This window comes from Metabacillus sp. GQ13 (assembly GCF_059758525.1).
On the sequence record NZ_JCAXET010000002.1, the window covers coordinates 173,015 to 230,685 of the forward strand.

The window sequence follows — 57,671 nt, forward strand, 5'->3', positions numbered from 1 at the left end:
AAACAACAATCTTTGCGAAAACAGCCAATAAATAACAGCTAAAGTAAAGTTCATTCAGTGGGGGCGTCGTCCCGACTGAATGAATCCTTGAAAAAATTACAGAATATCGGTATATTTTTGCAGTTAAATCCAATTATTAGGGGTTTTACTGTCAGTTCATATGGGAGAAAACAAATTGGGTTTTGGTTTACTAACATCCATCTCAATATAAGTGAAATGAAAATCCTAAACTTTCAAGAAAAGGGGAATGGACAATGGGAAATACAACTGAAAAAATCGCAACTGAAACTCCATTGGTAATGGCGGAGAAGGCATGTCAAGCTTTGATGCAAACCTTTCGTGCAGAGGAACTGCCACCAGTAAATGATTTCCATTACCATCAAGGAGTATTTCTATATGGAATGTATAGAGTCTACCAAGCAACAGGCAAAAAAGAATATTTTGAGTATATTAAAGCCTATTTCGATCATTTAATTGATGAGTATGGAAATGTGCGCTTTGCGAGGGATGAGCTTGACTCAACAATGGCAGGAATACTGTTGTTCCCATTATACGAAGAAACAAAAGATCCACGATATATGATTGCGGCTAAGCGGTTAAGAAGTGCTTTAGATACGCTTAACAGAACATCAGAAAATGGTTTCTGGCATAAAGAAAAATACCCAAATCAGATGTGGTTAGATGGTCTCTTTATGGGCGGACCGTTCATGCTTCTTTATAGCCAGCATTTCCATGAAGAAGAATTAATTCAAACAGTACTTTTGCAAGAAAAGCTAATGAGAAAACATATGATGGACGAGAAAACGGGTCTGCTTTACCATGCATGGGATGAGAAGCAGGTTCAACCATGGGCGAATCCTGAAACAGGCTGTTCACCAGAATTTTGGGGACGTTCTGTCGGCTGGTACGGCACAGCGTTGGTTGACTTATTAGAGATTTTAGGGGATAGAAAGCGAGGACAAGAGGATTTAATTAAATCGCTTCAAAGCTTTATTCCAGCAATTGTTAACTTCCAAAATGAGAAAACGGGATTATGGTATCAGATTGTGGATAAAGGGGATCTCGAAGACAATTGGTTAGAATCTTCTTGCTCTGCATTGTTCCTCTATTTCATTTCGAAAGGAATTCAACATGGCTATGTAGATGATTCCTATCGTTCAGTGGTAGATAAGGCATACAAAGGATTGTTAGAACACATGGTGGAAGAAAAGGAATCAACACTTACTTTAGGTGGAATTTGTATTGGAACTTCGGCTGGAGTTTATGATTACTATGTGGACCGCCCTACTTCTGAAAATGATTTACATGGAATGGGTGCATTTATTTTAGGGAGCATGGCATATTACGACCTTATTAAGGAATAACAAACAGGTTAACCTTTAACAATCAAGATTCCTAACTAATATAGAGACATGACCTTTTCTTATGCAGTCATTTTTGACATCAGGAAAGGTTTTTGTTTTTTTTTTTTTTTGAAATTAGGATTGTGAATATAAGAAACTTCACAATAAAGGAGATCATGTTGAAGTGAGGTGGTGGTATAAAATTCAACAAGATATCAGAAGATATTGAAAGTTAAATACATTTGGAATTTTAATTGGAATTTTGTTTACCGCTTACATAATATCGGTTATTGTTTAAGTAGGAAAGTTAATCTTCTATTTTGTTTCAGGTTAAAGAACAACCTTCCAGCTGCCTCGTCTTATGTTTTTCGGCCGATAGGCGGGCGCCTTACGCTTTTCTTATATAGGAGAACATAAAAGATGGTTATGAAAATAAAGAACTTTATTCGAAAGTATTTTTTGTACTCTATTAAATCAACAATTAACACGCTCTATTTACCTATCATTATTATTTTTATATCCGTTTCAGGGTGGGTGTCTTCTATGCTTGCAACCGCACAAATTGAAGAAAATGCATATAAAAATGTAAATGATACGATTTTCCAATCAATAAATTACTTAGACTATATGCTTTCAGATGTTTTTCAGCAACTAGTTTCTGTATCTAATGACCCAAGGATTATAAACTTAATTGGAACCGAAGAGTCAGAAATTAAACCAGAGTATTACGTGGAGATTGATAAGAGTTTGCAGCTTGTTTATTCCCGATATAATGTCATACTTGAATCCGTCCTGATTGATCTTAATCAAGGAGAATTTTTGCTTTATCATAGTGATTATGCTTCTATCCCTTCGATACCATATGAGCATTATTTTAACCAATATAAGGGAAACAAAGAGGGGTTTTATTGGAGAAATATACACCAAGATCAAATTTTTAATACAAATGACCAAGTTATGTCAGTGTTTAGATTAATAGAGACTACAGATAAAGGGATCGTACTATTTAATCTACGAGATGATTTTTTTGAACAAGTGTTAAACAAATCATTAATAGGGGAAAATGGTTATCTGACTCTTATCAGCCCGAACGGAAAATATGAATCCAAAGACGTTAAAAAGGAATATAGACTAGATAATGAAACGCTTTATTCCCTACAGAATATTAAAAAAGAGAGTGGACAATTCTCTTATGAAAGCGCGGCTGGAGAAGATATGATCGTGATTTATGATACTATCCAGGCGAATAACTGGAAACTGGCCGCAGTAGTCCCTGAAAACGAAATTTTAAACAAAGTAAATTATATAAAACACTCCACCGTTTTTTTCATTTTAATGATGATTGTTAGTGCAGTATTTCTAACCTACTTCGTTGGAAAGTATATTTCAAAACCTTTTAAAAAAATGGCTGAACATATGCGTACAATTAATAATAAAAGTCTGGATTTTTATGATGAAACATCTGGTCCAGAAGAAATGAAAATTCTTCATACTGGCTTTAAAGAGTTGCTTTTCCGAATTCAAACATTGATGGACCAGATCCGATTAGAACAAGAAGAGAAACGGCAATTAGAATTTGCAATTATGCATGCACAAATAAATCCTCATTTTCTTTATAATACGCTTTATTCAATAAAAGGGTTATGTGATATGGGACTTAATAAGGACGCAAGTCAAATGATAAGTGCTCTCTCAAGCTTTTTTCGTATCGGGATTAGTAAGGGGAAAGAAATAATTTCAATTAAGGAAGAGATAGAACATATTGAACATTATTTATTCATTCAGGAAATGCGTTATGGGGACGACTTCTCTTACGAAGTGAATGTTGACCAAGAAATTTTGTCCTATAATATTATTAAACTTTCATTACAGCCGCTTATTGAAAACGCCATTTACCATGGGGTAAAGCAGAAAAGAGGGCAAGGAAAGATTACAATACGAGGTTATCAGACGGAGGAAACAATTCACTTAGGGATTATCGATAACGGGAATGGAATCGAAAAAGAAAAATTAGTAGAAATTTTAAGAGAAATGAAAGCTTCCTTTCAAGATGAAAAGAACTTTATTGGGATTGGCTTAAAAAGTGTAAATGAGCGAATAAAGATTCACTTTGGAAAAGAATATGGTTTAACGATATCAAGTGAACCTGGTCATGGCACAGAGGTGAGCATTATTATTCCCAAAACAAAAGGGGAGATCAGTGAGAATGTATAAATTGATTGTTGTTGAAGATGATCGTATTATTCGTCGAGGTATTTGTCAGTCAACCCAATGGGACGAGCATGGTTTTATCGTTGCTGGGGAAGCAGGAGATGGTGAGGTGGCACTCGGTTTCATTGAAAAGGAGCAACCGCATGTCGTTATCTCTGATATTAATATGCCATTTATGGATGGCTTAGAAATGGGGAAAAGGATAAAGGAAATTAGTCCGAAAACGAGAATTATTTTTCTTACAGGATTTGAAGAATTCAAATATGCTCAACAAGCTGTAAAACTCAAAGCATTTGATTATTTATTAAAGCCAGTGGACTCGGAGCAACTGCTTAACAAAGCAAAAGAAGCAGCAGCAGATTGGGAACAGGAAACAAAAAAGGAAATGAGAATCATAGAATCCTTGCCTTATCTTCAGCAAAAATTCTTTCAAGAGCTGATGAAGGAAGGAGATCAGCGGATGGATGTGGAGAAGGAGCTAGTTAAGCTAGGGGTAGAGTTAGAGGGACCAGACTTTGCTGCTGTCCTTGTTCATTTTCCTCTCGGTCTAAATGATGAATGTAAAGGTAAGATGACAGAGATTAGTTCTTCCCTTTTTTTACGGGGAAACTATAGTGTAATGACTATCGATTCTAATGAAAGTGCAATCCTGTTATCTCTAAAAGGTGAATGTGATAGAAGGAAAGCGCAGCTAGCTCAAGAATTATTTGATTCCTTTAACGACCTAGAACAGTCTGTTACAATCACGCTTGGTAGAACGTATCCAAATTTATTTGAACTTGGAAAATCATTGCTTGAGTCCCGATTAGCGATGGAATTGAGACATATTATGGGAACAGGGAGGGTATTTTCCTTTGAAGATACAGTATCTAATAACGAAGAAACAGAAGATCGCTTTAAAGAGCTAGAGTCAGAATTAGAAAGTCAAATTAAGTTAGGAATACCTGCAAAGGTGAGTGAAACTCTTAATCAATTAAATATAGCGATTATTGAGAAGAAGTCAGTGCCATTGACTGATTTAAAAATCTTCGCACTTAAGTTTAGTACGATGCTTTTTTTCGAAGTTGAAAAGTGGAAAAAAGAGGAGATAAAAAGTTTTCATTCATCGGATGTTTATAAAGATATCATGAAAATGGAAACCCTTTCAGAGATGATAGGGATTCTAAACCAACTCATTCTACAATGGTGTGATGAAATGTATAAAAAAGAAGATAGAAATCATTTCAGCCATGTTGATTCAGCGATTAAGTATATCAAAGATCATTTCCATGATAGCACCTTAACACTCAAAAAGGTTGCTGAGTTTATCCATGTTAGTACTCCGTATTTAAGCAATCTATTTAAACTTGAAAAAGGATTTAATTTTGGAGATTACTTGTTTGAGATAAGGATGAAAAGAGCAATGGAAGAATTGCGTGAAGCTGATATTAAAACGTATGAAGTATGTGAAAAAGTTGGCTATAACAATCCTCAATATTTTAGTATTTGTTTTAAAAAATTTACTGGCTATACCCCTGCCGAATATAAAAAGCAATTTAGATAAGGACAAACTTGAGAACAAATTTAAAATGAACATCAGCTAGGATATTAATAGCTATTGGTGTATTACTAACCAGTAAATTAATTCGACTGATGTTTTTTATTAGGGAAATTTATTTTTGTTGCCGAAGACCACTAAATAGCAATATTTAAAATTTAACCTAAAAAACTCTCCCCCTTAGCCATTAAAAAGGGTTTCACTTTTCATTATTATTTAATAATGTACAAAATCTATAGATAATAGTTTAAGATGTTTGCTAAATGAAATTGTAATCCCTTCATGAATTTATATACAACATATAAATTCCTATATCGTACTGTTCATTTCTAAAAGAAACCACGAGTCTATCATCAAGAAAAATGCTTTTCTGAAACTGAAGACATATAAAAGCATAAACAATTATCATAAAAATTTCGAATTTAAAATGTAAGCGGTTTTCTTTAAAGTGAAGTGAATTGATGTACGGAAGAGATGATGTTATTTATTTTAGATGTTTTACACGTCAGTGCGAAGATTTTTTAGAAAATAGTAAGCAGAGAGGAATAGGTGTGTTTACGCAAAAAGCAATTAGTGCAATTTAGGGGGAGGGTAGGGGTTCGAATTCCTCTTGGGTCATCGAAGTGAGAAGCTTCAATTCCTTGGATGTAACAAAGGGACGGGAACTCCTGATACACAAAGACATTATATAACCCTTGGTGATTTGTTTCTAAATTTTGGCCATGAAGAGGTTGAAGAATATACAAGGAAGCTTGATTTAGAAAAAGCGATGTTATCGGTTGACTATTCTTTGAATCAAACCAGCTTTAAAAGAGAAATATTCTCCAGTAATCCAGATCAAGTAACAGTGATTCGTGTTACATCAAGTAAAAAAGGATTTATTTCATTTACTGCTAGACTTTCAAGAGAACAGAATCGATATATTGAGAGTTTATCTTCAAAAAGAAATAATAGTCTAGTCATGAAAGGGAATTGTGGTGGGGGTGGATCTGATTTTTCTGTTGTGTTATCTGCCTTTGCAGAGGGAGGAACGGTGGATACTATTGGAGAGCACCTAATTGTATGCGAGGCTGATACAGTCTTATTATTTTTATTTTAGCAGCTGAATCGACCTTTCGTCATGCTGATCCAGAAGGAGAATGCTTTAAAAAGATTGATCAAGCAACGATTAAATCTTATGAACAATTGAAGGAACGCCATATAGAGGATTATTCGGCCTATTATAAACGAATGGAAATTTGTTTGAATGATGAATTAAATCGAGAATTACACCAATTGGCAATAGATGAAAGGCTCAACCGGGTCAAAAATGGGTTAGAAGATCATAAGCTGATAGAGTTATATTTTCAGTTTGGTCGTTAATTACTTATTTCCAGTTGTAGGACTGGTACACTCCCGGCAAACTTACAGGGAATTTGGAACGACCAAATGAGGCCACCTTGGGATAGTAAATATACGACTAATATTAATGTGCAAATGAACTATTGGCCTGCTGAGGTTTGTAATCTATCAGAATGTCATGAACCATTATTTGATTTAATCGAACGAATGCGTGCAAATGGCAGACATACAGCAAAGGTCATGTATGGATGCAGAGGCTTTGTAGCACATCATAATACCGATATTTGGGGGGATACGGCTCCACAGGATATTCACCCTCCATCAACCTACTGGCAAACGGGTGCGGCATGGCTTTGCCTTCATATATGGGAACATTATCAATTTACATTTGACAAAGATTTTCTTGATAAAAATTATGAGACCATGAAAGAGTCAGCAGAATTCTTTTTAGACTTTTTAGTAGAAACGGAAGATGGATATCTGGTTACAACAAGTCCATCTGTTTCACCAGAAAACACCTATATTCTTCCTAATGGTCAAAAAGGGACATTGTGTATTGGACCATCAATGGACAGCCAGATCCTGAACGAACTATTTCTTGCATGCATTGAGGCAAGTGAAATCCTAGGGAAGGACGTACTTTTTAGAGAACAATTGGCTGAGGTTTTAAAGCGTTTACCAGAAACGAAAATAGGTAAATATGGGCAAATCCAAGAATGGATGGAGGATTATGAGGAGGCAGAACCAGGGCACCGGCATATTTCGCATTTATTTGCTCTTCATCCAGGGAAGCAAATTACAGTTACAGAAACCCCGGAGCTTGCTAAGGCAGCCAGAACAACTTTAGAAAGAAGGCTTGCAAATGGAGGGGGGCATACAGGAGGGAGTCGTGCCTGGATTATCAATATGTGGGCAAGGCTTTGGGACGGGGAACTTGCTTATTCAAATATTGTAGAAATGCTTAAGCATTCGACCCTTCCGAACCTATTAGATAACCATCCACCTTTTCAAATCGACGGGAATTTTGGTGGTACTGCTGGAATTGCTGAAATGCTCTTACAAAGCCATACTGGATCACTACAGTTTCTACCTGCAATTCCTGAAAAGTGGAATAAAGGGTTTGTTAAGGGTATTAAGGCACGAGGTGGATTTGAAGTTGATTTATATTGGGAGAATGGCACAATAAAAACGGCGGTAGTTTACTCTTTATGTGGAAATGAATGCAAAATCAAAATAGACTGTATCGGACCTTATCAGTTAACTGATAAAAATAATGAAAAAGTAAATGAGTTATATCAAGCTGATGAAATGATTTGTTTTTCTACGAAAAGAGATGGTGTTTATACTCTTCGTATAAAAGACTAGGTTTTTGATAGATTTCCTTCGCTGTAAAACGCAAGTGCATATTAATTAAACCAAATATAGATACATCTAAATTTTTAAAAGCAAAATCTATACTTTATAGGTTAATTGAATAATGATTAAATGGTTGTAAATGCTTACAATTATCGTGTGAAATTGTTGTATTTCCTACCTATAATGAAAAGATGATGCTAAATATCTTTTTTAGAGAGAAGTGCCACGTAAATACGGTAATAATTGGTGAGTAAAGAAGGCTGAGATTGAGATAGCTGCCTTCCTCTTTTTAATCTTTTTATGAACCTTTGATCAATATATTAAAAATTTCGGGAAATGAAAATACAGAAATATTTTAAATGGAAATGGGGATCAGGAAAAGAAAAGAAAGGTTACTAGATACTAGGATATTTCATTAGCTTTCTAGCGTCAGCCAGAATCCCTTTAAAATTTAGAAGTGGAAATAAAGAACTGACTAGATTATTTTTCCATTATAATAGCTTTTAATTAAAAACCAATTATAATGAAGATGGAGGGTGTGCAGTTTTAATCGGTATCATTAATCCTATCATGACAATATTGATAGTTACAGGATTAATTCGCCTATATTTTCTACTTGTTTTTATACCTGGTTTGGTCCATTTAATAACTACCAGCAAAACGGCTTTAATTAGGATGAGTTGTGCGTTAGTCGTATTTCGTAGAGTGGAAGATAGGCAACAAGCGACTCGGAATATAACAAGTGGCTATAATCTGGTTTTGAAATGCTACTCCTAAAATGAAAGCGTTATATTTTTGTGGAGTTATTACATTATTGTCATATGCCTTTTATGATTGGAGGAAACATTCGGTGGCATATAAAGTATTCTTAGTAGATGATGATCGATATGTTCGCAAAGGATTAATTAATCTCATAGATTGGGAAGGCAGTGGCTTTGAAGTTTGTGCAGAAGCAGATAATGGAGAAGATGCTTTAGAATATATCCAGAAGTATAATCCAGATTTAGTTATTACTGATATAAAGATGCCAGTGTTAGACGGCCTTGAATTGATAAAACATATTGTAGAATCTAAAAAGTCAGCCCCTAACTTTATTATCATTACTGGATATAGTGATTTTAAATATGCTCAAAGAGCTGTAAAGTATAATGTGCATGATTTCATATTGAAACCAGTAGATAAAGATGAGATTGAAGTTACACTAAAAAAGGTGGCTGAGAAGCATTCGAAAAAGTTACAGTTAGATAGAAATAGAGAGAATATTCTTGTTGCTAATGCTTTCAATGATTTAATAAGTGGAGAGCTTGAAGAAAAATATCGCCATGACTGTATGAACAAGTTGAATATCAACCAAACAACAGGAATGGCATACATCATAATTGAGATAAATAATATTTCTATAAATACAACCAAAACACGTGAGATAATAAGTAGTACAATTCATAGTGAAGATATGAATTCTACTGCTTTGTTTCGTGAGCATGGCAATAATCGAATCGGAATATTAGTCAAAAGTGAGGAAATTCAACAATCAAATGGGGATATCTTTCATTTTTTGGATAAATTGAAGTCTCAGTTAACGCATAGTTTGAAAACTGATGTTTCAATTTATGTCGGAAGGATAGTAAATGATGCAAATGATATAAAAGAAACTTATGAAACTGCAATAAAGAATTTACAATTTAAATATTTGGAAAATTCAGATGAACTTATTGTTTATGGGAAAACAAAAAAGACCTCAGTTAATTACATTGAGCTTGATCAAGTTCTATATCAAACGTTGATGGAGCAAATAGAAGAAAATCAAATCTCTAAGATTAAATACACAACAGATAGTATGTTCGAGCAGTTTCAGGAAAAAGCATTCGCAAAAGATGCGGTAAGGACGTCTATTAATCGGGTTGTTCATGAGGTTGTCAAAACGATTCAGGCTATGGATGGGGATGAAAAAAATGTAACCTCACTTCAAAAAATGTTAAATTGGGATAACCAACCTCGTACTTTGCAGGTGATCAAGGAAATATTCTTGGACTTTATATTAGAAGCAGCCACACTTTTAAATAAAATGTATAAAGAATATGGAACAGTAAACATACGTAGAATTAAAAAATATGTTGATAATCACTACAGAGATGATCTTACTTTGAAGAGTATAGCCAATAAATTTTTTATGAATCCAGTCTACATGGGGCAGTTGTTTAAAAAAACATATGGTATGTATTATAAAGATTACCTTCTACAAGTCCGCATACGTGAAGCGAAGAAATACCTAAGGCAGACCGATATGAAAATTTATCAGGTAGCTAAAAATGTTGGTTTTGCTAATTCAGATTATTTTGTCACTCAATTTGAAAAAACCACTGGTATGACACCAACTCAATATCGAAAAAAGTTATAGGGGAAAATGTATGAGATGGAGACAAAATGAGGATATCCAAATTTAATAATACGAGTTTAAGAAACAAACTGTTAATCATTTATATTTGTTCGGTGTTTATTCCGATCACATTAACCCATATCGTGTTTTATCATGTTACGACCAACAATGTTAGAACACAGAAAATGAATGACATATCCCTATCAGTGAAACAAATATCAAATAATTTCCAAACAGCTATCGATGATGCTGTAGGAATTTCGTCTATGCTATACACGGACTATGAGTTGTACAACCTCCTAGAAACCAAGTATGACTCATCTATAGATTTTATTCATGCCTATTATGATTATTATGGAGATATTAGTAAAGAAGTGTCACTATATCCATCTGTTCATTCGATTAAATTATATACAGATAATGATACAGCTATTTATGCAGGTGGTATCAATAAAATTGACAAAAATGTTAAAGATTCTGAGTGGTATAAGGATTCAGAATTAATTAGAAGATCCTATCCAGTTTTGACTCGTAGAATTGGGGATTCAGGAAATTATGATACATTTAGTTTAATAAGAGAAATGGATTATTTTTTAACTAAGAATTCCACACAGAAAATACTAGAAATAAACCTGGAATTAGGATTAATGTATAGTATTTTTCACGACGTTACTTTTCCAGGGGATATTTATTTATTGAATGAGGAGGGTACGGTTGAATATACCACAAATCCAAAGATAAACTGGTCAGAGCGGAAATATCCATACAGTTCGATCGAATTGCCTAAAGATACAATTGTATTTAAGGAATCATATAATCTTCCCTATTTAAATAATTGGAAGGTTGTAGGTGTTACTCAAGAACGTGTATTACTTGAAGATATTAAAGGATCTCGAAATTTTATCATTTATTTAGCACTAATTAATTTAATTTTCCCATCACTTTTAATAATTTATATTACAAGCTCCCTTCATTTACGAATTTTACGAATATTAAGGCATATGAGGAAAGTGGAAGATCAAAACTTTGATCTAATAGAGGGTGTTAACTACCAGGACGAGATAGGCGAACTTACTTATGCATTTAACAGAATGGCATCTAAAATAAAGAGACTTATAAATGAAGTATATGTGGCAGATATCCAAAAAAAGGACTTGGAATTACAACGAAAACAGGCACAGTTAAGTGCGTTACAAAGTCAAATTAATCCACATTTCTTGTTTAATGTCTTAGAAACGATTCGTATGAGAAGCATTCTAAAAAAAGAAAATGAAACAGCCAAAATCATCGAAAATATAGCGAAAATGCTTAGAAAATCATTTATTTGGGGAAAAGATTGGGTTACTGTAGAAGAAGAAATCTATTTAATTCAATGTTTTTTAGAAATTCAACATTACCGATTTGATGATAAAATGCAGTATCAAATAGATGTAGATCCAGATGCCTCAAAATGTCTGATACCAAATATGTCACTAATTCCGTTTGTTGAAAATGCTAGTATCCATGGCATTGAACCAATAAAGGGAAAAGGAATGATAAACATATCAATCAAGCGTAATGGTGATACATTACTATGTGAGATAAATGATAATGGCCAGGGGATGGATGAAAGTGTATATGAACGGGTAATGCGATCATTAGAAGAAGTTGAAAATATTGGTGAACATGTGGGAATGAAAAATGTGTACTATCGGTTAAAGCTACATTATTCTGATCAATTTGAATTTCAAGTATTAAGCACAAAGGGAGTAGGAACAACACTAAAAATTATTTTACCATTTATAGAATGCAAAAATTAGTTTAATGTCTTTAACTATGAACCAATGTATGTCGATCCTCTATCGATATGCATTGGTTTTGTTTATTTTTGGGGTACTAAAGTTTACAAAGTAAAAACTATACTTTGTTAGGTTACTTAAAATTAGCATGTAAGGTACAATGAAAGTGCTTTCAACATTGGATTAAAGCCGTTTCTAAATTTTAAGGGGGAGTCAATTTGTTGAAAAGAAAGTCTAAATTTTTGTTTATTGGTTTAATGTTCATGTTGCTTTTTGCTACAGCTTGTTCGAACAAAGAAAAAGTTGGACAAGAAAACGGAGAAGAAGTTTTTACTTACACATTCTTTAATGCATCTTCAACAGGTAAGGATGTTAATACCAGTGAAACAAAGATCGGAAAAATGTTCGAAGAAGAGACAGGGGTTAACTTCGACATTGAACATATTGTAGGCGATAGTAATCAAAAGATAGGTACAATGATCGCTAGTGGTGAATATCCAGAGTTACTGAATGCTCAAAATGCAACAAATGATGTTATTGATGCAGGTGGATTTGTACCGCTTAATGATCTTATTGAGGAACATGCACCAAACCTTAGAAAATTGTATGACCCAATTTGGGAAAAAATGAAAAAAGAGGATGGGAATATATATATTCTTCCATCAGGCGTGTCGAATGGATATATAAAGCCGCCAAATATTGGACAAAGTGCATTTTTTATTAAACGCGAAGCATTAAAAGAGCAAGGTTATCCACATCCTAAAACAATAGATGAATTTTTTGAAATTGTTGAAAAATATTCAAAAGCTCACCCGGAAACAAATGGGGCAGATACCATTCCGTATACATTACTACAATATGATTGGCATGTTGGACAGTTGTTTGATCCTCCAGCCTTCTTATCAGGTGAACAAGAAGGAATCATTGTTGATGATGAAACACTTGAAGTTTCTGTTTATCATAATAAAGATATGACCAAGAGATGGTTGGAAGTATTAAATGGAATAAATGATAAAGGACTATTTGATCGAGAATCTTTTACACAAAACTATGATGAATATTTAGCAAAAATCTCATCAGGACGTGTTGTTGGTTGGTTTGGTCCACGTTGGGAATCAGGTACAGCTTTAGATACACTTGAGCAAGATGATGATCCTTATAATGATTATATGGGATTCCCTATCGTATTTGAGGAAGGAATCAAAGATCAATACTTGAATCCAGTATCCTTTGTAACATCTCCTGGGACGGGGCTAACGACAGGTACTTCTGAAGAAGATCAAATTAGAATTATTAAATTTTTAGATCACATGGCTAAAATTGATTCTCAAAAATTAATTACGTGGGGTATAGAAGGCGAAACGTATGAAGTAAATGAGGATGGTCGTTATATTCGAACACAGGAACAAATTGATTTAGTTAATAAAGAAGAGTTTCGAGATGAATTTGGATTGTCAGCACTAGGATGGTACTGGCCAATCATGGGTGGTACATTTGATGACGGTAATTCTGTCGATCCAGCTGTTCAACCTGAAGTTGCCCAGCTTGCTTATGATGAAGTGGACAAAGAGTTCCTAGATGCATATGAAATTGAAACATTTACTGATATATTCACTGAACCAGAACCAGCACCATGGTTTCCATTTTGGGATGCAACGATAGAGACCGGTTCTGAAGCACAGCTGTATGACCAGCAGTCCCGAGATTTAATTAAACGTTCATACCCTGATATCATACTTGCAGATCCAGCTGATTTTGATGCAGAGTGGAGCAAATTTAAACAAGAATTCGAAAAGCTTCCTTATGAAGCTTATGAAAATGTCATTGAGGAATCTGTTAAAAAAGAAGCCGAACTTATGAAGTAAGTAAAAAATAAACCTTAATTAGAAGGCTGAATTATCTTTTAGAGGGTTCAGCCTTCTTCCATTTTTAGTGTTCATTTATTGAATAGAATAGGAGGTAATAAAATGCAAGCTCAAACAAGAGTTACATCTCCAAATGTTCAACTAAATCAGGAAAAGGGAATGAAAGCATTCCTTAAAAAGTGTCGTAGTCAAAAAGCATTATTATTGATGACTGTGCCTTTTGTGATTTGGGTATTTATTTTTAAATATTTTCCTGTTTGGGGATGGACGATGGCATTTCAGGATTTTAAACCAGCTCGTTCCTTTACAGAACAAGAATGGGTAGGCTTTAAACATTTCATCTTTCTATTTACAGATGATCGTTTCTTGGGAGTTCTTATAAACACGCTTGCTCAAAGTATTATCAATTTAGTGTTAGGGTTTGTTACTTCGATTGGCTTAGCTCTCGTAATAAACGAATTAACAAATCTTAAATTTAAAAAAGTCGTTCAAACAATTAGCTATTTACCACACTTCCTTTCTTGGGTTGTGGCAGCTGCACTTGTTTCTTCTGTTTTGTCTATTGATGGCATCATTAACGAAATATTGATGGGACTTAATATTATTGATAAGGAGATTCTTTGGTTAGGAATCGGTGAGTATTTCTGGGGTATTTTAGGCGCATCAGAAGTTTGGAAAAATGTAGGCTGGAATACAATTATTTATTTAGCGGCAATATCGATGATAGACCAAGAACAATATGAAGCAGCAAAAATTGATGGTGCTTCTCGTTTACAAAGAATTAGATATGTTACGATTCCAGGAATGAAGCAAGTTATTGTGATCCTTTTAATTATGAATATAGGCTATATTATTGAGGCAGGGTTTGAACCTCAATATTTATTAGGAAATGGACAGAACGTAGAATACTCGGAAAATATTGATGTATTTGTGATCAATTATGGTATTTCGATGTTTAACTTTTCATTGGCCACAGCAGCAGGAGTGTTTAAAACGGTTATTAGCTTAATATTCTTGATGGCGGCTAATTCATTCTCAAAAAAAATGGGCCAAGGCGGCTTATACTAGGAGGGTTAGTATGAAAATAGTTAAAAGAAGAAAGAATTTCATGAGAACAAGAGAAGATGTAGTCTTTGATACATGTAACATTATTTTCATGATTTTTCTAAGTGTTATCATGCTATACCCATTTTTAAACCAAATTGCCCTTTCTTTAAACGCTGCAACGGATTCTGTAAAAGGTGGAATCTATTTATGGCCAAGAGAATTTACTTGGCGAAACTATGAGTATGTATTTAGTCAAGCGTCGGTCATTCAGGCAATTTTTGTTTCTGTTGCAAGAACAGTTATTGGTACAGGGATTGGATTATTTTGTACTGCAATGGTGGCATATGCGATTGCTCAAGAGAAATTTGTTTTTAAAAAGTCGGTAACAATCATTTTCATTATGACGATGTATTTTAGTGGTGGGTTAATTCCAACATTTCTATTAATGAGAGATTTACATTTAATCGGAACATTTTGGGTGTATATTATACCAGGATTAATTAGTGCTTTTAATCTTATTATCATGCGGTCATTTATAGAAGGCCTACCAAAAAGTCTTTTTGAACAAGCGCGAATTGATGGTGCAGGAGACTTTAGAGTTTTCTTGCAAATTGTGTTGCCTCTGTCTTTACCGGTATTAGCTACGGTAGCATTATTTGTTGCTGTAGGTCAATGGAACCAATGGTTTGACGTATTTTTGTATAACTCAAGCAATGAAAATCTAACGACATTGCAATATGAGTTAATGAAAATTCTTCAAAATACGGCAACTTCAAATGGTGATTGGAATACTGCCCAAGCAAATGGAGAACATGCTGCTAATACTGTTACGCCTAAGTCAATCCAAGCAACTATGACGATCGTTGCGAGTCTACCAATTATCTGTGTCTATCCGTTTTTACAAAAATACTTTGTTAAGGGTATGACATTAGGAGCAGTTAAATAAATTACTTATCTGGTGATTATTACTTGATATTGTAATTAGTAGAATAATAGGTTTTTTTAAATAGAAGGAGTGAGACTGATGATTACACATGAAAATCAAATTGAAGTCCCATCTTTATATAAAGTATACAAAGATCATTTTGTTGTTGGCGCAGCTGTGAATCCTTTGACTCTAAATTCTCAAAAAGAGTTGATTATTAAGCATTTTAATAGTCTTACCGCAGAAAATGAAATGAAGTTTGAAAGCTTACAACCAGAAGAGGGTATTTTTACTTTCAATGAAGCGGATCATCTACTATCGTTTGCCAACGTTTACGAAAAAAAAGTAAGGGGTCATACTCTCGTTTGGCACAATCAAACACCTGAATGGGTCTTTACGAATAAAAATGGAAGCACAGTCGATAGATACACCCTTTTAGAACGTATGAAAACACATATTTCTACGGTAATGGACAGATACAAAGGGCAAATCTATAGTTGGGACGTTGTGAATGAAGCAGTTGCTGATACTGGAGCTAGTTTGTTAAGAGATTCAAAATGGAAAGACATTGTCGGGGAAGATTTTATCGATAAAGCTTTTGAATATGCCCATTTAGCAGACCCCAGTGCAGCGTTGTTCTATAACGATTATAATGAGTCAAATCCAGAAAAGCGAGAAAAAATCTATTCAATGACGAAGGGGTTAGTTGAAAGAGGAGTGCCAATTCATGGAGTTGGTTTGCAGGCACATTGGAATTTAGTTAGTCCGACGTTGGATCATATTAGAACAGCGATAGAGAGATATGCTTCATTAGGCTTACAAATTCATATAACGGAAATGGATGTTTCTGTTTTTGGTGTTGATGATAAACGAACAGATGTAAAAGTCCCTACTGCAGAAATGATAGCTAAGCAAACCAAACGCTACAATAGCTTTTTCGAATTGTTAAGAGAGTATTCGGATGTAATTACATCGGTTACCTTCTGGGGAGCTGCAGATGATTACACTTGGCTTGATGATTTCCCTATTCGCGGAAGGAAAAATTGGCCATTTTTATTTAATCAGAATCACCAGCCTAAGCAATCTTTCTGGGATGTTGTTCATATATAGAAAAAAGGTAATACAGATTAGTATAAGGGGATGAATTATAGTGTGTGAAGAAAATAGTTCAAATGCAACTTTACCCACTCAACCAGAAGATTGTACATTTAAGTATCCAATTATTTGGACTGATATACCTGATCCAGATGTTATCAGGGTAGAAGACGTCTACTATATGTCAAGTACAACCATGTTTTATAACCCTGGGATCCCAATTATGAAATCCTATGATCTCTTACACTGGGAAATTGTAAATTATGTTTATGATTTCCTTGCTGATAATGAAGAACAAACGCTTAGTAACGGAAAAAATGAATACGGAAAGGGTTCTTGGGCTAGTAGTCTACGATACCATAATGGCATCTTTTATGTGACCTTTGGTTCCTTAGCAACAGGTAAAACATATATCTATCAAACAAATGATATCGAAAATGGTCCATGGACACATTCAATTCTAGATAACTACTATCATGATATGTCTTTATTATTCGATGATGATGGGCATGTGTACATGGTTTATGATAGTCATGATATTAAAGTGATCGAACTGACAGCAGATGCTACAGCTATTAAAGAAGGCGGACTGAATAAAGTAATTATCCCTCATGCAAGTCTAGTTGCAAGTACAAAAGAGAACCTTGGATTACCGGCGGAGGGAGCACACATCCAAAAAATAAATGGGCAATACTATGTTTTTACAATTACGTGGCCAAAGAATGGAGAACGTACTCAATTAGTACACCGAGCGGACAGGATCGATGGAGAATATGAAGGTCGTGTTGCCTTCGGTGATAGTGGAATTGCCCAAGGGGGAATAATTGATACCGTAAATGGTGACTGGTATAGCATGTTGTTTCAAGATCGTGGTGCAGTAGGGCGAATACCTTATCTTATCCCTGTTACATGGGAAAACGGCTGGCCTATATTTGGGGAAAATGGCACTGTTTCGGAAAGAATGTTCATTTCAAATAGAGCAGTCAATGCAAAAAGTTACTTGGTAGATTCTGATGAATTCGATTTTAATGTACCTTCTCCAATAGATGTAAAAGGTAGACTAGATACGAGAGATCGTAATAAGGATCTTAAATTAGTGTGGCAGTGGAATCATAATCCTGATCAACATTATTGGTCGCTTGCAGATCGTCCTGGATTTCTGCGACTTACCACAGGAAGAACAAGTAAAACGATTGAAGAAGCTAGAAATAGCCTCACCCAAAGAACATTTGGACCAGAATGCTCAGCCAGTGTAGCGCTTGAAATCAACGACATGAAAGATGGAGATATTGCCGGTTTATCAGCATTTCAGAAAGACTATGGGTTTGTTGGTATAAGAAAGTCAGGAGATACTAACTTTATTGTTATGGTAAATAATGGTTCTGGGGATTGTGAAGAAATAGAAAGCATTCCCGTCAATCAAGATAGAGTGTATTTCAAGATTTATTTAGATTATCGAAATCAAAAAGATAGAGCTTATTTTTACTATAGTCTTGATGGGGTTAAGTGGAATTCTATAGGTAACACCCTTCAACTGAAGTATAAATTAGATCATTTTGTTGGATATCGTTTTGCTCTATTTAACTATGCAACCATAACTCCTGGTGGTTTTGTAGATTTTGATTATTTTAGATTTGATGAGTAGCTTTACTTACTACTTATTATATAAAAAAGGAGATGTGTAGTATTGAAATATGTTAATCCGATTATATCTGGTTTTTATCCAGATCCAAGTATCGTGAAAGTAGGAGAAGATGATTTTTACTTAGTAACAAGCTCTTTTGAATACTTTCCTGCGATACCGATTTTTCATAGTAAGGATCTTCTTAATTGGGATCAAATAGGTAGTGTGTTAACCAGAGATAGTCAAGTTAACCTAAGAAATAGTAGAAGTTCAGGAGGTTTGTATGCACCTACCTTACGATATCATAATGATACTTTCTATATGATATCCACTGATGTATCAGGTAATGGAAATTTTTATGTTACTGCGACTGATCCAAAAGGTCCTTGGTCAGATCCAATTAAAATTCTTTATGGAAATATTGATCCTTCTTTAATGTTTGATGATGATGGAAAAGTCTACATAACTGTTCAAAATGGTGCAGGTTACGATTCTCATATTATTCAATATGAAATAGATATTCATACTGGTGAGGCTTTAACCTCTCCGGTTGTCATATCGAATGGTGATGGAGGACAATGGACTGAAGCCCCACATCTATATAAAATAAGAGGGGTCTATTATCTACTATGTGCATGCGGTGGTACAGGAGAAGATCATAGATCAATCATTTCTAAAAGTAGTCAACCTTACGGACCTTTTGAATTGTTAGACCAGCCAATCTTAACACATAATCAAATTGAGGATCACCCTATTCAAAACATAGGCCATGCCGATTTTGTCGAAGATCTTAATGGGAACTGGTGGGCTGTTTTTCTAGGAACACGACCGGTTAACCAAAAATATACAGTTTTGGGAAGAGAGACGTTTTTAGCACCTATAATTTGGACCGAAGACGGATGGCCAATGATTGATAATAATGAGGGTATTGTTGCTGGTGTTATGGAAACAACGAATCTGCCTGGAGAATCAAATATTGAGGAAAGGTTTATAGATAAAGATGATTTTGAACAGGATGAACTAGATCTGACATGGTTTCATCTTAGAGCTAAATGTGAGAAAAACTACTCCTTATCTGATCGCAAAGGTTGGTTGAGTTTGTATGGTGGACCTGACAATTTAAGTGATGAAAAAGGCTCGCCTACATTTATTTGTAAACCACAGAAACACATTAAGATGGAATATAATGCGTTGCTGGAGTTTGATCCTAAAAATGATGGTGAAGAAGCCGGCTTATCAGTTAGGTTAAACGAAAAAGCACATTATGAGATAGCTATTAAACAAATAAATGGAGAGAAAGTAGTTGTCGCATTAAAAACGATTCAAGGACATACAGAAGAAATCACACGTAGTCTCATTCATAATAAAAGACTTAAATTAAACATAAAGTCAGATAATCTAGATTATCATTTTAGATTTGCAGAAGAAGGAGAAGAATGGAAGTGTCTTGGAAAATCCCAGTTGGCTTTCTTATCTAAAGAGGAAAATGGAGGATTCGGAGGTGTGTTTACCGGGGTATGTCTTGGTCTATATGCAACTGGAAATGGAAAAGAGAGTAGTACAACTGCATTCTTTGATTATGTTCAATATAAAGGGGACAACGAAATAAATATTTTAAAAGATAGTAAACATGTAAAAAAGGAATAAATTCGCAAAAAACATTGTTTGTATAATGAATAATGTTTGGTTGGTAGAAGAAAAAAATTGAACACAGCAATACTTTATAACAGAACGTACAGAAATGTTTTGCGAGAATATGGATATTCTACTGAAGTCATTAATGAAAAAGCATAAGATAGATAGAATAAACTTTTTTCAGAACAACACTCTGATACACAAATCTATTATCAAGCTGTTTTTGTTGCAATTAAGCGATGGTGTATTATCCTTTAACGGTTATATGTTCTTCATTTAAGAATAAACAGTAAAGCCGAAATTTACTCCCCAATCGTACATAAGGCGTCTTGCCCCTGTGTACGATTTTTTTATTTATATCAATGTTTTAGCAGCACCTTTATTCTGTTTTGGTCTTTTTTCCATGTCAGCTGCTTCAAACGATTTAGGAGAACGCGTCTTTTGGAAGATATTTTGGCCGCATGACCCAGCAGCATGATGGATTAATAGATATACGGTGCGCATATAATCAAGGAAATGGGTACAGCTCAATGAAAATGTTGGTTGGAAGCCATCTTGTACACTAAGGTATATCTAACCCAGGCTGTTCCTCCCCGTGTAAAAGCAAAAACGGGTGCAGGCAAACTAGCCTAAGAATGAGAAGCTTCAATTCCTTTGTAGGTAAGGGATTGGAGCTTTTGTGATTTTACAACGATTGTGTTTACGCGATACATTGTCTTGTCATTTGTCCGGAATAAGACTAAGAAAATACAAAAACTAATCAAAAGTCAACTTTAGCAATGGATCAGTTGCTTTTATAAAAATATTAAGGATTTTTGTTAATATCACTCTGCGAAGTTAGAGTAATGAGCAATTATTATTTTGGTCAAATCGTTCGGTATTCTAGTACATTGACTACTAATTTGATTAAATTAACAGATATTTCTACAAAATTCATTGACCAATCGAAATATATTACCTATAATCAAAATAGGAAATAAACAAACAAATAGGATAATAAATGAACAATTTAAAGAAATAAATGAACAAAAAAGTGTGAATGAAAAAAGGGAAATTAAGTTTATAAAAAAAGATTAAAAACGAGAATGGAAAATTGAAAACGTTTTTATCCCTTTTTAAATTTTTTACAAGGTTGATGGATGATACTAACTTTATTCATTTGGAGGGAAAAGTAATGGGACAGAAAGTAGTAGCTTTTATCGAAAAAAATGAAGTAATAAATTATATTGATATGTTAATGGATAACCTTTCACAAATTACAGATAATACGGGCGAATTTTTATTGAATTTCGATGGTTTAGTGGTTGATGATAAGAGTTGGAATGTATGGAACTGGCCGCAAGGTGTGGGGTTATATGGAATCTTTAAATATTGGAAACTAACAAATAGCCAGAAGGCGTTAAATATTATAACTGATTGGTTTGAAGCTAGATTCGAAGAAGGTGTCCCACCTAAAAATGTAAATACAATGGCACCACTTTTAACATTAGCATTTTTATATGAAGAAACGAAGGATCAGACATTTGTACCTTACCTAGAGGATTGGGCAGAGTGGGTCATGTATGATATGCCACGCACGAAGGAAGATGGTCTACAACATATGACATACGGACCTGAAAATAAAAATCAGCTTTGGGATGACACATTGATGATGACCGTATTACCTTTGGCAAAAATAGGGAGACTTTTCAATAAACCTGAATATATCGCAGAAGCAAAAAAGCAATTTTTAATTCACATTAAATATTTAAGTGATCGAAAAACAGGATTATGGTTCCATGGTTGGACATTTGAAGAAAATCATAATTATGCAGAAGCATTATGGGGAAGAGGAAACTGCTGGATTACAATAGCTATTCCTGAAATTATTGAAATTTTAGGCTTAAAAGAAGGAGATTACTTAAGAGACTTCTTAATTGATACATTAAATAGACAGATTGAAGCGTTGACTAATTTTCAAGATGAAAGCGGTTTATGGCATACATTAATCAATGACAAAACATCTTACCTAGAAGCATCAGCAACAGCAGGTTTTGCTTATGGCATCTTAAAATCAGTTCATAAAGGTTATATTAGTCAAGAATACAAGGAAGTAGCTTACAAAGCGATTCAAGGAATTACTAAAGAAATTAACGATGATGGTGCCCTGCAAAAAGTGTCAGTAGGAACAGGTATGGGTGATAGCTTACATTTTTATAAAGAAATCAAAATTACGACAATGCCATACGGACAATCACTAGCAGTCCTTTGCTTATCTGAATTTTTACACGATTATAACTAAAATTATTCCTTTTTTAAAAAAATTTCACTAGAATAATAGAATTGGTTATTATGCTATCTGAAGTAAGCTCAGGAGGGAAATATAATGAAGAAGATCATACCTATCATACTGGTAGGCATGTTGTCTGTAATATTATTTACAGGCTACAGCAAAAATGAGAACGATTCCATAGTTTTGAGATTTGCTTATGCTAGTAATAGTCAACCAGTAAAAGATGCAATGGCTAAGTTTGGGGAAATACTATCGAAAAAAACAAATGGTGAAGTTACTGTGGAATATTTTCCAGATAGTCAATTAGGTGGAGAACGGGAGTTAATCGAATTAACGCAAACAGGTGCAGTGGATATAACAAAAGTAAGTGGGTCAGCACTAGAAAGCTTTTCAGACAAGTATTCGATTTTTGGTCTTCCTTACTTATTTGAAGATGAAACACATTTTTATAATGTTATGGACAGTGATATTGTAAAACCAATTTATAATTCAACAGAAAAATTAGGTTTTGTAGGATTAACCTACTATGATTCAGGACAAAGAAGTTTTTATATGACGGAAAAGCCTATTGAAAAACCGAGTGATTTAAAAGGTAAAAAAATTAGGGTCATGCAAAGTCAAACTGCAATAAAAATGGTTGAATTATTAGGTGGTTCAGCAACACCTATGGATAGTGGTGAAGTGTATACTTCTTTGCAACAAGGTATCCTGGATGGTGCGGAAAATAATGAGTTTGCTATAACAGAAGCTGGACATGGTGAGGTAGCAAAATATTATTCATATGATGAACACACAAGAGTTCCTGACATCATGGTTATGAATAATGAAACGTTAGAAAGCTTAACAGAAGCACAAAGACAAGCTGTATATGAGGCTGCGACAGAATCTACAGAATATGAAAAAGTAGTTTGGAAGGAAGCAGTTGATCAAGCAAAAGAAAGATCTGAAAATGAATTTGATGTCGTTTTTAATGAAGTTGATAAAAAACCATTCCAAGAAGCTGTACAGCCTCTACATGATGAGTTTGCTAATAAAGATGGTTTCAAACAATTATATGAAGATATTAGAAATATGAAAGAAAATAAATGATAGAGGTTGATATGATGAGTAATTTAAAGAAAAGTGTCGATAGAGTGATTGAATTTCTTACTTGTACTTTATTCATTATTATGGTAGCGGTTTCAAGTTGGCAAGTGTTAAGCCGCTTTATCTTAAAAAGTCCAAGTACATTTACAGAAGAGCTATTAAGATATAGTTTAATTTGGCTTGCAATGTTAGCAGCTGCTTATGTTGTCGGGAAAAATCAGCATATTGCCATTACTTTCTTAAGAGACCGAATGATTGAAAATTCTAAAATCAAGCTGGATGTTGTCATTCAATCGATTTTTGTATTATTCTCTGCGGTTATTATGGTCTATGGTGGTGCAAAGGCTGTTTTTCTAACAATGGCACAAATATCTCCAGCATTACATTTACCGATGGGTTTTGTTTATTTGGCATTACCGTTGTCTGGATTATTTATTCTTTTTTATAGCACGATCAACATACTAGAGTTATTGAACAAGAAGAAGAAAATAACTATTATTAATGCGGAAAAAAAAGCAAGTTAAATCGTTCATTAAAGCGTGATAAATAAATCAAAGCAGGTGTATCCTATGGTGTTACAGGCTAGTTTAATTTTAATTATCGTATTTGCACTACTAATGGTAATAGGAATACCTATTGCTATTAGTATAGCAACAGCATCTTTGGCAACAGTATTAATCGTTTTACCTTTTGATGTATCTGTATTCACATCAGCGCAAAAGATGGTAACAAGTTTAGATAGCTTTTCACTATTAGCCGTGCCATTTTTCATATTATCTGGAATTATTATGAACAATGGTGGAATCGCTATCAAACTCGTGAATTTAGCAAAGTTATTAGGTGGAAGAATTCCAGGTTCATTGGCCCATACGAATATTATTGGAAATATGTTTTTTGGATCTATTTCTGGTTCAGCAATTGCTGCATCAACAGCTATTGGCGGAACGTTGATTCCACTACAAGAAAAAGAGGGGTATAGTAAAACATTTTCTACAGCAGTAAATATTGCTTCTGCGCCAACAGGGATGTTAATACCGCCAAGCTCAGCATTTATTATTTTCTCATTAATAAGTGGAGGAACTTCTATTGCCGCTTTATTTATGGGAGGATATGTTGTTGGAATATTATGGGGATTAGCAGTAATGGCTGTTGCATATATTATTGCTAAAAAGGAAAAATATCCAATCACATCGATGGTTTCATTTAAAGAAGCAAAAAAAATCATAATTGAAGCTATTCCTAGTTTATTATTGATTGTCATTATCATCGGAGGAATTCTTTCTGGTGTCTTTACAGCAATCGAAGCATCGGCAGTATGTGTGGTCTATTCATTATTTTTAGCTCTTGTCTTTTATAGATCAATATCTCTTAAACAATTACCAAGTGTATTGGTTCAAGCAGTTGAAATGACCGGAGTTATTATGTTTTTAATAGCTGCTTCATCAGGTATGGCCTTTGTTATGGCATTAACGGGAATACCAGAGGCTTTAAGTAATCTTATTTTGGGCATTTCAGACAATAAATTCATTATCCTTGCATGTATTATGATTATTTTATTAATGATTGGCACATTTATGGATATCGCACCAGCAATCTTAATCTTTACACCAATCTTTTTACCGATCGCTACAAGTCTTGGAATTGATCCAGTACATTTTGGAATATTTTTCGTCTTTAATTTATGTATTGGAACAATAACACCTCCGGTTGGCACAGGGCTATTCGTAGGAGCGAGCATAGGTAAGGTGAAGATAGAAAAAGTATTAAAACCGTTAATTCCGTTCTATGTTGCGATCATTATTATTTTATTTTTAGTCACTTATATTCCCGAAATAAGCTTATTCTTACCTAATTTATTAGGCTTGTAATAGTTCCGTTCTTGTTACCCCTCGTGTTGAAATTGAGGGGTAGATTTATTTTGCACTTTCTTAATTTCACGTGATGATGGGTTTGTCAGTAGCAACAATTTTGAGTGAAACTAGTTTCTATACTAGTAAGAATAGTACAGCCATTGATGAAGCAGAAATGGTCAAATCCAACAGTTGTTCACACTGAAACAAAAAAAGCCTTATCCAGGGAGTTGTAAAACCATTAAGTGAATTAAATGATCCAACTTTTTCTCAATAAGGTATGGGAAGATGAATGCCGTTCCCCCTGATTTCACTTCTATTTAAAAAAGTATTACCCCTCATTTGCCTTGGACAAAAATGTACTATTGTCGTAAATACATGAAGATATTAATCTAGTAAGAAAGAGATTCTATCATTTTATCTTTTGATAACTTTTTGAATAATGAATACGCTATAGAAGTGAAACGATCTGTAATATGAGCAAAGTTAAAGTTCCGGATAGTAGCTTTGGTATTCATCCTTTTTGTTTAGGAATTTTGAAATGGAAGAATTCAGGGATATGATCCCAAAATCTGAAATGCTTAAAGAATGTGACTAACCTTTCTACTTGCTATACAGGGGATGACAGTTTCTTGTCTATCAATCTGTTTAAAAAATCAAATGGAACAAGGAATTTGTTCCTTCAATAAAGGGAGAGAATATAATGGAAAAGTATGTATTAGTCGGAACTGGTGGAAGAGCTGAATTTTTCTACGGAGCAATTGTTAGAGATTTTAAGGAAACTTGCAATCTTGTTGCTTTCTGTGATTTGAATCAAACTAGAATGGATTATGCTAATTGTTTACTAGAAGAAAGATACAATCATCCTAAAATTAACACATACTTATCCACTGATTTTGAGAATATGATTAAGGAAGAAAAACCGGATAAGGTAGTTGTTACTTCTGTCGACCGTACACACCATACGTACATTATTAAAGCATTGGAATTAGGCTGTGATGTTGTTACTGAAAAGCCAATGACAGTGGACGTTGAAAAATGCCAAGCTATTATTGATGCAATTAACAAAACCGGAAAAGAAGTTCGTGTTGCTTTCAACTATCGATATGCACCACATAATACTAAGATTCGGGAGCTAATTATGAATGATGTGATTGGCCAAGTAAATTCCGTTAATTTTGAGTGGGCTTTAGATACGCAACACGGTGCAGACTATTTCCGTAGATGGCACCGCGATAAGCGCAATAGTGGTGGCTTACTTGTTCACAAATCAACGCACCACTTTGACTTAGTTAACTTTTGGCTAGATACAAAGCCAGAAACGGTTTATGCATCTGGAGGACTTCGTTTCTATGGGAGAGAAAATGCAGAATCTAGAGGCGTTACCCAATTTTATCAACGTGCACATGGAAGTGAGTATGCGAAGGATGATCCATTCGCAATTGACTTGGAAGGTAATGAGCACTTAAAGGCTATGTATTTGGATGCGGAAAAAGAAGATGGTTACCAACGTGACCAAAGTGTTTTCGGAGACGGAATTAGCATCGAAGATACACTTGGTGTTATGGTAACATACAAAAACAAAGCAATCTTAAACTATTCTCTAAACGCTTATTTACCATGGGAAGGCTACATTGTTTCGATTAACGGTACAAAAGGAAGAATTGAAGTTCGGATTCGGGAGCAGTCTTACATTAATTCGGGTGGTAGCAAGGATGACGAAGGAAAAGTAAAAGAGAAATCTATCATTGTTATGCCAATGTTTGGTCAGCCTTATGAAGTTGAAGTTGTCGAAGGAAAAGGTGGACATGGTGGGGGAGATCCTATTCTTTTACGAGATATTTTCGGGACACCAGTTGAAGACGAATTCAAACGTGCAGCAACACATGTTGATGGTGCGATGTCTATTTTGACTGGAATTGCAGGAAACATCTCTCTTAATACAGGTCAAGCAGTAAAAGTAGACGAACTAATTAAGTTTTAAGATGATATAGAGAATAGGCACGGAGACAGTCACCATGGACGAATGGGATAATAAGAACGGATCAGTTCTCGAATGACACAATTAAAAAAGGGGTTGTCTTGGGGTGCGATGTTTGCAATGTCAATCATAACACTGATTCCTGTATTTGTTGTTCTCTTTTTATTCGAGAGACATGTAGTTGAGGGTTTAGTACAAGTGGATTAAAGGGTTAGTCTATTAGCTAACCGATTAGGATTTTTCAATAAATTTATGGTGATTTTCGGAAAATGTATGAGCTGAATAGGATTCATGGGAGTTGTAAATAGTGTTCAGGAATGGATCAAGATGGCCCATTCTAAAATTGGCAATGAGGGATATTGATCTCTCTATCTAATAATAGGAAATAGGGAAAAATAGTTTAGATTCATTTAAAAGTTGCCTATTTAGGTCGAATTTCTAAGGGTTACAAGAATGAAGGAATAGAGAGGTAATCATTATGAATAATGGAAAATACTTTATATTCAACAAGGAAACATGTCTGGATTATCAAGGTCCTGAATTAATAAGTGTTAATCATTTCCTAAAAGTCTTGACTAGAGATAAGAACAAAGTGTTGCAAGGAAATAGTAGCCATAGAAAAACCAAAATACTTTTCATTTTGGATGAAAAGAATCATGACAACCTAAAAGCGGAACAGTACTATATTAAGTTCTCCGACGATTTGTCTGAAATAAGAGTGATTTCTATAGATGAATTAGGAATCATCTATGGAATGCTTCATGTAAGTGAAAAGTTTCTAGGTGTAGACAAGTTTTGGTTTTGGAATGACTGTGAACCTTCGACAAAATCATTGATTAAAATTAACCCCGTCCACTATCTTTCAGATGTAGCCAAAGTTAGGTTTAGAGGTTGGTTCATCAATGATGAGGTTCTCATTTCAAATTGGAAATATAAGAATTCTAACACCATTGTATGGGAGATGGTATTTGAGGCATTATTGAGATGTCATGGGAATATGGTGATACCTGGAACGGATATTGAAAATCCCGTCTATAAAAATATTGCTAGTGAGATGGGACTATGGATTACACATCACCATGCAGAACCGCTTGGTGCTCAAATGTTTAATAGAGTTTTCCCTAATGAAAATCCTTTATATGTAGAAAACGAAGTCTTATTTAAAAAGCTATGGAACGATGCGATTATCGAACAGAAAAATGATAAGGTAATATGGAATATCGGTTTTAGAGGACAGGGCGATCGTCCATTTTGGGTAGATGATCCGACGTTTGATACGGATGAGAAAAGGGGAGCACTCATATCCAAAATTATGAGGGACCAATATGAAATGATTGCCGAATTTCAGAACGATCCTATTTGCTGTGTCAATTTATACGGTGAAATAACTGAATTGTACAAAAAGGGATTATTAGAATTGCCTGAAGGGGTAATCAAAATTTGGGCGGATAGTGGATATGGGAAAATGGTGACGCGAAGACAAGGGAGTCACAACCCTAGAATCCCTTCAATTCCTTCCAAACAAGATATAGGCCCGCATGGGATCTACTATCATGTAACATTTTATGATCTGCAAGCTTCAAATCATTTAACGATGCTTCCTAATTCAACAGCCTTCGTAAATGATGAGCTAAATCAGGCTTTTGACCATGATATGAGTGAATTCTTGATTGTAAACTGTGGAAATATTAGACCACATTTATATTTTTTAGATTTTGTTAGTCAACTATGGAATAAAGGGAAAATGAATTCTGATGAATTTTTAAATGGGTACGTTTCCAACTACTATCCTTCATATACGGGAGAAATGAGTCAGTATATGAATGCTTACTTTGATGCTATTATTCAGTATGGAAACTTTAACGATGAACGTGCGGGTGAACAATTCTATCATTTTACAATCCGATATCTTGTTAATCAATGGATCATTTCTCAAGGGAAAGAGGGTACGAAACAATTAAATTGGGCAACAGAAAAGACTGACTTAAAAGAACAATTTGACTGGTTTAAAAATAAGGTTGAAGGAAAACTATCCAACTGGGAATCATTACTGGAGAATGTTAAGGTTTTGGTAGGAGAAGCGAGTACGATCGAACAAAAAAGAATACATGATCAGTTACTCATTCAAGTGCAGATTCATAAGAATGGTTGCAAGGCTCTTTACTCCCTTACAAAAGCATTTGAAACGTATCGAACAAAGGAGTATCTAGATGCATTTCTGCTTGTTAATGAAGCTATTCAACAGATAAAGGAAACAATGGATATTATGAAAAAGCCAACCTATGATAAGTGGAATGGTTTTTATGATAACGATTGTCTAACGAATAGTTCATTAACTTTTTATACGTTAGAAACTGTAAGTAGATATATTAGAATATTTGGGGATGGACCAACATTTTATAAGTGGGAAAAAAGGTATCTAACCGATACCAGAGAAAGTTCGGTAATGCTACTGACAAATAAAACAAAACAACTGATGGATGATGAATTAGTTAATAAAATGGAAGAGAGGCATGATAATACTGAATAAAAGATTTCTTTTGGAAAACAACAAAAGGTTTTTCTCTGTTGTGACCCCTAAAAGTTAGTTATATATTAAGCTGTTAATTGGCTTGTGTGAATTCGGTATTGAACCGGACTCATGCCTGCCAATTTTTGCTTTATACGCTCCTTTCTAGACATTGACTGACGTATACCCACCTTAAAGAGAAAGTACAATATTCACGTAAACCTTAAGGCTGTTCAAAAGATTATGCAGAAATATGATTTACAATGCCAAGTGAAGATGAACGAAAAAAACATATTAGTCGTGAGAGCAATATAGTTGTGAAAAACCTCCTTCAGTGAAAGTTCACTGCAACTAAACAAAATGAAAAGTGGGTTACAGACATTACCTATTTACCGTCACGTACAACTATGATGTATCTATCAACAATCATAGATCTATATAATAACGAGCACGTATCCTATTCTATACAAGTTGTTCTTTTGTTACGGTTAACTCCTACATTATAAGTAGATATGTCATTCACCTTTCTTTCTTCAAAAGTCGATATCTAAGAATAAATACAATGATCAACATAAAAGGAATACCAAATTCGAAGAGGGGAAAAATGGAGTTTAGAACTATTTTACCTTGTTTTAAATGATCTACTATATTTTCCGTTGCAAAGATTGATGTAGAGAAAACAAGTAATCCTATCGGAAATATGAACTTATGGTGACTGGTTCCTTTAAACAAATCAGTTGAACCTATGACAGCTGCATAGGTAAATATGGCTACTTTATAAAAGTCCCCTATGATTAGGATTATCATTTCAACCCCTTGTAGTCCATTTATAAATCCACCGATATCTATCTTTTCAACTATATTCAAAAAGGGAAACACTGAATTTTCTAATCCGTGTACACCCAATACGGTAATTTCTAAAAGAATCGTAAAAGTCAATATAACACCACTTAATAGTAAACCAGCAATACCAAATTTCATTCCGCTCTTCCGATCATTTAAATATGGAAAAATAAGCGTAAAACAGATCAATTCTCCATAAGGGAAAAAGACTCGATCAGGAATGGCAGAAGTTAAGACTGGTTTCCAGCCATTTTCTAAAAAAGGTAGCAAATTTTCTACTTGAATAACATTTGAAGAAATAGTTACAATAAAGGTTATTAATAGTAAAAGAAAAAAGATTCCAAAAAAGAGCTCTGCTGTTCTTGCCAAAACTTCTATGCCTTTATACAATGCATAACATACAAGGTACATCATAATACCACTAAGAAAAGCCATTGGGGTATCAGTATAATGAAGCATGATTAGCTCACTTGCTTCACGTAAATCCCTTGATCCACCATATATAAAAAAAAGAATATAGAATATGCCAACAACAAAGCCAATATGTTTCCCTAATATTTCCTTTAGGTAACTAGTCATTAAATAGTTTGGAAATTGATGGTATAAATAATAGTACATTATCAATAAAACAATTCCGCCAACCAATCCTACCAATTCCGCTAACCAAGCATCCTGTTTTGCCTCTATTCCTGCTGGAACAATAAGAGCCGTTCCTAATTCAAATAATACTAGGATACAAAATAATTGTTGAGGACTTATTTTAGATTTCTCCACAATACCAAATCGACCTCCAATAAAAGATTAAGTAATCTTGAAAATTTAATTATTAACAAATAGTAGCAAACTATTTTATTTTTCGTATCCATTTTTTAACTATAGCTACATTTATTAACAAGAACGGGATAAAAAACTGAAAAAGAGGAAAGATTGTCTTTAGAACCATTTTCCCCTGGTTTAAATGATCAACTAAATTATCAGCTATCAGAATCGAGGTCATTATAATTAAAATACCAATTGGTATTATAAAAATACGGTGACTTTTCACATTAAATAAATCAGTTAAGCTAATTACTGCCGCATAAGAAAAAATGGTAACCTTAAAAAAAACGCCAATTATTAATACAATCATCTCGATTCCACTTAAACCTTGGATGAATTCTCCGATCTCTACTCTTTCTACTAGATCTAATAATGGAAACAGTACAATTTTTAATCTGTCAGTACCCAATGCAGTTATTTCGACGATAACAGTTAAGGTTAATATTATCCCGCTAACAATAAGGGCCATTAACCCATACTTTTTTCCATCTTTCTGATTATTCAGGTACGGAAAAATGACTGTAAAACAAATAAGCTCACCGTAAGGGAACATCACACGAGAAGGAAATGCAGTTGAAAATATCGTCTTCCATCCGTTTTCCAACACAGGAAGCAGGTTATCAATCCTGATGACATTTTTTGATATAACAGTTAGGACAAATGTAAAAAGTATCATAAATAAAATAAATCCAATATATAATTCTCCGGTTCTTGCTAATACTTCAATGCCTTTAAACAATGCATAGCATACAAGACCCATTAAAATTCCACTAATCAATAAAATGGGTGTTTCATTATATTTAAACAAGATAAGTTCAGTTACATCACGTAAATCTCTTGATGCCCCATATATAAAAAAGAGAACATATAAAAATCCAATTACAAATCCAACATGTTTTCCTAGAATCTTTTTCAAATAGCTCGTTAATACGAGGTTAGGATATTTAGAATATAAACTAAAGAGTATTAATAAAATTATAATCCCACCAGTCATTCCTAACACTTCAGCCAACCAAGCATCCTGTTCTGCTTCCACCCCTAACGGAACAATAAGGGCCGTTCCAAGCTCAAATAAGACAATTAAACTAAATAATTGAAATGAGCTTATTCTAGACTTTTCCATTTACATTTGCCCCTTATAAAACAGATTTACTTTGATTATCATCGTCAAAACCTATTCTTTATAAACAATGTGAACACACCAATTACTCATTTGGCTTAAAAGCTCTCTTTTATGAATAATGGGGCTTATCTACGTGAAGAATAATTTAAAAAACGCCCAGAGGTGTATTATGAGTTTCTTTAGGAAATCAAGAAGTGAAAAAGTAGGAGATTTGAAATACTCAAAACCTCAAACGGATGAACTATTTAACTATGAAAAGATAAAGGTAGATCTTAGTGAAAATATACGAATTATTAAAGATTCACTAGGCAATAGTGATGATATTATCACTCGAGAATTTCAAATTGGAGAAAAAGGAAAAATAAAATCAGCAATCTTCTATATAGAAGGTTTAACTGATGCAACTTCCATCCAGGATTTTATTCTCGAATCATTAATGATCCATTTAAAAAACATTCCTCTAGACCAAGAAGGGACAATAGATAAATACCCTTTCAAGACTTTGAAAGATTCAATTTTAACTGTAGGGGATTTAAAAGAGCTGTCAGATTTAGACACTTTATTCTCTTCTCTATTAGAAGGTAAAGTTGTCCTGTTGTTAAACGGTTTTACACATGGATTTGCTATTGGAATGGCAGGTGGAAAAGATCGTGGAGTGTCTGAAGCAACTAGTGAGAGTACAATACGGGGACCAAAGGAAGCATATTCAGAAAGTTTACGTACAAACACTGCATTACTTCGCCGCAAGATCAACAATAAAAACCTTTGGTTCGAGACGAGAAAGATTGGAACTATTTCAAAAACAAATGTTTGTATAGCATACATAAATGGGATTGTCAATGAGAAATTAGTTAAGGAAGTTAGAAAGAGACTTGATCGGATAGACATTGACAGTATTCTTGCTACAGGATATATAGAGGAATTAATTCAAGATGAAACCTATACACCCTTTCCAACTATCTTCAATACAGAGCGTCCTGATGTTACTGCAGCCGGTTTATTTGAAGGTCGCATCGCAATTTTTGTAGACGGGGCACCTAATACTTTGTTAGTGCCAGCACTTTTTATTCAATTTTTTCAAACACCTGAAGATTATTACCAACGCTCAGGTATTACCTCACTGCTTCGATTACTTCGCTTTCTTGGCTTTTTCATCGCATTATTCGGACCATCACTATATATTGCAATTACGACATTCCATCAGGAAATACTACCTACTCAGCTGCTTATTAGTTTGGCTGCCCAGCGTGAAGGTGTCCCATTTCCTGCTTTTATTGAGGCACTCATTATGGAGGTTACATTTGAAATATTACGAGAAGCTGGAGTACGTATGCCAAAAGCTATTGGACAAGCAGTTTCGATTGTTGGAACTCTTGTCATTGGAACTGCTGCGGTTGATGCGGGCATTGTTTCCGCTGCAATGGTTATTGTCGTGGCTATTACTGCTATATCAAGCTTTATCGTTGGCTCCTTCAATTTAGCTATTTCCGTAAGAATGTTACGTTTTTTATTTATGCCACTCGCTGCTTCTTTAGGGTTGTTTGGGATTATTGTAGGATTAATTGCCCTCAGTATTCATTTATGTAGCTTACGTTCGTTCGGTGTACCATATATGGCTCCTTTTGCACCTTTTATCTTAAAAGATCAAAAAGATGCCATACTTCGGTTTCCACATTGGGGAATGTCCTCTCGTCCTAGCTTAATTAGCCAGAAAAATGTGAGTCGAGATGACACACCTTCACCTAAACCAGATGATCAAAAGAAAAAGTAGTTTTTTAAAAAGTAGGATATGGAAGGAGAATTCTTCAAATGAAAAGAAAAATAGGTTTATTTATTATTTTCATCTTTTTCCTTACCTCATTAACAGGTTGTTGGAATCGAAGGGAATTAAATGAAATCGCTATTATGGTTGGAATGGGAGTAGATAAATCAGATAATCAATATACTGTTACAGCACAAGTGGTTAGCCCGGGTGCAGTCGCTTCCAAAGAAAGGGGGGGGAAAGGATCACCAGTTATTACATTGCATGAAAAAGGAGATACCCTTTTTAAGGCTATAAGAAAAATAACAACCATTTCTCCAAGGAAAATTTATGGAGCTCACCTTCAAATTCTTGTAATTGGTGAAGAGCAAGCTAAAGAGGGTATCGGTGAGATGCTTGATTTTTTTTTAAGAGATCATGAAATGGGGACCGATTTTTTCGTTGTGATAGCAAGAGATTCGACAGCAGAAAATATATTAAAAGTTCTAACACCATTAGAGGTTCTTCCTGCAAACAAACTATATTCGTCTCTTGAGACTTCTGCTCAAGAATGGGCACCAACAATAACAGTGACATTAGATAAACTCATTGGAGAAATCGCAAGTGATGGGATTCATCCTAAACTAACTGGAATTGTAATCGAAGGGAAAAACCATGAAGGAGAACTGAAAGAAAACGTCGAACAAATTCATCCTAATGTCGAATTACAATTTAACAATATTGCCGTTTTTAAGGAAGATAAGTTAGTTGGTTGGTTGAATGAAGATGAAAGCAAAGGACTAAATTATATCCTTGGAAATGTTCAAAGTACTCTTGGTGAACTTGCTTGTCCAGATGAAAAAGGTACAATTGGGATAGAATTAATTCGGACAAAAGCAAAACTAAAAGGAAATGTTGAGAAAGGAACCCCTAAAGGAACGGTTGAAATAAAAGCCAAAGGTAACATAGGCGATGTTGGATGCAAAAAGCTTGATATAACAAACCCAAAAACTATCGATGAGTTAGAAAAAAGATCAGAACAAGATATTACAAAGTTAATTAATATGGCCATTTCTAAAGCCCAAGATTTTGAAGTCGACATTTTTGGTTTTGGTGAAGCCATTCACCGTTCAAATCCTGAATATTGGAAAAATGAAAAGAATGATTGGGATAAAAAATTTATTTCCATGCCAGTTGATGTTAAAGTAAAGCTTGAAATTAAAGGGATGGGGACAATAGGTAATTCTCCGATGAAAAAGTAATTAGGGGGTAGAATATTACTTCTGCAAAAAAAGTATAAAAATAACATTAAACTTCAAGTGAATATATAGCAGAAATAGCTTAAAAGGTGAAAATCCCTCATTTATTTCCACTTTGTCATTTACAATTGTGAAAACTAAATCGTTTTTAACATAGAATGAAATAAAGGGTAAGTTGAATTTTAAAAACTCCTCCTTTGCTAAGTGAAAAGCTCTCTTTATATGCCTATTGTTCTTTGTTCCGTCCACTTTTACTAGCTGTACTTGTGTATTATGCAAAGGTTCTAAGTCTTAATGCTAAAATAAAGGATTTTGAAGCATAAGGATTGATTATGAAATAAGGGAAATCCAAATAATTGTTATTTCACATTCATTTTGTTTTATCCTTAGGCTCTTTTCTAAAAGTTTGTTGCTCTATAGTACTATGTAAATTCAAGCAATCTCCAGTGGGATATCAGAGTAATTTAGCGAAAAGAGCAAGAAGATATACGTACAACTTGTACATTATTACGTTGTACGGAAAACAACAATCTTTGCGAAAACAGCCTTTCCTTAAAAAGGAACGAACCTAATGATTCATTCTTAGATCAACAAGGGTTCAATAATAACGAGGAAAGTAAAACCCTTGTTTTTTTCCTTTAAATTAAGTACACTACGTTTAAATTCTATTTTTTTTCGGGGGCTAGTGGAAGCTGGCTGAGATTGCAACTATTCCGTTGCTGACCGTGATAACCTGTTGGATAATGCCAGCGTAGGGAATGTGATTAGGTAAACTATGAGCACTTTGCGCCTTGCAAAGTGCCTTTTTTGGTTTCATTTTTAAATGCTTAAATCTGCTTTATTTCACTTCAACTTACAAGAAAGATAAAAGGTATCTGCAATATGTGGATAACTACATAATGAATTTTTTGTGGGGAAAATCACATACATTCAACTAAGAAATTTTACAAAAGAGAGGATAAATCTAAATTGAGTCAAGAAATCGTCAATCGTGTTCTTCAATTTATTGAGAATGATGACCCATCTGAAGATGAATTTAACGATCATGCTTTACAATTATTCCGTTATCAATACAAACATAACATTCCATATCAAATGTACTGCCGTCAAAAAGGGAAAACACCTCGAATGGTTAAGAAATGGAAGGATATCCCTGCTGTCCCGATTAATGCATTTAAGGGACTTACCTTAAGCTGTGAAGATCCAGAAAAAGCAGAAGATGTGTTCATGACTAGTGGGACTACAAAGGGTATAAGAGGGAAGCATTATCATCCCGTACTAGAAGTTTACAACCAGTCCATGTTGAAAAATTTTAAAGCTCGCTTTATGAATGGACATGACCGAATGAAAATGGGAATTCTCTTTCCAAATGAAGAGGAAATGCCAAACTCATCTTTGTCACATTATTTAGCATTGGCTTTTCAAGAATGTGGAACAAGTGCTAGCCACTATTTTGTAAATGAGGAGGGCTTACAAATTGAGCCATTGCTGCGAGAACTTGAACAAGCTATACATTCTAATGAGCCGTTTGCCCTTCTTGGAGCATCATTTAGCTTTGTTCATTTGTTTGAAGAGCTAAAAGCGCGTGGAAGGTCATTTACCTTACCAGCAGGAAGTAGAATATTAGACACAGGTGGCTTTAAAAATAAATCGAAGGAACTAGATTTAGAAACGTTTTACTCACAATTATCAATGTTATTAGGTGTTGATACATCTCTTTGTATCAATATGTATGGCATGACAGAGCTTAGTACGCAATTTTATGATAATGGCAATACTGTTGTTCCATCAGTTAAGTCAGGTCCTCATTGGATTCGAACGAGAGTGGTCAATCCATTAACAGGAGAAGAAGTGGCTAAAGGGGAAAAAGGAGTGTTAGTTCATTGTGATATAGCAAACTTTAATTCTGTGACAACGATTTTAACAGAAGATCTCGGAATGGAAAAAGAAGAAGGTTTTCTGTTATTAGGTAGAGTTCAAGGAGCAGAAGCGAAAGGATGCTCGATTGCTGTTGATGAGTTCCTCCGTGCATCAAAGGGGTTTTCTTAATGAAGGAAATAGCTGGCTATCTTCCTTCTTTTCAAAAAGAAGAGCTTGAATATAAAACATTAACATTTGAGGGGAAATCAGAGAAGGTAGAAGTTCAAGTTCCGGTATTATCTGACAGGCAAACAGACACAGTTGTAGCAATGGTGAAAAAGGCTAGTGCCACTTTACTTAAGACACTAACCGTAACTGAAATCGTTCAAATTATAGATCGAGTTATTGAACAGCTTCTTGATCGAAGAAATCCCTACCGTCAAAAAGCGGAAAAACTATTACCAATCGTGACAGGTTATGATGAAGAACTAATAAGAATCGGACTTACCCATTACTTGAAAACATTTCGCAAGCAAAATTTGCAACGTTTTCTAGTTGAGGATTTTGGAAATCCATTGATCCTGGATGACTTTCAGCCAAGGGTTAAAAGAGGATATTCTAAAGCAGTTGGAGCTGATTTGACGGTGCAAATTTGGGCAGGAAATGTACCTGCTCTACCGCTTTGGAGCTTCATATCGAGTCTTTTAGTAAAATCGGGTACGATCGGAAAGCTACCTAGTGCTGAACCTTTATTTGCCGGCTGGTTTGCAAAAATGTTGGTAGAAGTAGAACCAAGACTTACAAATTGTTTTGCCGTTATCTGGTGGCAGGGTGGAGATGTAGAAAAGGAACGACAGCTGTTTCAACAAGCAGATATCGTTTTAGCATATGGTGGAAACAAATCACTAGAATCGATTAAAAGTCGTGTACCTATTACAACTCGCTTCCTTCCCTTTGGCCATAAAATAAGTTTCGGAATGGTTTCAAAGGTAAGTCTTGACTCACGAAAGGCATCGAAAACGGTACGTGATTCAGCATATGATGTGATTCGATATGATCAGCAAGGCTGTTATTCCCCACATATGTTTTACGTACAAAAGGGCGGGAATGTATCGCCAAGAGAGTTTGCTAGATATTTAGCCCATGAACTAGAGGGCTTTAAGAAAAGATATCCTCGTAGATCTCTCTCTATCGAAGAAGGAGCAAGTCTTGCAGAATGGAGACAAAATGAAGAGTTTAGCATGATTACAAATCTAGAAAAAGAAGTATTAGGGGGAGAAAGTGGTTCGTGGACCGTTGTTTTTGGAGGTAGTGAAGCAGAACTAACACCAAGTTGTTTAAATAGGGTGATTAAAGTCGTTGAAGTGGACGAGTTACATGATGTCATACCGATGATTGAAACCCATCGATCATATCTTCAGACAGTAGGCATTGCTGCAACTCCTTATGAGTTATTTTCCATTACTGAATTATTAGGAAGAGCAGGTGTAACACGTATAACGGGTCTCGGAAATATGACATCTCCCGAAGCAGGATGGCATCATGATGGACGCTTTAATTTACTTGATTTAGTGAACATGGTTGATCTAGAACATAGTGCAGAAGAGTATGCAGAAAGTTTGGCTTTATATGTAGATTAGGAGATGACAGCATGAGTTTTTTAGTCATTGACAACGTAACATATAGTTACGAAGGGGAAAAAACAATTATCGAAGATACGTCATGGGAGATTAAACAAGGGGAGTTTCACAGTTTATTAGGTAGAAGCGGATGCGGTAAAACAACCCTATTAAAACTAGCATCGGGACTATTACAGCCCAATCAAGGAGCGGTCTACTTAGGGAAAGAGAAAGTAGTGAAGCCATCCTCTGAGATTGGCTATGTTTTTCAGTCGCCAACTTTATTGGAATGGAAAACAGTGGTTGAAAATGTCCTCCTGCCTATCAAGCTGAAAAGAAGACCAACGACAGAAGAATGTGAACGAGCAAAAAAATTATTAAATATGATGAAGCTAGATGGTTACGATCATCACTACCCTTCAGAACTTTCTGGAGGACAGCAAAGTAGAGTAGCAATTGCACGTGCACTTATAAAAAATCCTTCCATGCTCTATTTGGACGAGCCTTTTGCAGCATTAGACGCCCTTACAAGAGAAGATCTACAGGATGACCTTTTAACCCTTTGCCAGCATCATAAGATGACCGTATTATTTATTACTCATGATATATCTGAGGCCGTTTATTTATCCGATCGCGTTGCTGTGATGAGTGCTGGGGCAATCACTTATGATTTAAAAGTGACGGGCACAAAATCACGTAGCGCAGCTGACAGATATAGTTCGGCATTTAACGAAGATTGCTTGAGGGTAAGAAATGCAATGAATGGAGGAAGAGTATGAGAAAGCATCAACTTTATTCATTTCTTCTTTTCATTGTTTTGATAGTATGTTGGGAGATAATAGCAAGCTCAATGTCAGAGCTTATTTTGCCAGCACCTTCAGTTGTTGTAGTTGTGCTATGGGAAGGAATGGTCACGGGTTATTTATTACCACATATTTACCGTACTATCTTAGAAGTCTTGTTAGGACTTTTTTTTGGAAGTCTTTTAGGATTACTAACCGGTATTCTAATGGGTGAAAATCAATTTATACGTCGCCTTCTTCTTCCCTATGTGATTGCTAGTCAAGCTGTTCCAAAGCTTGCTTTAGCACCTTTATTCATTTTATGGTTCGGGTTTGGAATGACGTCTAAAGTTGTGATTACAGCACTTATATGCTTTTTTCCCTTGTTGGAAAATACAATGACGTCGATTCAACAGACAGATTTGAATAAGAAAGAGTTATTTCGCGTGTTGAATGCTACAAAATGGCAAACATTAATCCATCTTAAACTCCCTGCGGGCTTGCCTGGCATTTTTGCTGGATTTCGAGTGGCTGTTGTCTTAGCAATTGTTGGAGCTGTTGTTGGTGAGTTTATTGGAGGCAGTGAAGGCTTAGGCGCAATGATTATCGCATCTCAAGGAATGATGGATACACCACTGATGTTTGCCATCCTTATTTTACTGACTTCCTTAGGAATGATTCTTTATGAGGTCGTTCATTTATTAGAAAAATGGCTTTTAAAGCCAATGATGAAGGAGACAAAAAGATGAAAGCAATCATGAATATCCTGGTCGTCGTTCTTTTATCCATTTTAACAGCATGTAATAATGGTTCAACTGAACCAGCACAAGAAGAACCAAAGGCAAATGAAGAGGCATTAGAAGAAATTCGTGTGGCGAGCTGGAGTCAACCAATCACAGAGCAAACTAATTTACTTGTAGAAGAAGAGAAGAAATTCTTCGAGGAACAAGGGTTAAACATGACATTTATTCCTGGTGCTGGTGGAGGAGATGCCATAAAAAACATCATTTCTGGACAAGCTGATATTGCTTTTACAGACCCAGGCTCCCTTTTCTTTGCCTTAGACAAAGGAGAGAAATTAAGAGTTATTTACAATATCTATCCTCAAAATGTTTTTAACATTGTTTCATTAAAGGAGGAAAATATTACAAAGCCAGAAGATTTAAAGGGAAAAACAATTGGCGTGTATAGTCTTTCAAGTGGAACTAGACAAAATTTATTAGTGTTGTTACATGAGGCTGGCTTAACAGAAGCTGATGTGAAAATTGTTGAAACTGGATTATTAAATTTTGCTCCATTAATGCAAGGACAGGTCGATGCGACAGCTGCTACTGACACGGGATTATATACGGGTAAACAAAAAGGACTTGGAGAAGTGAATGTTATAGAGGTCAAAGACTTCTTAAACTTTCCAAGTGATGTCTTTGTTGTAACCGAGGAAACATACCAGAAGAAAAAACAGCTTTTACAAAGTTTTTTAGTCGGCTATAAAAACAGTGCTGAATGGATGATAAACAATCCAGAGGAAGCAGCAACTTTAGCAGTAAAATATGCAATAGACGGGAAAGAGGAAACGAATAATATAGAGATTATTACTATTCGAAATGCCTCAAGCATCTCGGCGACAACAGATGAAAGAGGACTTGGTTCATTTGATATAGAAGTGCTTCAGGAGTCGGCAGATACTTATAAGCGATTAGGTATGGTTGAAAACTCACTTAACATGGAGGAAATTGTAACGGAAGAACTCATTCAAAAAAAAATAACAGGAGATAGATGATGAAATTCCAAAAAAAAGTTGTACTTGTTACTGGATCAAGCCGTGGGATTGGGGAGTCACTTGCACAAGGTTTTGCTAGGGAAGGGGCTACTGTTGTAGTCAACTATCTGCAAAATCAAGCAGCTGCTGAAAAGGTTGTTTCAACGTGCATTGAACTTGGTGGTGATTCATGGGCGATTCAAGCAGACGTTACCAAAGAGCAAGCCGTGAATGAGATGGTGGATGAAATCCTACTTGAAACAGGCAAGATTGATGTTGTTGTGAACAATGCATTTAAACCATATTTCTTTAATCCTGACCAACGCAAATTAGCTTGGCAATTAACCTGGGAAGATTACCAGGAACAACTAGATGGAACATTACGTTCTACCTATTATGTATGTCAAGCAGTGCTTCCTACAATGAAAAAACAAGCACAAGGAAGCATTATTAATATGGTAAGTAATTTAGTCGAACGTCCTATTATCCCCTATCTAGACTATACAACGGCTAAATCTGCTTTAGTTGGTTATAGTAAAAATTTAGCTGCTGAGCTAGGAGCTTTTGGAATTCGAGTGAATTGTGTCGCACCAGGACTTGTCTATCCAACCGATGCTAGCCGGGATACAAAAGAGGACGTAAAAGAAATGATTATTTCTCAAACACCTTTAAGAAGACTTGCTTCCCCAAGTGATATCGAAGGGCCAGTTTTATTTTTAGCTTCTGAGTGGAGCAAATTTATGACAGGACAGACACTGTTTGTGGACGGTGGACTTGTGATGAAGTGAAAAGGGTAAAGAAAGGACTAAATAAAAATGGACACAGTACAAATCGAAAATACGTTAAAAAAGGTTAGAAAGTTAAATCCACTTGTACATAACATTACAAATGTCGTTGTAACAAATTTTACGGCGAATGGACTTTTAGCATTAGGAGCCTCACCTGTAATGGCTTATGCAAAAGAAGAAGTGGCAGATATGGCAAAGATTGCAGGTGCCCTTGTTGTGAACATCGGAACACTGTCACATGATGAAATCGAGGCAATGATTATTGCAGGAAAGTCAGCAAATGAACATGGTGTACCTATTATTTTTGATCCAGTTGGTGCAGGTGCTACTCCGTACCGAACTGAAACATCACGACGAATCGTAAAGGAATTATCCATTTCCATCTTAAGAGGAAATGCAGCTGAGGTATCGAATGTGATTGGAGAAAAATGGGCGATCAAAGGAGTAGATGCTGGTGAAGGGACTGGCAATACAGTTGAATTAGCCCAAATCGCAGCAAAAAAGCTTCATACGACTGTAGTGATTACTGGAAAAGATGATGTAATAACAGATGGAGAAACGACTTATGTTGTTCACAATGGCCATCCGATCTTAACGAAAGTAACAGGAGCTGGTTGTTTATTAAGTTCGGTCATTGGCGCCTTTTCAGCTGTTGAAAAGGATTTGCTGCTCGCATCAGTATCGGCTCTTGCAACATATGGTGTTACGGCAGAACTATCAGCAAAACAAACAGCAGAAGAGGGGCCGGGAAGCTTTCAAATTCAATTGCTAAATAAATTAGCCAGCATTTCATCTGAAGAAATACGCAAATATGCAAATGTAGAAAAATTGTAATAGGTGAGTGAGGGAGGCTGGAAAAAATGACAATAGGCAAGGCATTAACAATTGCAGGTTCAGATAGTGGCGGTGGTGCAGGCATTCAAGCAGATTTAAAAACCTTTCAAGAGTTAAATGTGTTTGGTATGTCAGCGATCACAGCAGTGACAGCACAAAATACACTTGGTGTTCATGGTGTGTACCCTTTATCTGTTGAGGCAGTCGTTAAGCAAATCGAGGCAATTGGTATAGATATAGGTACAAGCGCAGTCAAAACGGGCATGTTGTTTAGCAGTGAGATCATTCATGCTGTTTCTGCATGTATCGATAGGTTTAAGTGGGAAAATATTGTTATCGACCCCGTTATGATTGCAAAAGGAGGAGCTTCCTTACTAAAAGATGAAGCGATCGTTGCGATGAAAGAACAGCTCATACCTTTAGCTATGGTTATAACACCGAATATACCTGAAGCAGAAGTGTTAGCAGAAATGAGTATCGATACAATAGATGATCGTTTAGAAGCAGCAAAACGAATACATCAGCTAGGAGCTAAACATGTTGTCATGAAAGGTGGCCATGGCAAACAAACTGAGTTAGTTGACATTTTATATGATGGACTCGAGTTTACTTATTTTAAAGGGAAACGTATAGAAACGAAAAATACACATGGCACCGGGTGTACCTTTGCCGCTGCAGTGACAGCAGAGTTAGCAAAAGGAAAATCAGTTAAGCAGGCGGTTGTAACAGCGAAACTCTTTATTCAAGCAGCGATTGAAGACGATCTAGAAATCGGCAGTGGTCATGGACCAACTAATCATTGGGCTTATCAAAATAGACTAAGAGGGGGGAAATAGTTTGTCAAGGATCTCTAAAGAACAGATGAGAAAGTTGTTGAACGTCTATTTCATCATGGGAAGTAATAATTGCCAAAAGGACCCAACATATGTCCTTGAACAAGCGATTAAAGGAGGAATTACCCTCTTTCAGTTTCGGGAAAAAGGGTCAGGTGCCTATACTGGAGATGAAAAATATCAGTTTGCCAAACAACTACAAGCCATTTGTAATGAAAACAATATTCCATTTATTGTGAACGATGATGTTGAATTAGCACTTTCACTTGATGCAGACGGGATACATATCGGGCAAGATGATGACTCAGCCGAAGCGGTCAGACAGAAAATAGGAGACAAAATTCTCGGTGTCTCTACTCACTCCCTTGCAGAAGTGGAAAAAGCAATAGCTGAAGGTGCGGATTACGTCGGAATTGGACCGATCTACTCAACTACAACGAAGGAAGATGCAAAAGCCGCTCAAGGAACAACTCTTATCCAAGAAGTTCGTTGCCATGACATTGACATACCAATTGTCGGGATCGGTGGAATTACAGCAGGAAACGCTCCACCTGTCATAACAAGTGGGGGAGACGGTGTCGCAGTCATTACAGCAATAAGTCTAGCAAAAGATCCAGTGGAAAAGGTTAGTGAACTAAAAAAGATTTGAGATCGACGGGGACAGTCCCCTGGAAATAAGAGAAAATTCCTAGTTCTATCTAAATAGTAGGAGAATAGAATTTAGTTATAAATAGTCTTATTTTCCTGATTGTGAATGTAAATCTATCTTTTACATTCTATTATTCTAAAATTTACATTCTACCTTTAATGTGAGAGTTGTACTTACATAAAGGAGTGAAAAGTAGAATGATAAAACAATTAAAAAGAACGGGAATACTTTGTTTGGTGTTTGGATTTGCCCTACATACAGGTTTACCTGGTGCTCTTGCATCTGATCAGTCAAACTCACCAACACCAGATACTAAGCTATTAAATGTTGCCCATCGTGGTGCATCAGGCCATGCACCAGAGCACACAATGGAATCTTATCTGTTGGGCGAGAAAATGAAAGGGAATTATATCGAAATTGACCTTCAAATGACAAAGGATGGACACCTTATCGCAATGCATGATGAAAAAGTCGATCGTACAACAAACGGAACTGGATTAGTCAAAAACATGACACTCGAAGAAATTAAGAAGTTAGACGCAGGATCATGGTTTAATGAAACCTATCCTCAATCTGCAAAAGAAGAATACGAGGGGCTCCAAGTGCCAACAGTAGAAGAAGTGTTTGAAACGTTTGGTCGAGGTGCTGACTACTATATTGAAACAAAATCACCGTCTGTTTATCCAGGTATGGAGGAGAAACTACTTGAATTGCTAGAAAAATATAAACTAACAGGTGTTAATGGCCGTTCAAGTCATGTGATCATCCAGTCCTTCAGTTCAGAAAGTTTAATAAAGATAAATAAACTCAACTCAAACATTCCATTAGTACAGCTTCTATCGTACTCGAGCCCAGCATCCATTACTGATTTGCAAGTAGCTACTATAAAAGAATATGCTGTGGGTGTGGGTCCGAATTTTAAACGAATCGACCAGGAATATGTAGAAAAGGTTAGAGAGAGCGGTCTTCAAATTCATCCTTATACAATAAATTCGAAGGATGATATGAAAAAGGCCTTACAGTGGGGAGTAAACGGTATATTTACGAATTTCCCAGACCTCTTTCATGATGTTTTAAAGGAATTTACTAGTAAGAAATAAGAGGGAAAAACTAGTAGATTTATTTTCTACTAGTTTTTTTCTTATCCTATATTTTGGAGATTTATCTTCGATTGGACAAAAGCGACAAATCTACCTTTCGATTCACTTGTTAAGATATATGTATAGGTTAGAAGAACAAGCAACTTTTCCAATGTTGCTTGTTTTTTTCACTTAAAAAGCATAGAGAAAAGAATGGTGTGCAGAATGATGTTCCCTATCTGATTTTATAAGATATCGTCATTAAAAACCAATAAATTAGACAAAAATAAAGATAAACAAACATATTACAAAAACAAAAACATATAATATCAAATAAAAACGGATGATTATTCTGTGGAAAAGTAGTATACTCAAAAAAAAGGAAGCTACTCCTAAATAAATGGGGGAATGAAAATGAAAGTATCTTTATTTATTACATGTCTAGCAGATGTCTTTTACTCAAACGTTGGAAGACACACTGTCGAGTTGCTAGAAAAACTAGGCTGTGAAGTTGATTTTCCAGAACAACAAACATGCTGTGGTCAGCCTGCATATAATAGTGGTTATCATAAGGAAACAAAAGAAGTAGCGAAACATATGATTCGGACCTTTGAGAAGTCGGATTATGTAGTAGGTCCTTCTGGCTCATGTGTGGCTATGCTTCACGAATATAGTCATTTGTTTGAAAATGAACCAAAATGGAAGGAAAAAGCAGAGGTTTTAGCAAGTAAATCATATGAATTGACCCAATTTATAGTTGATGTATTAAAGGTAGAAAACGTGAATGCTAGTTTGCCAGCATGTGCAACTCTCCATAAATCATGTCATATGACACGTTTACTTGGTGTAAAGGATGCACCTGGAAAACTTTTAGATCATGTAGAGGGCTTGGAAGTTAGACCACTTACAAATAGTCATGATTGTTGTGGGTTCGGAGGGACGTTTTCTGTGAAAATGGTGCCAATTTCAGAGCAAATGGTCGATGAAAAAGTGCAGCATATTGAAGAAACTGGAGCAGAAATTCTAATTGGTGCTGATTGCGGTTGCTTAATGAATATCGGAGGACGTATAAATCGAAAAGGGAAACAAATCAAGGTTATGCATATTGCTGAAGTATTGAATAGTGAGGTGAAGTAATTATGGCAATGAAAATTGGCGAGGATAAGTTTTTTGAACGTGTAGATAAAGGTGTTCAAAATACATTTATGAGAAATGCTGTTGCTTCTGCTCAAGAGAGAATGCAAGGAAAGAGACAGACGGCTACTGAAGAACTTGGTAACTGGGAAGAATGGCGAATGCTTGGTGAGGAAATTAGAACGCACACGCTTGAAAATCTTGATTATTATTTAGAACAGCTTAGTGACAATGTCACAAAGCGCGGTGGCCATGTCTTTTTTGCTTCAACAAAGGAAGAAGCAAATGAGTATATTACCAATATAGCAAAAGAAAAACAAGCAAAAAAGGTAGTGAAATCGAAGTCAATGGTAACGGAAGAAATTAATTTAAATGGTGCATTAGAAGAGGCTGGTTGTGAGGTCATTGAAACGGATTTAGGGGAATACATACTTCAGCTTGATGACCATGATCCACCCTCACATATTGTTGTGCCAGCACTTCATAAAAATAAAGAACAAATTCGTGATACGTTTAAAGAAAAGCGCGGCTATGATAAGTCAGAAATACCCGAAGAGCTTGCCCTTTTTGCAAGAGAGCAACTACGTCAAGAATTTCTTAGTGCAGATCTAGGAATAACAGGCTGTAATTTTGCAGTTGCAGAATCTGGATCGATTAGTCTTGTCACGAATGAAGGTAATGCTGGACTTATAACCGCTTTACCTAAAACGCAAATTACCGTGATGGGCATGGAACGCATTGTCCCTACATGGGAAGAGCTTGATATCATGGTAAGTTTACTTTGTAGAAGTTCTGTTGGACAAAAGCTTACAAGCTATATAACAGGTTTAACAGGTCCTAAAGCTGATGGAGAAGTTGATGGACCAGAGGAATTTCACCTTGTCATTGTTGATAATGGTCGGTCAAAAATTCTAGGTACAGAGTTTCAAAGTGCCCTAAATTGTATCCGTTGTGCAGCGTGTGTCAATGTATGTCCTGTTTACCGACATATTGGTGGCCATTCATACGGTTCTATCTATGCAGGACCAATTGGTGCCGTGTTAACACCATTATTAGGAGGATATGAGGACTATAAAGAGCTTCCATATGCATCCTCTTTATGTGCGGCATGTACAGATGTGTGTCCAGTGAAAATACCACTTCATGAATTATTAATTAAACATAGAAGAAAAATTGTAGAGGATGAGAAGAAATCACCATTTGCAGAAAAGCTTGCGATGAAGGGCTATCAATTAGCTGCTAGTTCACCAAGTATTTATAAGGCAGGAACGAAATCCGCGTCAACGGTTATGGCACCATTTACACAGGCAAATAGTATTCAAAAAGGACCTGGGCCAATGAAGCCATGGACAGATGTTCGTGATTTTCCAGCACCTAATAAAGAAAGATTCAGAGATTGGTATAAAAAAAGAGACAAAGGAGGGGAATAGAAATGGCAGAAGGACAAATCCATAATCGTGACTCTTTTTTAAGTACGGTTGCAGAAAAACTAGGCAGACCAAGAAGAACAGCGGTATCAAAACCAGTGTGGACAAGGGCTCCTCAGTATGATGTGTTAAAAGATGCTACACAAGATGAATTAGTTGAAGTATTAAAGAAACATTGTGAAGTCATTCATACCCAATTCATTGAAACTAATTCAAAGGATCTTACGCAAAAAATCCGTGAAGTTTTCGATCAATATGAGGTTGGTAGTGTTGTCACGTGGAACGATGTGCGGCATAAACAGTTTGGTTTAGAAGAAGGGTTATTGAAGGATCTACCTAATGAGAATATTGATGTGCATATCTGGGATCCCGCTCTTAAAGGGAAGAATATCGAATTAGCAGAAAAAGCAGATGTGGGTATAACTTTTAGTGATATGACGCTTGCAGAATCGGGAACGGTTGTTTTGTTTAGTAGTGAAAATAAAGGGAGATCTGTAAGCTTATTACCGAAAACCTACATTGCCATTGTTCCCAAGAGTACACTCGTTCCAAGAATGACGCAAGCTACCTCATATATAAACAAACAAATACAAGAAGGAAAAAACATATCTTCTTGTATTGACTTTATTACAGGTCCAAGTAATAGTGCTGACATTGAATTGAACTTAGTTGTAGGCGTTCATGGACCAATTAAAGCAACGTATATTTTTGTTAATGATAAATAATATCAAAAATAAACAAAAAACATATTCAAAAATAAACAAACATGATATATAATTAAAAGCAGATAATCAAACAAAAACAGATGTAAACAATAAGGGAGGAAAACAAAATGGTACAAAGTTTATGGAATAAGGGAAAAGCAGCTACATTAACTCAAGGAGTAGAAGAACTAGTATATCGCTCTAACTTAATTGGTACAGATCGTTCTGTATGTAACTGGGGCGGCGGGAATACTTCAATGAAAACAATTGAAAAGGATTTTCGTGGCCGTGATGTAGAGGTTATGTACGTAAAAGGTAGCGGATCAGATTTAGCAACAATGAAAACTGAAAATTTTACTGGTTTAAAAATGGATGATATTCGCCCGTTAATCGAGCGTGATGAAATGCCAGATGAAGAAATGGTTGCGTATCTTGCACATTGTATGATCGATAGCAAGCATCCTCGTGCATCTATTGAAACACTATTGCATGCATTCCTACCATTTAAACATGTTGACCATACACATCCAGATGCAATCATCAGCGTTTGTTGTGCGGATAATGGACGACAAATTGCTGAAGAAATTTACGGGGATCGTTTTGTGTGGGTTCCATATGTTCGCCCAGGTTTTACTTTATCAAAAATGATTGCTGAAGGTGTTAAAAATAATCCAAATGCAGAGTTAGTTTTAATGGAAAAGCACGGTTTAGTTGTTTGGGGAGAAACTGCATTAGAAAGCTATGAAAAGACAATTTCAGTCATTAACGAAGCAGAACAATATATTCAAGCTAAAGTAGTAGAAGAAACTGTATTTGGTGGACAAAAATTCGAAGAACTATCAGTAGAAGAACGCAAAAATGTACTAGCTCAAGTTATGCCTGTGATTCGTGGTGCAGTTAGTGATGAAAAGAAAATGCTTTTAACATATGACGATGCTGAAGATGTTCTACAATTCGTAAACAGCATTAATGCTCCAGAGCTATCACAGGTTGGTGCAGCATGTCCTGATCATTTAGTTCATACAAAAATGACGCCTTTATACATTGATTGGAATCCACAAACGGAGGATGTTACTAGCTTAGTAGAAAAAGTAAAAGCTGGAATAGAAAGCTTTAAAGAAGAATATATTGCATATTTTAATCGAAATAAAAATGAAGGGGACCAAATTTCTGAAACAGCACCACGTGTTATATTAATTCCTGGTGTAGGAATGGTTAACTCTGGTAAAAATGTAGCAATGGCAAACGTTAGTGGCGCTTTATACCATCGTGCAATTGCCGTAATGAAAGGCTCTACTACTCTAGGAAGCTTCGTTTCATTAAATGAAAACGAGTCTTACAATGTGGAGTACTGGCCATTAGAGCTTTACAAATTATCATTGGCTCCTGCTGAAACAGAGTTTTCAAGAAAGGTAGCATTTGTAACAGGTGGTGCAGGTGGAATCGGGAGTGAAACTTGCCGTCAATTTGTTTCACAGGGTGCACATGTTGTCATCGCTGATCTTAATCTTGAAGGAGCCGAAAAGGTAGCAGCAGAAATTAACGAGCAGTATGGTGAACATCGTGCCGTTGCCGTTAAAATGGATGTAACAAATGAAGAAGCCGTAGAAGCAGCACTTGCACAAACAGCTTTAACATTTGGTGGCGTAGATGTGATCGTAAACAATGCGGGTCTTGCTACATCAAGTCCATTTGATGAAACATCTTTAAAAGAATGGAACCTTAATATGAATGTACTTGGAACTGGCTATTTCTTAGTTGCACGTGAAGCATTCAAACAAATGAAAACTCAAGGAACTGGTGGTAATATGGTGTTCATTGGTTCGAAAAACTCTGTTTATGCTGGTAAAAATGCAGCGGCATACAGCTCTGTTAAAGCAATGGAGACCCACCTTGCAAGATGTATTGCAGCAGAAGGTGGAGAGTTTGGGATTCGTGTAAACTCAGTGCTTCCAGATGCGGTTTTACAAGGATCAGCAATTTGGGGATCTAGCTGGAGAGAAGACCGCGCTGCAGCTTACGGTATCGAACCTGATCAATTAGAAGAGCACTATCGCAAGCGTACAACATTATTAGTCAATATCTATCCAAAAGATATTGCACAATCTATTCTATTCTTTGCTTCATCTAAATCAGACAGAACCACTGGTTGTATGTTAACAGTTGATGGTGGAGTTCCGGCAGCATTTACAAGATAAGATCATATTAAATGTCAAGGTGTAATAGGATTTGTTTATCTATTGCACCTTGTTTTATAATAAGCCTCTTTTCTAAAGTTTGTTGTTCTAGTACGAATGAAAATCGCCTTTTGGATTTTTATGATCTAAATTGAAATTATGTCCATAGAAATAGCAGAGTAATTTAGCGAAAAGAGTAAGAAGATATACTTAAAACGTGTAGATTAGTCCTTTGTACTTAAAAATAACAATCTTTGCGATAACAGCCTATAAAATAAAATTTATTTTTAATAATTAGATCAATATGGGGCTTTGCTTTAATAATTCACTATGCAATAATTATAGTTTAGAGCTTACAAGCGTATAAGGGAAAGACTTTTATCAGACTTTTTGCAGGTATGCTCAAAACTCATATATATAAATTTTTTTATGGTGAGTGACTGGGAGGATGATATCAGATGCTTGTAGCAGAAAGACATCGAGAAATTGTTAAAGTTGTAAACGAAAAATTAAGTGTAAGAGTAACAGAATTAAGTAAGATCTTTAAAGTTACCGAAGAAACAATAAGACGTGATCTGGAGAAATTAGAAAAAGAGAATTTGCTGCTACGAAGTCATGGTGGTGCTGTACGTATAAAAGAAGAACAATCAGAAGTTTCTTATGCAGAGAGAGAAATAACAAACTCAATGGAAAAGAAGGCTATTGCCATAGAGGCTGTAAAGTTAATTCAACCGGGAGATCAAATTGTATTAGATGCAAGTACAACTGCGTGGTATATGGCAAAAGAAATGCCGGATATACCATTAACAATTCTCACGAACTCAATAAAAGTTGCGGTAGAACTCAGCAAAAAGGAACAGGTAAATGTGATTTCAACAGGTGGTATGCTCCAACCAAAATCTCTTTCATTCGTAGGTCCTTTAGCGGAAAGGTCCCTAAGCATGTATCACGTAAATAAAGCGTTTATTTCCTGTAAGGGAGTACATGTTGGTAGTGGATTAAGTGACTCAAATGAATGGCAGGCGTTGTTAAAACGACGAATTATGTCGATAGCTGACCAAACAATTTTAATGGTCGATTCGACTAAATTTGGTGTGAGAACTTTTGCTCAAATAACGGATATTCAACAAATATCTTGTATAATTGCTGATTCAAAAGTTAAAGAAACGTACCGGAGAGAATTTGAAGAAAAAGGTATAAAAATTAAGACCGTCGAGGTTAAAGATTAAAACGGGGTAGCTAATGACTATTTCGTTTTTTTCTTTAAGGTTTTTTAAAAGCACACAGAATGACAAAATGAGGGATCATCATGAAATCTGACATTTTACAAGAATTATTGCGTTTGACAGATGAAGAAAAGTTGATGCTACAACAAAAGAATGAAGTGAATAGGGAGCTATATACGAGTAAGGAACATTTTATTGTTGAAAGTGAGAAGTTTCTTAGTAACAATAGAGTGATTATGGTACGCAAGCATGCTAGATTCGTGCATTTTCCTAAGCACAAGCATGATTATATAGAAGTCAATTATGTCTTCAATGGAACACTTAACCAAACGGTTGGAAATGAGAAGCTTACATTAAAAAAAGGAGATTTTCTCTTCTTAAATCAACATATTGAGCATGAGCTTGAATCATGTGGTCAAGAGGATATTATTATTAATTTTATTATAAAACCCGAATTTTTCTCCTTTATTTTTTCTTACTTAACGACCGAGAATTTAATAACCAATTTCCTTATCAATAGTCTATTTGATCAAACTCAAAATGGACAATATCTCTACTTTGCTGTATCAGAGATTCGAAGTATTCAAGAGTTAATAGGGAAAATAATCATCGAATTCATGAATCCATCGATTATGTCTGAATCAACGATTAAATTATATATGGGCTTGTTGATGGTTGAGTTAATCAAGCATTCAGATAAGGTTCGATATAAAGAAGATTCTCATAAACATCAATTAATAGTCGAATCATTAAAATATATCGAAAGGAACTTTCAGAATGGCTCATTATATGAACTGGCCGAAATCTTAAATCAACCACATTATCGGGTTAGCAAGGAAATAAAAAAGGCAACAAAATTCACGTATAAAGAATTGCTTCAGGAAAAAAGATTAAATGTTGCAAAGGAATTATTAGAAAATACCTCATTATCTATTTCAGCTATTATTGAGCAGGTGGGATATGAAAATATCAGTTACTTTTATCGTGTATTTAAGAGCAAATACGGATATACTCCAAAGCAATTTAGAGAACAACTAAGAAAGTGATTAGCTATATAACCTAAGACACAAATAGGGTATATAGTTTTTTTATTATAAAGCGGATGGCAAATAAGGACAGTAAAAATATTAAATTAAGATATAGGAACTTACATAAAACTGTTTTATTATATAATATAGCAAACGCTTTCAATAGAGAGGTGAAATTTATGAGTAAATATAGCTTAGCGGTAGATATAGGGGCTTCTAGTGGAAGATTAATTCTCGGGCATCAAGAGAAAGGTAAGCTAATATTAAACGAAATTCATCGATTTGAAAACAAAATTGTTCAAAAGGGTGAGCAATTCTGTTGGGATGTAGAGAAGCTATTCAACGAAATAAAGACAGGAATAAACAAATGTCTAGATCTAGATATTAAGCCTGAAAGTATCGGAATTGATACATGGGCCGTTGACTTTGTCTTACTTGATGAAAATAACGAGCCTTTAACAGATGCTGTTGCATACCGCGATCCAAGAACTGACGGAATGCTAGAAGAGGTTTTTAACATCATTCCAAAGGATAAGCTCTATTTTGAAACGGGTATTCAATTTCAAAAATTCAATACCATATATCAGTTATATGCATTAAAACAAAAGTCTCCTGAGATTCTTGAGAGGGCAAAATCATTTCTCATGATTCCTGATTATTTTAACTTTTTATTAACAGGTAAAAAAGCAAACGAATACACAAACGCAACATCAACACAGTTAGTGAACGCATTTACAAAAAAATGGGATCATGACATATTAGATCAATTAGGGATCAATAAAGATATGTTTCACGAAATTCTACCTCCAAAAACGATTCTAGGAACATTATCAGAAGAACTAGTATCAGAGTTTGGTTTTGATATGAAGGTTGTTTTACCTGCAACACATGATACTGGTTCTGCTGTTATATCTGTTCCTGAACTAGATGATACAATTTACATTAGTTCTGGTACATGGTCATTAATTGGAGTGGAGAACCGTTTCCCGATTTGCGTTCCGAAAGCGCTTGAGTACAATTTTACAAATGAAGGCGGTATTGATTATCGTTTCCGTTTTCTTAAAAATATTATGGGTCTTTGGATGATCCAAGAAGTAAAACGCAATTATCTCGACAAATATTCCTTCGCAGAATTAGTTGAACTTGCTCGAGAAGAAGAAAATTTTCAATCAATTGTAAATGTGGATGATGATCGTTTTTTAAAGCCTGAAAACATGGTTGAAGAAATTCAACGTTATTGTCAAGAATCAAATCAACAAATCCCGCTAACACCAGGACAAATCGCGAAATGTGTTTATGATAGCTTGGTAGATAGCTATAAACATGGCATCCAAGAAATTGAGGAAATCTTCGAAAAGAGATTTTCTAAGATAAATGTCATTGGAGGGGGCTGCCAAAATGAAATGCTAAATCAAATGATTGCGAATGTAACAAATAAAGAGGTATGTGCCGGACCAATAGAAGCAACAGCAATTGGGAACATTGTGGCACAATTATTGGCCCTTAGAGAAATAGAAGACTTCCAGCAAGCGAGAGCGATGATAAAAGATTCTTTCGAAGTAAAAAAATATAATCCACAGTTAGTGAGAGGATGATGAATATGTCAATCAAAGAAAGCTATCAATTAGCTAAAAAGGAATACGAGAAGTGGGGCATTAATGTCGAGGAAGTACTTGAACAGTTGAAACAGGTACCAATTTCAATCCATTGCTGGCAGGGTGATGATATTGGAGGGTTTGAAGTAAATAAAGCTGAGTTGTCTGGAGGAATTGATGTAACCGGGAATTATCCTGGTAAAGCAAAAACACCTGAAGAATTAAGAAGTGATCTAGAAAAAGCACTAACGTTAATCCCTGGTAAACACCGAGTAAACTTACATGCTATTTATGCTGAAACAAACGGTGAAACAGTCGAAAGAGACCAGCTCGAACCTAAGCACTTTGAAAATTGGGTGAATTGGGCAAAAGAGAATGGATTAGGTCTGGACTTTAATCCAACATTGTTTTCACATGAAAAGTCAGCGGATGGTCTAACATTATCACATCCTAATCAGGAAATTAGAGAATACTGGATCAATCACTGTATTGCGAGTCGTAAAATTGCCGAGTACTTCGGAAAAGAACTCGGAACACCGACCTTAACAAATATCTGGATACCGGACGGTTATAAAGATGTACCGAGTGACCGTTTAACACCAAGAGTACGTTTAAAAGAGTCTTTAGATAAAATCTTCGAAGAGCAAATTGATGAGAGATATAATATTGATGCGGTTGAAAGTAAATTATTTGGTATCGGATCAGAATCATATGTTGTTGGTTCACACGAATTCTATTTAGGATATGCTCTAAAAAATAACAAGCTATGTCTATTAGATACTGGACATTACCATCCAACAGAAATGGTTTCGAATAAAATATCTGCAATGCTTCTATATAGTGAGAAGTTAGCATTACATGTTTCAAGACCAGTACGTTGGGATAGCGATCACGTAGTCACACTTGATGATGAGCTAAAAGAAATTGCTCTTGAAATTGTTCGTAATGATGCATTAGACAAAGTTATGATCGGTCTTGATTTCTTTGACGCAAGTATTAACCGTGTTGCGGCTTGGACAATCGGTACTCGTAACATGATTAAAGCTTTACTCAATGCAATGCTTGTGCCAAATGACCACTTAAAACAATTACAAGAAGAAGGAAACTTCACAGATAGATTAGCTCTCATCGAAGAATTTAAAACGTATCCATTTGGGGCTATTTGGGATTATTACTGTGAGCAAATGGGTGTTCCGGTGAAGGAAACTTGGTTAGAAGATGTGAAAAAGTATGAGAAGGATGTACTTTCGCAAAGATCATAGAAGGAAAGGAAGGAGACTAATCTTGAGGTTAGTTTCCTTTTATTATTTGACGTCTAAATTTTATAAATAAATTTACTAAAGAACAATCTCTAATTGTATAATTTATAGAGGTAGTCTTTTTTGATTAATTTGTAGTTGTTGGACTATTTTCATAGGAGTGTTAGATAAAACTTTTTATTTAAGAGGTGTCAAAATGAACCATCAACAATTAGATCATTTTCTACGCAAACATGATACGATCGAAAAAATTCAATTTGTATCTAATGAAAACATTAACGACTATGACGGACAAGAATTACAGATGAAGAATGGAGATTCAATACCGAGATTACAGGAAAACTATTTTTTTAATAGGGGCCCAATTTTTATTAGTAAACATCACCGTTTTGCTGAAATGCCGCTGCATATGCATACATTTATTGAAATGAATTATGTGTATTCTGGAGAATGTCATCAAATACTAAACGGGAAGGGAGTCAAACTGACCAAAGGACAAATTTGTTTGTTGGATAAGGATGTTCCACACAGTCTTCCTGCACTAGGGGAAAATGATATTTTGATCAACATTCTCATGAAAAAAGAAACGTTTTCGTTGGCGTTTTTGGGGCAACTTAGTAACAAGGGGATCGTATCTAGATTTCTAGCAGATGCTGTTTCTGAAAATCAACGTCATGATCGCTATATATTATTCCACTCTCATGATAATGAAAACTTACAATATATTATTCGAAATATGCTATGTGAATATTTTGACCCTAACGATTACTCGCTGGAAATGGTGAACTATTACATGCCGATTCTTTTTACTGAGCTTATGCGCGTTTACCAGTTAGACAAAAACTTTGTGCTCTCGAGAACTTCACGGAAAACAAATATTATTGAAATCCTGCAGTATATTGAACAAAACTATAAAAATTGTACATTAACCTCTTTGGCAGAAACGTTTAGCTTTAACGCGAATTACCTCGGGAATATGTTAAAAGAAAGGACTGGAAAAACATTTCTCGACCTCGTGCAAACACAGCGAATGATTCAGGCGGCAACATTATTGAAGAATACAGATAAAAGTATTGATGATATTTCCTATCAGATTGGTTACGATAGTCTAAGTTTTTTTTATCGTAAGTTTAATGAACATTATGGTGAAACTCCAAGTCGTTTTCGTAAAAATAAAAAATAACCTCGAGCTGTAAAGTTCACGAGGTTATTTTGCTTATAGACCATATTTACGAATTAAATAAGTAGGAGTACAGCTCCAAGCATGACAATAACTATTAATTAAATAGCTACCATATGGC

Annotated in this window: 45 protein-coding genes and 2 pseudogenes (1 of these 47 cut by a window edge); 43 read left to right on the plus strand and 4 right to left on the minus strand. The window is 35.2% G+C overall.

Annotated elements, in window-relative coordinates; translation table 11 throughout:
• Positions 1–254 precede the first annotated feature (254 nt).
• From AC6CHR_RS03080 to AC6CHR_RS03145, 14 genes and pseudogenes are all read left to right on the plus strand, one after another.
• Complete coding sequence (locus AC6CHR_RS03080) at positions 255–1,364, plus strand: glycoside hydrolase family 88/105 protein (RefSeq protein ID WP_498247014.1); 1,110 nt, start codon at positions 255–257, stop codon at positions 1,362–1,364.
• Positions 1,365–1,763: 399 nt separating this feature from the next.
• Positions 1,764–3,557, plus strand: a complete 1,794-nt coding sequence (locus tag AC6CHR_RS03085) for a sensor histidine kinase (RefSeq protein WP_498247015.1) — start codon at positions 1,764–1,766, stop codon at positions 3,555–3,557.
• Positions 3,550–5,097, plus strand: a complete 1,548-nt coding sequence (locus AC6CHR_RS03090) for a response regulator (protein WP_498247016.1) — start codon at positions 3,550–3,552, stop codon at positions 5,095–5,097. The genes AC6CHR_RS03085 and AC6CHR_RS03090 overlap by 8 nt, the downstream gene beginning before the upstream one ends.
• 604 nt (positions 5,098–5,701) lie before the next feature.
• A complete protein-coding gene (locus tag AC6CHR_RS03095) occupies positions 5,702–6,190 on the plus strand; it encodes a glycoside hydrolase N-terminal domain-containing protein (protein ID WP_498247017.1) in 489 nt (162 codons plus the stop codon).
• Positions 6,191–6,321: 131 nt separating this feature from the next.
• Positions 6,322–7,428, plus strand: a pseudogene (locus AC6CHR_RS03100) (glycosyl hydrolase family 95 catalytic domain-containing protein); the annotation flags it as partial.
• 54 nt (positions 7,429–7,482) lie between these two features.
• Positions 7,483–7,797 (plus strand): glycoside hydrolase family 95-like protein, encoded by a 315-nt coding sequence (locus AC6CHR_RS03105; RefSeq protein ID WP_498247191.1) that lies wholly within the window; start codon positions 7,483–7,485, stop codon positions 7,795–7,797.
• A gap of 841 nt (positions 7,798–8,638) precedes the next feature.
• Positions 8,639–10,186, plus strand: coding sequence for a response regulator transcription factor (locus AC6CHR_RS03110; protein ID WP_498247018.1), 1,548 nt, complete (start codon positions 8,639–8,641; stop codon positions 10,184–10,186).
• A gap of 26 nt (positions 10,187–10,212) precedes the next feature.
• Positions 10,213–11,964 (plus strand): sensor histidine kinase, encoded by a 1,752-nt coding sequence (locus tag AC6CHR_RS03115; protein ID WP_498247019.1) that lies wholly within the window; start codon positions 10,213–10,215, stop codon positions 11,962–11,964.
• Between the two features lie 197 nt (positions 11,965–12,161).
• Complete coding sequence (locus AC6CHR_RS03120) at positions 12,162–13,808, plus strand: extracellular solute-binding protein (RefSeq protein ID WP_498247020.1); 1,647 nt, start codon at positions 12,162–12,164, stop codon at positions 13,806–13,808.
• Between the two features lie 102 nt (positions 13,809–13,910).
• On the plus strand, positions 13,911–14,876 hold the full coding sequence (locus AC6CHR_RS03125) for an ABC transporter permease (protein ID WP_498247021.1): 966 nt from the start codon (positions 13,911–13,913) through the stop codon (positions 14,874–14,876).
• A gap of 10 nt (positions 14,877–14,886) precedes the next feature.
• Positions 14,887–15,801 carry a carbohydrate ABC transporter permease gene (locus AC6CHR_RS03130; protein WP_498247022.1) on the plus strand — a complete coding sequence of 305 codons (915 nt, stop codon included), beginning with the start codon at positions 14,887–14,889 and terminating at the stop codon, positions 15,799–15,801.
• A gap of 78 nt (positions 15,802–15,879) precedes the next feature.
• The gene (locus tag AC6CHR_RS03135) at positions 15,880–16,890 is read left to right on the plus strand and encodes an endo-1,4-beta-xylanase (protein ID WP_498247023.1); all 1,011 of its coding nucleotides are present in this window, start codon (positions 15,880–15,882) and stop codon (positions 16,888–16,890) included.
• 40 nt (positions 16,891–16,930) lie between these two features.
• Complete coding sequence (locus AC6CHR_RS03140; protein ID WP_498247024.1) at positions 16,931–18,520, plus strand: glycoside hydrolase family 43 protein; 1,590 nt, start codon at positions 16,931–16,933, stop codon at positions 18,518–18,520.
• Between the two features lie 42 nt (positions 18,521–18,562).
• The gene (locus tag AC6CHR_RS03145) at positions 18,563–20,146 is read left to right on the plus strand and encodes a glycoside hydrolase family 43 protein (RefSeq protein WP_498247026.1); all 1,584 of its coding nucleotides are present in this window, start codon (positions 18,563–18,565) and stop codon (positions 20,144–20,146) included.
• A 342-nt stretch (positions 20,147–20,488) separates the two neighbouring features.
• Here the strand turns inward: AC6CHR_RS03145 and AC6CHR_RS03150 are convergent, their stop codons facing one another.
• A complete protein-coding gene (locus AC6CHR_RS03150) occupies positions 20,489–20,638 on the minus strand; it encodes a hypothetical protein (protein WP_498247027.1) in 150 nt (49 codons plus the stop codon).
• Positions 20,639–21,308: 670 nt separating this feature from the next.
• On the opposite strand from AC6CHR_RS03150, the gene bglB reads away from it, so the two are divergent.
• From bglB to AC6CHR_RS03190, 8 genes and pseudogenes are all read left to right on the plus strand, one after another.
• A complete protein-coding gene (gene bglB / locus AC6CHR_RS03155; protein WP_498247028.1) occupies positions 21,309–22,415 on the plus strand; it encodes a beta-galactosidase BglB in 1,107 nt (368 codons plus the stop codon).
• 84 nt (positions 22,416–22,499) lie between these two features.
• Positions 22,500–23,495, plus strand: coding sequence for a TRAP transporter substrate-binding protein (locus AC6CHR_RS03160; protein WP_498247029.1), 996 nt, complete (start codon positions 22,500–22,502; stop codon positions 23,493–23,495).
• Between the two features lie 14 nt (positions 23,496–23,509).
• Positions 23,510–24,016: a TRAP transporter small permease gene (locus AC6CHR_RS03165; RefSeq protein ID WP_498247031.1), complete on the plus strand. Its 507-nt coding sequence runs from the start codon at positions 23,510–23,512 to the stop codon at positions 24,014–24,016.
• Between the two features lie 45 nt (positions 24,017–24,061).
• Entirely contained in the window at positions 24,062–25,360 is a 1,299-nt protein-coding gene (locus AC6CHR_RS03170) for a TRAP transporter large permease (protein WP_498247192.1), read from the plus strand.
• A 685-nt stretch (positions 25,361–26,045) separates the two neighbouring features.
• Complete coding sequence (locus AC6CHR_RS03175; RefSeq protein WP_498247032.1) at positions 26,046–27,326, plus strand: Gfo/Idh/MocA family oxidoreductase; 1,281 nt, start codon at positions 26,046–26,048, stop codon at positions 27,324–27,326.
• A 96-nt stretch (positions 27,327–27,422) separates the two neighbouring features.
• A pseudogene (locus AC6CHR_RS03180) lies at positions 27,423–27,538 on the plus strand (carbohydrate ABC transporter permease); the annotation flags it as partial.
• Between the two features lie 263 nt (positions 27,539–27,801).
• Positions 27,802–29,853 (plus strand): glycosyl hydrolase 115 family protein, encoded by a 2,052-nt coding sequence (locus tag AC6CHR_RS03185; protein ID WP_498247033.1) that lies wholly within the window; start codon positions 27,802–27,804, stop codon positions 29,851–29,853.
• A 162-nt stretch (positions 29,854–30,015) separates the two neighbouring features.
• Positions 30,016–30,147, plus strand: a complete 132-nt coding sequence (locus tag AC6CHR_RS03190) for an IS3 family transposase (protein WP_498247193.1) — start codon at positions 30,016–30,018, stop codon at positions 30,145–30,147.
• Between the two features lie 204 nt (positions 30,148–30,351).
• Here the strand turns inward: AC6CHR_RS03190 and AC6CHR_RS03195 are convergent, their stop codons facing one another.
• Both AC6CHR_RS03195 and AC6CHR_RS03200 read right to left on the minus strand, forming a co-directional pair.
• The gene (locus AC6CHR_RS03195; protein WP_498247034.1) at positions 30,352–31,449 is read right to left on the minus strand and encodes a GerAB/ArcD/ProY family transporter; all 1,098 of its coding nucleotides are present in this window, start codon (positions 31,447–31,449) and stop codon (positions 30,352–30,354) included.
• Positions 31,450–31,519: 70 nt separating this feature from the next.
• Positions 31,520–32,617, minus strand: a complete 1,098-nt coding sequence (locus AC6CHR_RS03200) for a GerAB/ArcD/ProY family transporter (RefSeq protein ID WP_498247035.1) — start codon at positions 32,615–32,617, stop codon at positions 31,520–31,522.
• A 169-nt stretch (positions 32,618–32,786) separates the two neighbouring features.
• Between AC6CHR_RS03200 and AC6CHR_RS03205 the strand changes: the two genes are divergently transcribed.
• From AC6CHR_RS03205 to AC6CHR_RS03305, 21 genes are all read left to right on the plus strand, one after another.
• Positions 32,787–34,388 (plus strand): spore germination protein, encoded by a 1,602-nt coding sequence (locus AC6CHR_RS03205; RefSeq protein WP_498247036.1) that lies wholly within the window; start codon positions 32,787–32,789, stop codon positions 34,386–34,388.
• 38 nt (positions 34,389–34,426) lie between these two features.
• Entirely contained in the window at positions 34,427–35,620 is a 1,194-nt protein-coding gene (locus AC6CHR_RS03210; RefSeq protein WP_498247037.1) for a Ger(x)C family spore germination protein, read from the plus strand.
• Positions 35,621–36,586: 966 nt separating this feature from the next.
• Positions 36,587–37,666: a LuxE/PaaK family acyltransferase gene (locus tag AC6CHR_RS03215; protein ID WP_498247038.1), complete on the plus strand. Its 1,080-nt coding sequence runs from the start codon at positions 36,587–36,589 to the stop codon at positions 37,664–37,666.
• The gene (locus AC6CHR_RS03220; protein ID WP_498247039.1) at positions 37,666–39,117 is read left to right on the plus strand and encodes an acyl-CoA reductase; all 1,452 of its coding nucleotides are present in this window, start codon (positions 37,666–37,668) and stop codon (positions 39,115–39,117) included. The genes AC6CHR_RS03215 and AC6CHR_RS03220 overlap by 1 nt, the downstream gene beginning before the upstream one ends.
• A gap of 11 nt (positions 39,118–39,128) precedes the next feature.
• Positions 39,129–39,875, plus strand: a complete 747-nt coding sequence (locus AC6CHR_RS03225) for an ABC transporter ATP-binding protein (RefSeq protein WP_498247040.1) — start codon at positions 39,129–39,131, stop codon at positions 39,873–39,875.
• Positions 39,872–40,627: an ABC transporter permease gene (locus AC6CHR_RS03230; protein WP_498247041.1), complete on the plus strand. Its 756-nt coding sequence runs from the start codon at positions 39,872–39,874 to the stop codon at positions 40,625–40,627. Before AC6CHR_RS03225 ends, AC6CHR_RS03230 begins: the two co-directional genes overlap by 4 nt.
• Complete coding sequence (locus tag AC6CHR_RS03235; protein WP_498247042.1) at positions 40,624–41,658, plus strand: ABC transporter substrate-binding protein; 1,035 nt, start codon at positions 40,624–40,626, stop codon at positions 41,656–41,658. The genes AC6CHR_RS03230 and AC6CHR_RS03235 overlap by 4 nt, the downstream gene beginning before the upstream one ends.
• Entirely contained in the window at positions 41,655–42,425 is a 771-nt protein-coding gene (locus AC6CHR_RS03240) for an SDR family oxidoreductase (protein ID WP_498247043.1), read from the plus strand. The genes AC6CHR_RS03235 and AC6CHR_RS03240 overlap by 4 nt, the downstream gene beginning before the upstream one ends.
• Before the next feature lie 27 nt (positions 42,426–42,452).
• Positions 42,453–43,259: a hydroxyethylthiazole kinase gene (gene thiM, locus AC6CHR_RS03245; RefSeq protein WP_498247045.1), complete on the plus strand. Its 807-nt coding sequence runs from the start codon at positions 42,453–42,455 to the stop codon at positions 43,257–43,259.
• 26 nt (positions 43,260–43,285) lie between these two features.
• Positions 43,286–44,095, plus strand: coding sequence for a bifunctional hydroxymethylpyrimidine kinase/phosphomethylpyrimidine kinase (gene thiD / locus AC6CHR_RS03250; RefSeq protein WP_498247046.1), 810 nt, complete (start codon positions 43,286–43,288; stop codon positions 44,093–44,095).
• Between the two features lies 1 nt (position 44,096).
• A complete protein-coding gene (gene thiE / locus AC6CHR_RS03255; protein ID WP_498247047.1) occupies positions 44,097–44,741 on the plus strand; it encodes a thiamine phosphate synthase in 645 nt (214 codons plus the stop codon).
• 197 nt (positions 44,742–44,938) lie between these two features.
• Positions 44,939–45,841, plus strand: coding sequence for a glycerophosphodiester phosphodiesterase (locus tag AC6CHR_RS03260; RefSeq protein ID WP_498247049.1), 903 nt, complete (start codon positions 44,939–44,941; stop codon positions 45,839–45,841).
• Between the two features lie 393 nt (positions 45,842–46,234).
• A complete protein-coding gene (locus tag AC6CHR_RS03265) occupies positions 46,235–46,957 on the plus strand; it encodes a (Fe-S)-binding protein (protein WP_498247050.1) in 723 nt (240 codons plus the stop codon).
• Positions 46,958–46,959: 2 nt separating this feature from the next.
• A complete protein-coding gene (locus AC6CHR_RS03270; protein WP_498247051.1) occupies positions 46,960–48,384 on the plus strand; it encodes a LutB/LldF family L-lactate oxidation iron-sulfur protein in 1,425 nt (474 codons plus the stop codon).
• A gap of 2 nt (positions 48,385–48,386) precedes the next feature.
• Positions 48,387–49,106 (plus strand): LutC/YkgG family protein, encoded by a 720-nt coding sequence (locus AC6CHR_RS03275; RefSeq protein ID WP_498247052.1) that lies wholly within the window; start codon positions 48,387–48,389, stop codon positions 49,104–49,106.
• A gap of 107 nt (positions 49,107–49,213) precedes the next feature.
• Complete coding sequence (locus AC6CHR_RS03280) at positions 49,214–51,283, plus strand: bifunctional aldolase/short-chain dehydrogenase (protein ID WP_498247053.1); 2,070 nt, start codon at positions 49,214–49,216, stop codon at positions 51,281–51,283.
• Positions 51,284–51,720: 437 nt separating this feature from the next.
• On the plus strand, positions 51,721–52,491 hold the full coding sequence (locus AC6CHR_RS03285; protein WP_498247054.1) for a DeoR/GlpR family DNA-binding transcription regulator: 771 nt from the start codon (positions 51,721–51,723) through the stop codon (positions 52,489–52,491).
• An 80-nt stretch (positions 52,492–52,571) separates the two neighbouring features.
• Entirely contained in the window at positions 52,572–53,534 is a 963-nt protein-coding gene (locus AC6CHR_RS03290) for an AraC family transcriptional regulator (RefSeq protein WP_498247055.1), read from the plus strand.
• A gap of 161 nt (positions 53,535–53,695) precedes the next feature.
• Positions 53,696–55,111, plus strand: coding sequence for a rhamnulokinase (rhaB, locus tag AC6CHR_RS03295; RefSeq protein WP_498247056.1), 1,416 nt, complete (start codon positions 53,696–53,698; stop codon positions 55,109–55,111).
• A gap of 5 nt (positions 55,112–55,116) precedes the next feature.
• Complete coding sequence (gene rhaA, locus AC6CHR_RS03300) at positions 55,117–56,373, plus strand: L-rhamnose isomerase (protein WP_498247057.1); 1,257 nt, start codon at positions 55,117–55,119, stop codon at positions 56,371–56,373.
• 193 nt (positions 56,374–56,566) lie between these two features.
• Positions 56,567–57,553: an AraC family transcriptional regulator gene (locus AC6CHR_RS03305; protein ID WP_498247058.1), complete on the plus strand. Its 987-nt coding sequence runs from the start codon at positions 56,567–56,569 to the stop codon at positions 57,551–57,553.
• Between the two features lie 33 nt (positions 57,554–57,586).
• On the opposite strand, the gene AC6CHR_RS03310 is transcribed toward AC6CHR_RS03305, so the two are convergent.
• Positions 57,587–57,671 carry the 3' portion of an alpha-L-rhamnosidase-related protein gene (locus tag AC6CHR_RS03310; protein WP_498247059.1) on the minus strand. Its footprint extends 1,487 nt past the window's final position, so 85 of the gene's 1,572 nt are visible here — the last part of the coding sequence; its start codon lies off the right edge, out of view — the gene reads right to left on this strand; the stop codon is at positions 57,587–57,589.

Coding starts and splice junctions, on each gene's coding strand:
- AC6CHR_RS03240 (WP_498247043.1), top strand. CDS start 41,655: ATGATGAAATTCCAAAAAAAAGTTGTACTTGTTACTGGATCAAGCCGT.
- AC6CHR_RS03170 (WP_498247192.1), top strand. CDS start 24,062: ATGGTGTTACAGGCTAGTTTAATTTTAATTATCGTATTTGCACTACTA.
- AC6CHR_RS03260 (WP_498247049.1), top strand. CDS start 44,939: ATGATAAAACAATTAAAAAGAACGGGAATACTTTGTTTGGTGTTTGGA.
- AC6CHR_RS03090 (WP_498247016.1), top strand. CDS start 3,550: ATGTATAAATTGATTGTTGTTGAAGATGATCGTATTATTCGTCGAGGT.
- rhaA (WP_498247057.1), top strand. CDS start 55,117: ATGTCAATCAAAGAAAGCTATCAATTAGCTAAAAAGGAATACGAGAAG.
- AC6CHR_RS03235 (WP_498247042.1), top strand. CDS start 40,624: ATGAAAGCAATCATGAATATCCTGGTCGTCGTTCTTTTATCCATTTTA.
- AC6CHR_RS03290 (WP_498247055.1), top strand. CDS start 52,572: ATGAAATCTGACATTTTACAAGAATTATTGCGTTTGACAGATGAAGAA.
- AC6CHR_RS03185 (WP_498247033.1), top strand. CDS start 27,802: ATGAATAATGGAAAATACTTTATATTCAACAAGGAAACATGTCTGGAT.
- thiM (WP_498247045.1), top strand. CDS start 42,453: ATGGACACAGTACAAATCGAAAATACGTTAAAAAAGGTTAGAAAGTTA.
- AC6CHR_RS03125 (WP_498247021.1), top strand. CDS start 13,911: ATGCAAGCTCAAACAAGAGTTACATCTCCAAATGTTCAACTAAATCAG.
- AC6CHR_RS03220 (WP_498247039.1), top strand. CDS start 37,666: ATGAAGGAAATAGCTGGCTATCTTCCTTCTTTTCAAAAAGAAGAGCTT.
- AC6CHR_RS03205 (WP_498247036.1), top strand. CDS start 32,787: ATGAGTTTCTTTAGGAAATCAAGAAGTGAAAAAGTAGGAGATTTGAAA.
- AC6CHR_RS03165 (WP_498247031.1), top strand. CDS start 23,510: ATGAGTAATTTAAAGAAAAGTGTCGATAGAGTGATTGAATTTCTTACT.
- AC6CHR_RS03105 (WP_498247191.1), top strand. CDS start 7,483: ATGCTCTTACAAAGCCATACTGGATCACTACAGTTTCTACCTGCAATT.
- AC6CHR_RS03175 (WP_498247032.1), top strand. CDS start 26,046: ATGGAAAAGTATGTATTAGTCGGAACTGGTGGAAGAGCTGAATTTTTC.
- AC6CHR_RS03280 (WP_498247053.1), top strand. CDS start 49,214: ATGGTACAAAGTTTATGGAATAAGGGAAAAGCAGCTACATTAACTCAA.
- AC6CHR_RS03305 (WP_498247058.1), top strand. CDS start 56,567: ATGAACCATCAACAATTAGATCATTTTCTACGCAAACATGATACGATC.
- AC6CHR_RS03115 (WP_498247019.1), top strand. CDS start 10,213: ATGAGGATATCCAAATTTAATAATACGAGTTTAAGAAACAAACTGTTA.
- AC6CHR_RS03265 (WP_498247050.1), top strand. CDS start 46,235: ATGAAAGTATCTTTATTTATTACATGTCTAGCAGATGTCTTTTACTCA.
- AC6CHR_RS03135 (WP_498247023.1), top strand. CDS start 15,880: ATGATTACACATGAAAATCAAATTGAAGTCCCATCTTTATATAAAGTA.
- AC6CHR_RS03160 (WP_498247029.1), top strand. CDS start 22,500: ATGAAGAAGATCATACCTATCATACTGGTAGGCATGTTGTCTGTAATA.
- AC6CHR_RS03210 (WP_498247037.1), top strand. CDS start 34,427: ATGAAAAGAAAAATAGGTTTATTTATTATTTTCATCTTTTTCCTTACC.
- AC6CHR_RS03130 (WP_498247022.1), top strand. CDS start 14,887: ATGAAAATAGTTAAAAGAAGAAAGAATTTCATGAGAACAAGAGAAGAT.
- AC6CHR_RS03200 (WP_498247035.1), bottom strand. CDS start 32,617: ATGGAAAAGTCTAGAATAAGCTCATTTCAATTATTTAGTTTAATTGTC.
- AC6CHR_RS03275 (WP_498247052.1), top strand. CDS start 48,387: ATGGCAGAAGGACAAATCCATAATCGTGACTCTTTTTTAAGTACGGTT.
- AC6CHR_RS03085 (WP_498247015.1), top strand. CDS start 1,764: ATGGTTATGAAAATAAAGAACTTTATTCGAAAGTATTTTTTGTACTCT.
- AC6CHR_RS03270 (WP_498247051.1), top strand. CDS start 46,960: ATGGCAATGAAAATTGGCGAGGATAAGTTTTTTGAACGTGTAGATAAA.
- thiD (WP_498247046.1), top strand. CDS start 43,286: ATGACAATAGGCAAGGCATTAACAATTGCAGGTTCAGATAGTGGCGGT.
- AC6CHR_RS03285 (WP_498247054.1), top strand. CDS start 51,721: ATGCTTGTAGCAGAAAGACATCGAGAAATTGTTAAAGTTGTAAACGAA.
- rhaB (WP_498247056.1), top strand. CDS start 53,696: ATGAGTAAATATAGCTTAGCGGTAGATATAGGGGCTTCTAGTGGAAGA.
- AC6CHR_RS03150 (WP_498247027.1), bottom strand. CDS start 20,638: ATGCGCACCGTATATCTATTAATCCATCATGCTGCTGGGTCATGCGGC.
- AC6CHR_RS03225 (WP_498247040.1), top strand. CDS start 39,129: ATGAGTTTTTTAGTCATTGACAACGTAACATATAGTTACGAAGGGGAA.
- AC6CHR_RS03080 (WP_498247014.1), top strand. CDS start 255: ATGGGAAATACAACTGAAAAAATCGCAACTGAAACTCCATTGGTAATG.
- AC6CHR_RS03230 (WP_498247041.1), top strand. CDS start 39,872: ATGAGAAAGCATCAACTTTATTCATTTCTTCTTTTCATTGTTTTGATA.
- bglB (WP_498247028.1), top strand. CDS start 21,309: ATGGGACAGAAAGTAGTAGCTTTTATCGAAAAAAATGAAGTAATAAAT.